The 57,671-nt window shown below is 45.0% G+C and carries 50 protein-coding genes (1 of these 50 running past the window's edge); 43 read left to right on the forward strand and 7 right to left on the reverse strand.

Annotated features, from left to right (window positions below):
- The first annotated feature begins 52 nt into the window (after positions 1–52).
- The 10 genes from DW694_RS05550 to DW694_RS05595 all read left to right on the forward strand — a co-directional run bounded on the left by DW694_RS05550 (position 53) and on the right by DW694_RS05595 (position 10,772).
- Entirely contained in the window at positions 53–400 is a 348-nt protein-coding gene (locus DW694_RS05550) for a zf-HC2 domain-containing protein (RefSeq protein ID WP_044962144.1), read from the forward strand.
- A gap of 2 nt (positions 401–402) precedes the next feature.
- Positions 403–3,042, forward strand: coding sequence for a DNA polymerase I (gene polA / locus DW694_RS05555; RefSeq protein ID WP_118752669.1), 2,640 nt, complete (start codon positions 403–405; stop codon positions 3,040–3,042).
- Positions 3,043–3,642: a dephospho-CoA kinase gene (coaE, locus tag DW694_RS05560; RefSeq protein WP_015525251.1), complete on the forward strand. Its 600-nt coding sequence runs from the start codon at positions 3,043–3,045 to the stop codon at positions 3,640–3,642.
- On the forward strand, positions 3,629–4,426 hold the full coding sequence (locus tag DW694_RS05565; protein WP_022427103.1) for an MBL fold metallo-hydrolase: 798 nt from the start codon (positions 3,629–3,631) through the stop codon (positions 4,424–4,426). The genes coaE and DW694_RS05565 overlap by 14 nt, the downstream gene beginning before the upstream one ends.
- Before the next feature lie 13 nt (positions 4,427–4,439).
- Entirely contained in the window at positions 4,440–4,712 is a 273-nt protein-coding gene (locus tag DW694_RS05570; RefSeq protein WP_015525249.1) for an ACT domain-containing protein, read from the forward strand.
- A gap of 70 nt (positions 4,713–4,782) precedes the next feature.
- A complete protein-coding gene (locus DW694_RS05575) occupies positions 4,783–6,147 on the forward strand; it encodes a PFL family protein (RefSeq protein ID WP_015525248.1) in 1,365 nt (454 codons plus the stop codon).
- Between the two features lie 441 nt (positions 6,148–6,588).
- On the forward strand, positions 6,589–7,617 hold the full coding sequence (locus DW694_RS05580) for an ABC transporter substrate-binding protein (protein ID WP_021652537.1): 1,029 nt from the start codon (positions 6,589–6,591) through the stop codon (positions 7,615–7,617).
- Between the two features lie 57 nt (positions 7,618–7,674).
- The gene (locus DW694_RS05585; protein WP_279030718.1) at positions 7,675–8,601 is read left to right on the forward strand and encodes an ABC transporter permease; all 927 of its coding nucleotides are present in this window, start codon (positions 7,675–7,677) and stop codon (positions 8,599–8,601) included.
- Between the two features lie 3 nt (positions 8,602–8,604).
- Complete coding sequence (locus DW694_RS05590) at positions 8,605–9,393, forward strand: ATP-binding cassette domain-containing protein (RefSeq protein WP_015525247.1); 789 nt, start codon at positions 8,605–8,607, stop codon at positions 9,391–9,393.
- A gap of 218 nt (positions 9,394–9,611) precedes the next feature.
- Positions 9,612–10,772, forward strand: coding sequence for an aminotransferase class I/II-fold pyridoxal phosphate-dependent enzyme (locus tag DW694_RS05595; protein ID WP_118752670.1), 1,161 nt, complete (start codon positions 9,612–9,614; stop codon positions 10,770–10,772).
- Between the two features lie 75 nt (positions 10,773–10,847).
- On the opposite strand, the gene DW694_RS05600 is transcribed toward DW694_RS05595, so the two are convergent.
- Positions 10,848–12,122, reverse strand: a complete 1,275-nt coding sequence (locus tag DW694_RS05600; protein WP_118752671.1) for a nucleotidyltransferase family protein — start codon at positions 12,120–12,122, stop codon at positions 10,848–10,850.
- Positions 12,123–12,550: 428 nt separating this feature from the next.
- Between DW694_RS05600 and pta the strand changes: the two genes are divergently transcribed.
- The 7 genes from pta (at position 12,551) to DW694_RS05635 (ending at position 19,953) form a co-directional block, all read left to right on the forward strand.
- Positions 12,551–13,558, forward strand: a complete 1,008-nt coding sequence (gene pta, locus DW694_RS05605) for a phosphate acetyltransferase (protein WP_015525244.1) — start codon at positions 12,551–12,553, stop codon at positions 13,556–13,558.
- A gap of 27 nt (positions 13,559–13,585) precedes the next feature.
- The gene (locus DW694_RS05610; protein WP_021652542.1) at positions 13,586–14,776 is read left to right on the forward strand and encodes an acetate kinase; all 1,191 of its coding nucleotides are present in this window, start codon (positions 13,586–13,588) and stop codon (positions 14,774–14,776) included.
- A 251-nt stretch (positions 14,777–15,027) separates the two neighbouring features.
- The gene (locus DW694_RS05615) at positions 15,028–15,555 is read left to right on the forward strand and encodes a DUF177 domain-containing protein (protein WP_118752672.1); all 528 of its coding nucleotides are present in this window, start codon (positions 15,028–15,030) and stop codon (positions 15,553–15,555) included.
- Positions 15,556–15,558: 3 nt separating this feature from the next.
- Positions 15,559–15,741: a 50S ribosomal protein L32 gene (gene rpmF, locus DW694_RS05620; protein WP_015525241.1), complete on the forward strand. Its 183-nt coding sequence runs from the start codon at positions 15,559–15,561 to the stop codon at positions 15,739–15,741.
- A 97-nt stretch (positions 15,742–15,838) separates the two neighbouring features.
- On the forward strand, positions 15,839–17,206 hold the full coding sequence (locus DW694_RS05625) for an MATE family efflux transporter (RefSeq protein ID WP_118752673.1): 1,368 nt from the start codon (positions 15,839–15,841) through the stop codon (positions 17,204–17,206).
- Between the two features lie 163 nt (positions 17,207–17,369).
- A complete protein-coding gene (locus tag DW694_RS05630; protein WP_118752674.1) occupies positions 17,370–18,044 on the forward strand; it encodes a hypothetical protein in 675 nt (224 codons plus the stop codon).
- On the forward strand, positions 18,019–19,953 hold the full coding sequence (locus DW694_RS05635) for a GHKL domain-containing protein (protein ID WP_147420722.1): 1,935 nt from the start codon (positions 18,019–18,021) through the stop codon (positions 19,951–19,953). The genes DW694_RS05630 and DW694_RS05635 overlap by 26 nt, the downstream gene beginning before the upstream one ends.
- Here the strand turns inward: DW694_RS05635 and DW694_RS05640 are convergent.
- Positions 19,892–20,620, reverse strand: a complete 729-nt coding sequence (locus DW694_RS05640; RefSeq protein ID WP_110103258.1) for a LytTR family DNA-binding domain-containing protein — start codon at positions 20,618–20,620, stop codon at positions 19,892–19,894. The two genes, DW694_RS05635 and DW694_RS05640, sit on opposite strands and share 62 nt — an antisense overlap.
- 497 nt (positions 20,621–21,117) lie before the next feature.
- Between DW694_RS05640 and DW694_RS05645 the strand changes: the two genes are divergently transcribed.
- The 12 genes from DW694_RS05645 (at position 21,118) to DW694_RS05700 (ending at position 39,268) form a co-directional block, all read left to right on the forward strand.
- On the forward strand, positions 21,118–22,953 hold the full coding sequence (locus tag DW694_RS05645; protein WP_022427037.1) for an ABC-F family ATP-binding cassette domain-containing protein: 1,836 nt from the start codon (positions 21,118–21,120) through the stop codon (positions 22,951–22,953).
- Positions 22,954–23,183: 230 nt separating this feature from the next.
- Positions 23,184–24,230: a phosphate acyltransferase PlsX gene (gene plsX / locus DW694_RS05650; RefSeq protein ID WP_059085900.1), complete on the forward strand. Its 1,047-nt coding sequence runs from the start codon at positions 23,184–23,186 to the stop codon at positions 24,228–24,230.
- A gap of 48 nt (positions 24,231–24,278) precedes the next feature.
- Positions 24,279–24,527, forward strand: a complete 249-nt coding sequence (locus tag DW694_RS05655) for an acyl carrier protein (RefSeq protein WP_021652554.1) — start codon at positions 24,279–24,281, stop codon at positions 24,525–24,527.
- Positions 24,517–25,197, forward strand: coding sequence for a ribonuclease III (gene rnc, locus DW694_RS05660; protein ID WP_021652555.1), 681 nt, complete (start codon positions 24,517–24,519; stop codon positions 25,195–25,197). Before DW694_RS05655 ends, rnc begins: the two co-directional genes overlap by 11 nt.
- Before the next feature lie 13 nt (positions 25,198–25,210).
- Complete coding sequence (smc, locus tag DW694_RS05665) at positions 25,211–28,771, forward strand: chromosome segregation protein SMC (protein WP_118752676.1); 3,561 nt, start codon at positions 25,211–25,213, stop codon at positions 28,769–28,771.
- An 18-nt stretch (positions 28,772–28,789) separates the two neighbouring features.
- Positions 28,790–29,728: a signal recognition particle-docking protein FtsY gene (ftsY, locus tag DW694_RS05670; RefSeq protein ID WP_015525230.1), complete on the forward strand. Its 939-nt coding sequence runs from the start codon at positions 28,790–28,792 to the stop codon at positions 29,726–29,728.
- Between the two features lie 6 nt (positions 29,729–29,734).
- Positions 29,735–30,946, forward strand: a complete 1,212-nt coding sequence (gene ilvA, locus DW694_RS05675; protein ID WP_015525229.1) for a threonine ammonia-lyase — start codon at positions 29,735–29,737, stop codon at positions 30,944–30,946.
- A gap of 107 nt (positions 30,947–31,053) precedes the next feature.
- Complete coding sequence (gene glmS, locus DW694_RS05680; protein WP_022427034.1) at positions 31,054–32,892, forward strand: glutamine--fructose-6-phosphate transaminase (isomerizing); 1,839 nt, start codon at positions 31,054–31,056, stop codon at positions 32,890–32,892.
- 383 nt (positions 32,893–33,275) lie between these two features.
- Entirely contained in the window at positions 33,276–35,129 is a 1,854-nt protein-coding gene (locus tag DW694_RS05685) for a DNA cytosine methyltransferase (RefSeq protein ID WP_110103255.1), read from the forward strand.
- 252 nt (positions 35,130–35,381) lie between these two features.
- A complete protein-coding gene (locus DW694_RS05690) occupies positions 35,382–37,190 on the forward strand; it encodes a Na/Pi cotransporter family protein (protein WP_044962146.1) in 1,809 nt (602 codons plus the stop codon).
- 315 nt (positions 37,191–37,505) lie between these two features.
- Positions 37,506–38,312, forward strand: a complete 807-nt coding sequence (locus DW694_RS05695) for an alpha/beta hydrolase (protein ID WP_015525224.1) — start codon at positions 37,506–37,508, stop codon at positions 38,310–38,312.
- A gap of 131 nt (positions 38,313–38,443) precedes the next feature.
- Complete coding sequence (locus DW694_RS05700; protein ID WP_015525223.1) at positions 38,444–39,268, forward strand: RNA methyltransferase; 825 nt, start codon at positions 38,444–38,446, stop codon at positions 39,266–39,268.
- Positions 39,269–39,290: 22 nt separating this feature from the next.
- On the opposite strand, the gene DW694_RS05705 is transcribed toward DW694_RS05700, so the two are convergent.
- Positions 39,291–40,829, reverse strand: coding sequence for a helix-turn-helix domain-containing protein (locus DW694_RS05705; RefSeq protein ID WP_118752677.1), 1,539 nt, complete (start codon positions 40,827–40,829; stop codon positions 39,291–39,293).
- A 400-nt stretch (positions 40,830–41,229) separates the two neighbouring features.
- Here DW694_RS05705 and ylxM point away from each other — a divergent pair, with 400 nt between their 5' ends.
- From ylxM to queA, 7 genes are read left to right on the forward strand one after another with little or no spacing between them, the layout of a single operon-like run.
- A complete protein-coding gene (gene ylxM, locus DW694_RS05710) occupies positions 41,230–41,553 on the forward strand; it encodes a YlxM family DNA-binding protein (RefSeq protein ID WP_015525222.1) in 324 nt (107 codons plus the stop codon).
- Positions 41,554–41,556: 3 nt separating this feature from the next.
- Positions 41,557–42,909: a signal recognition particle protein gene (gene ffh, locus DW694_RS05715; protein WP_118369243.1), complete on the forward strand. Its 1,353-nt coding sequence runs from the start codon at positions 41,557–41,559 to the stop codon at positions 42,907–42,909.
- Between the two features lie 45 nt (positions 42,910–42,954).
- Positions 42,955–43,200, forward strand: a complete 246-nt coding sequence (gene rpsP, locus DW694_RS05720) for a 30S ribosomal protein S16 (RefSeq protein ID WP_015525220.1) — start codon at positions 42,955–42,957, stop codon at positions 43,198–43,200.
- Between the two features lie 55 nt (positions 43,201–43,255).
- Positions 43,256–43,486, forward strand: coding sequence for a KH domain-containing protein (locus tag DW694_RS05725; RefSeq protein WP_015525219.1), 231 nt, complete (start codon positions 43,256–43,258; stop codon positions 43,484–43,486).
- Between the two features lie 59 nt (positions 43,487–43,545).
- Positions 43,546–44,052, forward strand: a complete 507-nt coding sequence (gene rimM, locus DW694_RS05730; RefSeq protein ID WP_059085894.1) for a ribosome maturation factor RimM — start codon at positions 43,546–43,548, stop codon at positions 44,050–44,052.
- Positions 44,053–44,805: a tRNA (guanosine(37)-N1)-methyltransferase TrmD gene (gene trmD, locus DW694_RS05735; protein WP_015525216.1), complete on the forward strand. Its 753-nt coding sequence runs from the start codon at positions 44,053–44,055 to the stop codon at positions 44,803–44,805.
- Between the two features lie 2 nt (positions 44,806–44,807).
- Positions 44,808–45,833 (forward strand): tRNA preQ1(34) S-adenosylmethionine ribosyltransferase-isomerase QueA, encoded by a 1,026-nt coding sequence (queA, locus tag DW694_RS05740; RefSeq protein ID WP_015525215.1) that lies wholly within the window; start codon positions 44,808–44,810, stop codon positions 45,831–45,833.
- A gap of 102 nt (positions 45,834–45,935) precedes the next feature.
- Here queA and DW694_RS05745 read toward each other — a convergent pair whose 3' ends face one another.
- The gene (locus DW694_RS05745; RefSeq protein WP_118608051.1) at positions 45,936–47,255 is read right to left on the reverse strand and encodes a CapA family protein; all 1,320 of its coding nucleotides are present in this window, start codon (positions 47,253–47,255) and stop codon (positions 45,936–45,938) included.
- A gap of 156 nt (positions 47,256–47,411) precedes the next feature.
- Here DW694_RS05745 and DW694_RS05750 point away from each other — a divergent pair, with 156 nt between their 5' ends.
- Both DW694_RS05750 and DW694_RS05755 read left to right on the forward strand, forming a co-directional pair.
- Positions 47,412–48,254 carry a deoxyribonuclease IV gene (locus DW694_RS05750; protein ID WP_353615802.1) on the forward strand — a complete coding sequence of 281 codons (843 nt, stop codon included), beginning with the start codon at positions 47,412–47,414 and terminating at the stop codon, positions 48,252–48,254.
- Positions 48,255–48,257: 3 nt separating this feature from the next.
- Positions 48,258–48,794 (forward strand): ribonuclease domain-containing protein, encoded by a 537-nt coding sequence (locus tag DW694_RS05755; RefSeq protein WP_118608050.1) that lies wholly within the window; start codon positions 48,258–48,260, stop codon positions 48,792–48,794.
- 85 nt (positions 48,795–48,879) lie between these two features.
- On the opposite strand, the gene DW694_RS05760 is transcribed toward DW694_RS05755, so the two are convergent.
- The 3 genes from DW694_RS05760 to DW694_RS05770 all read right to left on the reverse strand — a co-directional run bounded on the left by DW694_RS05760 (position 48,880) and on the right by DW694_RS05770 (position 52,545).
- On the reverse strand, positions 48,880–49,866 hold the full coding sequence (locus DW694_RS05760; protein WP_118752678.1) for a 2-hydroxyacid dehydrogenase: 987 nt from the start codon (positions 49,864–49,866) through the stop codon (positions 48,880–48,882).
- A 241-nt stretch (positions 49,867–50,107) separates the two neighbouring features.
- A complete protein-coding gene (aroA, locus tag DW694_RS05765) occupies positions 50,108–51,382 on the reverse strand; it encodes a 3-phosphoshikimate 1-carboxyvinyltransferase (RefSeq protein ID WP_118752679.1) in 1,275 nt (424 codons plus the stop codon).
- A 71-nt stretch (positions 51,383–51,453) separates the two neighbouring features.
- Complete coding sequence (locus DW694_RS05770; RefSeq protein ID WP_015525209.1) at positions 51,454–52,545, reverse strand: prephenate dehydrogenase; 1,092 nt, start codon at positions 52,543–52,545, stop codon at positions 51,454–51,456.
- Between the two features lie 320 nt (positions 52,546–52,865).
- Between DW694_RS05770 and DW694_RS05775 the strand changes: the two genes are divergently transcribed.
- The 5 genes from DW694_RS05775 to DW694_RS05795 form a co-directional block, all read left to right on the forward strand.
- On the forward strand, positions 52,866–53,588 hold the full coding sequence (locus tag DW694_RS05775) for a phosphatase (RefSeq protein WP_015525208.1): 723 nt from the start codon (positions 52,866–52,868) through the stop codon (positions 53,586–53,588).
- A gap of 149 nt (positions 53,589–53,737) precedes the next feature.
- A complete protein-coding gene (locus tag DW694_RS05780; protein WP_118752680.1) occupies positions 53,738–55,828 on the forward strand; it encodes an elongation factor G in 2,091 nt (696 codons plus the stop codon).
- Between the two features lie 158 nt (positions 55,829–55,986).
- The gene (locus tag DW694_RS05785; protein WP_015525206.1) at positions 55,987–56,157 is read left to right on the forward strand and encodes a hypothetical protein; all 171 of its coding nucleotides are present in this window, start codon (positions 55,987–55,989) and stop codon (positions 56,155–56,157) included.
- Positions 56,154–57,161 carry a LacI family DNA-binding transcriptional regulator gene (locus DW694_RS05790; protein ID WP_021652638.1) on the forward strand — a complete coding sequence of 336 codons (1,008 nt, stop codon included), beginning with the start codon at positions 56,154–56,156 and terminating at the stop codon, positions 57,159–57,161. Before DW694_RS05785 ends, DW694_RS05790 begins: the two co-directional genes overlap by 4 nt.
- A 219-nt stretch (positions 57,162–57,380) precedes the next feature.
- Positions 57,381–57,671: the 5' end (the start) of an alpha-glucosidase gene (locus DW694_RS05795; protein ID WP_114001585.1), read on the forward strand. It continues 1,386 nt past the right edge of the window; the window shows 291 of its 1,677 coding nt (coding positions 1–291); the start codon lies at positions 57,381–57,383; its stop codon lies off the right edge, out of view.

Below are 57,671 nucleotides of genomic sequence, written 5' to 3' on the forward strand. Positions count from 1 at the left end.
AATGAAACATAGAAGTTTATAACTTTTTATAAGTTTTCAGTAACGGGAAAATATGAACTGTCGTATTGCAGAGGGAATGGTTAATAAATATATCGATCATACGTTGCCGTTGAATGATCTGGAGGATTTTCTGGAGCATATTGAGAAGTGTTCCTCCTGCTACGATGAGCTTGCCACATATTTCATTGTACATAAGGCCATGCAGCAGCTGGATGAGAAACAGGAAGATACTGTTCTGGATTTTAAGGAGCTTCTGGAAGAGGATATCCGAAAATCCAGAAGGTATATCCGAAAAAAGAAATTTCACAGAGCGATCGCTGCAGTGGCAGTCTGCGTTCTGATCGCGGCACTGGTGGTCTTTCTTGTTTTTGTGATCCTGGAACTGAAGGAGGGAATTTGATTTTGAGTGAAAAAATATTACTGATCGATGGTCACAGCATCCTGAACCGTGCGTTTTATGGTCTGCCGGATCTTACCAATGCAGAAGGATGCCATACAGGAGCGGTATATGGATTTCTGAATATTATGTTCAGGATCATGGAGGAAGAGAAGCCGGAGTATCTTACCGTTGCATTTGATCTGAGTGCACCTACGTTCCGGCATAAGAGATATGAAGCTTATAAAGGTACCCGAAAACCCATGCCGGAGGAGCTTCGGGAACAGGTTCCGCTGATCAAGGAGATGCTTTCTGCCATGGGAATCAACATCATGTCCCTGGAAGGCTATGAAGCAGATGATCTTCTTGGTACGGTCGCCAGAAGAAGTGAAGCAAAGGGTATGGATGTTACCATTCTTTCCGGAGACCGTGATCTTCTTCAGCTTGCCACAGATAAGGTGCTGATCCGGCTTCCGAAGACTGTCCGGGGAAAGACAACCATTGAAAATTACCATACAGCGGAAGTTCTTGAGAAATATCAGGTAACGCCGCCGCAGATCATAGAACTGAAAGCGCTGATGGGCGACAGCTCCGATAATATTCCGGGAATCCCGGGCGTTGGAGAGAAAACCGCGACCAAGATGATCGTGCAGTTCGGTTCCATTGAGAATGCTCATGAGCATCTGGAAGAAGTAAAGCCTAATAAGGCGAAAGAATCTCTTCGTGAGCATTATGATCTGGCACAGCTTTCCAAAGAGCTTGCAACCATCAACACAGATAGTCCGCTGGAATTTTCCTACGAAAAAGCGAAAGTGGAAAATCCCTATACTCCGGAGGCATATGAATTGTGTAAACGCCTGGAATTTAAGAACATGCTGAACCGTTTTGATCCGGCTACGACAGCAGATTCCTCCATGGAACTGGAATTTTTTACCTGTAATGATCTTTCCGGTGTGGAGGCACTGTTTGAAAAAGCAGCGCAGAAAGATCAGGTGGGTATTTCTGTTCTTGCAGATCCGGATCAGGTGTATACCGTGGGATTGGTCCTGGATGAAAAAGAAATCTATCAGATTCCGGTGGGAGGACTTCTCACAGGGGATTACCTTTGCGGAAAACTGAAAACTCTGGCGGACAGTACGGTGCTCTGTGCTATGGATATTAAATCAGTTCTCAAACATGTTTCCCTTGATGATCCGAAGAAGGTTTTTGATGCGGGGGTTGCTGCATATCTTCTGAACCCGCTGAAATCTTCCTATTCCCATGATGATATCGCCAGAGAATATCTGGATGGTATGATGCTCCCCTCAAAGGAAGACCTTCTTGGAAAGACTTCTCTGAAAAAGGCCTGGGAAGAGGAACTGGAATGCCTTGGAAATTATGCCTGCTATCAGGCGTTTGTGCCCTGCATGGCCCGAAAGGTTCTTCTTGAAAAACTGGATGAAACAGGCATGCGTAAGGTTTATGATGAGATCGAGCTTCCTCTTGTCTTTACCCTGGACTCCATGGAAAAATGGGGGATTTCCGTTAAGGGTGAAGAGCTTAAAAGCTATGGTGAAAAACTTAAAGTCCGTATCCAGGAGCTGGAAAAAACCATCTGGCAGGAAGCAGGGGAGGAGTTTAATATCAATTCCCCGAAACAGCTGGGTGTGATCCTTTTTGAAAAGCTGGGACTTCCAGGTGGAAAGAAGACCAAGACCGGCTATTCCACAGCGGCGGATATCCTGGATAAGCTGGCGCCGGATCATGCCATCGTAAAAGATATCCTGGAGTACCGCCAGCTGACCAAGCTGAAATCCACTTATGCAGATGGTCTCGGAAATGTGATCGGAGAAGATGGAAGGATCCACTCTACTTTTAATCAGACGATCACAGCAACCGGTCGTATCAGCAGCACAGATCCGAATCTTCAGAACATACCGGTCCGCATGGAGCTGGGAAGGCTGATCCGTAAGGTTTTTGTGCCGGAAGAGGGATTTGTATTTCTGGATGCTGATTATTCCCAGATCGAGCTTCGTGTGCTGGCACATATGTCCGGTGATGAAAAACTGATCCAGGCTTATCGTGAGGCGGAGGATATCCACCGGCTCACCGCATCCCAGGTGTTTCATGTGCCGCTGGATGAAGTGACATCTCTTCAGCGAAGAAATGCCAAGGCGGTAAATTTTGGAATCGTTTATGGGATCAGTTCCTTTGGACTGAGCCAGGATCTGAGTATTACCAGAAAAGAGGCATCTGCCTATATTGAGAAATATTTCGAGACCTATCCGAAGATCAAGGGCTTTCTGGACGGTCTGGTAAAGGATGGCAAGGAACACGGTTATGTGACAACTATGTTCGGCAGACGAAGGCCCGTGCCGGAGCTGAGATCCAGTAATTTCATGCAGCGCTCCTTCGGAGAACGTGTAGCCATGAACTCTCCTATCCAGGGTACTGCAGCAGATATCATCAAAATAGCCATGAACCATGTTTATGAACGAATGAAAAAAGAGGGACTGCGTTCAAGACTGGTGCTGCAGGTTCACGATGAGCTTCTGATCGAGACAAAGAAAGAAGAGATCGAGGAAGTTTCCCGTATTCTGGAAGAAGAGATGAAGGGAGCGGCAGACCTTGCAGTGGAACTTGACGTAGATATGCACCAGGGTGACAGCTGGTATGAGGCGAAATAAATGAGAGTGATCGGAGTAACCGGCGGAGTAGGGGCCGGAAAAAGTACAGTACTTGGAATCCTGGAAGAAGATTTCCAGGCATATGTGATCCAGGCAGACCAGCTTGGCCACATTCTGATGGAACCGGGGGAAGAATGTTACGATGCGGTGATCGCATTGTTTGGAAAAGAAATCATAAAAAAAGATAAAACTATTGACCGGAGACGGATTTCTGATGTAGTATTCACAGATAAGGATATGCTTTTGAAATTAAACGGGATCATCCATCCGGCTGTAAAGCAGAGAATTCTGGATCTTCTTGGAGAACAAAAGGAAGCTGGAAGAGAGATCTGTGTTGTGGAAGCTGCTCTTTTTCTGGAAGAGAATTATCAGGAATTCTGTGATGAAGTCTGGTATGTGTATACAGAGGAGGAAATCCGGATCCGTCGTCTGATGGAAAGCCGTGGCTATTCCAGAGAGAAATCTCTTGGCATTATCCGAAACCAGGTATCTGACCAGGTTTTCAGAGAACATACGGATTATGTGATCGAGAATAATGGAGATCTGAAGGGTACCCGGAGACAGATCAGAGAAGGGATAGAGAGAAATGAGACTTTGTAGTATTGCCAGCGGAAGCAGCGGCAACTGTATTTATGTGGGATCTGAGGAGGCACATGTTCTGGTAGATGTGGGGATCAGCGGGAAGAGTATCGAAAAAGGCCTGAATTCCCTGGATCTTACAGGGAAAGATGTGGACGGAATCCTGATCACACATGAACATTCCGACCATATCAAGGGACTGGGAGTGATTTCCAGAAAATACGGAATTCCCATCTATACCACAGGTGGAACAGCAGATGCCATGCTTCGTATGAAATCCCTTGGAAAAATGCCGGAGGGACTGATCCACGAGATCCGGGAGGATGAGCCTTTTGAGATCAAGGACCTGACGGTAAATCCTTTTACCATTCCCCATGATGCTGCACAGCCGGTGGGTTACCGCCTGGAATGTGGAGAGCATTCTGTGGGCATTGCCACGGACCTTGGAAAATATAATGATTACATTGTAAAAAATCTGGAGAATCTGGATGCGGTGCTTTTGGAAGCAAATCATGACATCCGCATGCTTCAGGTTGGAAAATACCCTTATTATCTCAAACAGAGGATTCTGGGAGACCGTGGACATCTCTCCAATGAGAATGCAGGACGTCTGCTCTGTCGGATCCTCCATGATAATTTGAAGGCGGTTTTTCTTGGCCATTTAAGCAGAGAAAACAACTATGAAGAACTTGCCTACGAGACTGTGTGCTCGGAGGTGACACTTGGTGACAACCCGTACCGTTCCAGGGATTTTAAGATCCAGGTAGCGAAGAGGGATCACATATCAGAAATAATCACAGTGTAGAAAGGAAAAAACGATGAAGAAGACAATTATCACAGTAGTAGGAAATGACACAGTAGGAATTATTGCAAAGGTTTGTACATATCTTGCAGAGAATCAGGTTAATATTCTGGATATTTCTCAGACCATCGTTCAGGGTTACTTCAACATGATGATGATCGCAGACACAGCAAAATGTGAAAAGGATGGCGGTGAACTTGCAAAAGAGCTTGAAAATCTGGGTAAGGAGATCGGTGTTGTGATCCACTGCCAGCATGAAGATATTTTTAACATGATGCATCGAGTATGATCAAGCAGCGAATGCGGATTGCCAATGCATATGATATCTACTTTACATCAATCATCAGGGAGAAAATAAAATGATCAATATTTTTGAGGTAAACGAGACAAATAAAATGATCGAGCAGGAGAATCTGGATGTGCGTACCATCACCATGGGGATCAGCCTTCTGGACTGTATCGATCCTGACCTGGATGCACTGAATCAGAAAATATACGAAAAGATCACCACAAAGGCCAGAAATCTGGTAGCTACCGGTGATGAGATCGCAACCGAGTACGGTATCCCGGTTGTAAATAAACGAATTTCCGTAACACCCATTGCTCTGGTTGGCGGGGCTGCATGTAAGAAACCGGAGGATTTTGTGACCATCGCAAGAACGCTGGATAAATGTGCCAAGGAAGTTGGCGTTAACTTTATCGGCGGATATTCTGCACTGGTAAGCAAAGGAATGACTCCGGCAGAGGAGCTTCTTATCCGCTCCATTCCTCAGGCAATGGCAGAAACAGAGCGCGTCTGCAGTTCTGTAAACGTTGGTTCCACCAAGACCGGTATCAACATGGATGCCGTAAAGCTGATGGGCGAGATCATCCTCGCAACAGCAGAGGCTACTAAGGACCAGGATTCTCTTGGATGTGCCAAGCTGGTAGTATTCTGTAACGCACCGGATGATAACCCGTTTATGGCAGGCGCGTTCCACGGTGTCACAGAGGCGGATTGCATCATCAACGTAGGTGTCAGTGGCCCTGGCGTTGTAAAGAAAGCTCTGGAGCAGGTTCGTGGCGAGGACTTCGGAACTCTCTGCGAGATGATCAAACGTACCGCATTCAAAGTTACACGAGTTGGACAGCTGGTTGCACGTGAGGCATCCAAGCGTCTTGACGTGCCGTTTGGTATTGTGGATCTTTCTCTTGCACCGACACCGGCTATCGGTGATTCCGTAGCTGAGATCCTGGAAGAAATCGGCCTTGAGAGAGCCGGTGCACCTGGAACAACTGCAGCGCTTGCACTTCTCAACGACCAGGTGAAGAAAGGCGGCGTTATGGCAGCAGCTGCTGTGGGCGGATTAAGTGGTGCCTTTATTCCTGTCAGCGAGGATCAGGGAATGATCGATGCGGTAAACGAGGGAGCGCTTACTCTGGAGAAGCTGGAAGCCATGACCTGTGTATGCTCTGTTGGTCTGGACATGATCGCAGTTCCGGGAGATACCAAGGCGACTACACTGGCAGGTATCATTGCAGATGAGTCTGCCATCGGTATGGTAAATCAGAAGACAACTGCAGTACGTCTCATCCCGGTTATCGGTAAGGGTGTGGGCGAAACGGTTGAGTTCGGAGGTCTTCTTGGCTATGCTCCGATCATGCCTGTAAATTCATTCTCCTGTGATGCATTTGTACAGAGAGGTGGAAGGATCCCGGCACCGATCCACAGCTTTAAGAATTAATTTTATTTTTGGGCTTGACAGACTCACGTTGATGTGCTAAAGTAAACACAACTTAAAAAACAAACCAGTGAGAAAGAGAAGTAAATATTTCAGGAAGCTTCACAGAGAGCGGTGATGGTGGAAATCCGCAGGGGACCAGATGTTGAATGGACTTTCGAGGGCGGCCCGAACTATTTATCTGTACAGTAGGCGCCGACGGGAACCGAACCCGTTACCAATGAGGAGTGTATGTTAGTACACCGGAAAGTGGACGATTCGTCAATTTGAGTGGTACCGCGATAATAAAGAACTTTTATTACCGTCTCAAGCATGATATAAGCTTGGGACGGTTTTTGTGTTACAGGAAAAGCGATTCTGTCGCATGAAAGTTGTTCCGGAAAAGCAGACCGCAAGGTGTACAAAAGGTAATCATAAGCGGAAATAAGAAGGGAGAACAAAACCATGAAAAAAAGAATGTTAGTGATCGCAGCAGCAGTAGCAGCAACAACTATGATGATGACAAGCCCGGTTATGGCGGAGGATTTTAAAGTGGGCATCTGCAATTATGTAGATGATGCTTCCCTGAACCAGATCGTAGACAACATCCAGTCCCGTCTGGAGGAGCTTGGCAAAGAAAAGGGTGTCACATTTGATGTGTCTTATGATAACTGTAATGCAGATGCCAGTGTTATGGAACAGATCATTTCAGATTTTCAGGCGGATAAGGTTGACCTGATGGTTGGTGTGGCTACACCGGTGGCAATGCGTATGCAGTCCGCTACAGAGGGAAGCGATACACCGGTTGTTTTCTCCGCAGTATCTGATCCGGTTGGCTCCGGTCTTGTAGATTCTCTGGATGCTCCTGGTGCAAATATCACAGGAACCAGCGATTACTTGGATACTTCTTCTATCATGAAGCTGATCCAGGCACAGAATCCGGATGTAAAGAAGATTGGTCTTCTCTATGATGTTGGACAGGATTCCTCCACAACAGCGATCCAGGAAGCAAAAGATTATCTGGATAAAGAGGGAATCGAATATGTAGAGCGTACCGGAACCACTACCGATGAAGTCCAGCTCGCAGCAGATGCACTGATCGCTGACGGTGTGGATGCCGTATTTACACCTACGGACAACACCATCATGACAGCAGAGCTTTCTATTTATGAAAAATTCATCGACGCAGGAATCCCGCACTACACAGGTGCCGACTCCTTTGCATTAAATGGTGCCTTTGTAGGATATGGTGTTGATTATGCAAATCTGGGACAGAAAACAGCCGATATGATCGCTGACATCCTGATAGATAATGCGGATCCGTCTAAGACAGCTGTTGAAACCTTTGACAATGGTACTGCAACAGTTAATACAGAAACCTGCAAGGCACTTGGACTTGATTTCGATACCGTAAAGAAGGCATTTGAGCCTCTCTGCACACAGGTAAATGAGATCACAACTGCAGAAAGCTTTGATGAAGTAGAATCAAAATAAATTAACCGCTCACTTTTGTGAGCAGTTATGAAATAAATCCAATTGGAGGAAATCACTGTGACGATTGCAACTATGCTCTCCCTCGGGGAGACTGCCCTGAAGCTTGGACTGATCTGTTCTCTGACAGTTCTTGCTTTGTTCCTTAGTTATTCCATGCTGAATGTCTGCGACCTTTCTACAGATGGTTGCTTTACCTTCGGGGCCGCTGTAGGAGCCGTAGTTGCTGTAAGCGGACATCCGTTTCTGTCCATTGCGGCGGCCATGGCAGCAGGTGTTACATCAGGATTTGTAACGGCTATCCTGCAGACGAAGCTGGGGGTAGACAGCCTGCTTGCAGGTATCATTGTAAATACGGCGTTATATTCCGTAAATATCGCAGTTATGGGAGGCTCATCCCTGATCAATATGAATCGGACGACCACAGTATTTACCATGATGAAGGATGCGCTTGCAGGTACACCGTTAAAAGGCAGGGAAGATATCCTCATTGCAGCCATCGCAGTGATCCTCGTGATCGTATTTCTGGTGTTCTTTCTGAAAACAAGACTTGGCCTTGCAATCCGGGCAACCGGAAATAATTCTGATATGGTAAAATCTTCCTCCATCAATCCGGTCTTTACAACTGTGATCGGCCTTTGCGTGGCAAATGCATTTACCGCACTTTCCGGATGTCTTCTGTCTCAATCACAGAAATCCGTAGATATCAACATCGGTCAGGGTATGGTCACCATCGCACTGGCATCCTTGCTGATCGGAGGTACTCTTCTCGGACATGGAGGAATTTTTGTGAGAGCGGTGGGAATGGTGCTTGGTTCCTTTATCTTCCGCCTTGTGTATACCATCGCACTTCGGTTCAATATGCCGGCATTTATGCTGAAGCTGGTATCCTCTGTGATCGTTGTTCTTGCAATTTCCGGTCCGTATCTTAAGAAACAGTGGCCGCAGATCCGAAGAAGAATGACTCATACAAAAGGGGGAAGATGATCTATGTTAAAAATCAGCCATATTTCAAAAACATTTAATCCGGGAACCGTAAACGAAAAAAAGGCGATCACAGATCTTTCCCTGGAACTGAAAAAAGGCGACTTTGCTACGATCATCGGTTCCAATGGTGCAGGAAAATCAACACTTTTTAATGCGATCTGCGGTGATTTTCTTACAGATGCTGGTTCAATCGAGCTGGATGGCAGGGATATCACATTTATGCCGCAGCATGCACGCGCAAAAGAGATCGGACGTCTTTATCAGGATCCGATGCGTGGCACTGCACCGGGAATGACGATCGAAGAGAATCTTGCACTTGCAGCCGGCAAGGGTGGGTGGCTTTCCCGCACGACCCGGCAGGAAAAAGAGCGTTTTCGTGAGGAATTAAAGAAGCTGGACATTGGGCTGGAAGAGCGGATGAGCCATCCGGTAGGTCTTCTTTCCGGTGGACAGAGACAGGCGCTGACGCTTTTGATGGCAACCATGAATCCGCCGAAATTACTTCTTCTGGACGAGCATACTGCAGCCCTTGATCCGGGAACTGCTGAGAAAGTCCTTAATCTCACCAGACGGATCGTGGAAGAAAATCAGCTGACCTGTCTGATGATCACACACAATATGCAGTCAGCAATTGATCTTGGTAACCGTATCCTGATGATGGACTCCGGCAATATCGTGCTGGATATCGGAGGGGAAGAGAAGAAGGATATGACCGTGGATGGCCTTCTTGAGAAATTTAAAACGGGAGTGGGCAAGGCTTTGGATAATGACCGTATTCTTTTGTCTGAATAAACGGAATAAATAATGAAGAACCGTTACCGATCATGTGTAAAGTGGAAAATGAATAGCTGCTTTACACCGGTGATGGTTCTTTTTTTATGAAAATTCTTGAGTATGTCACGTTACCGTGATAAAATAAATGAAATCACTTTGTGATTTCATTTATGAGCAAGTAGCGAAGCGGATTGCGAATATCCGTTTGATTTTATTATGGAAGAGGGACGAATGATATGCAGTTTTCAAAAAGATTGGACCGATTTGGAGATGAAATTTTTGCTGCTCTGAACAACCGACGTATGGAGCTGGAAGCACAGGGCATGAAGATCTATAACATGAGTGTGGGAACTCCGGATTTCAAGACTCCGGAATATATCAAGAAAGCTGTAGCGGAAGCAGCTATGGATGACAACAACTGGAAATACAGTCTCCGCGATCTGCCGGAGCTTCTGGACGCAGTCTGTACTTATTATAAGAAACGTTTTGATGTGGAACTGACACCGGACATGGTAATGACTGTTTATGGAAGCCAGGAAGGAATGGGGCATCTTGGCATGGCGCTTTGTGATGAGGGAGATACAGTACTTCTTCCGGATCCGTGCTATCCCGTATTTGCAGCAGGAAGTCTGATGGCAGGAGCAGTTCCTTACTATTATCCGCTGGTTGCAGAGCATGATTTTCTTCCCTATGTAAAGGGAATTCCGGAAGAAATAGCGAATAAGGCTAAATATATGGTAGTATCCCTGCCGTCCAACCCGGTAGGAAGCATTGCCACTCCGGGACTTTACGAAGAAATCGTGGAATTTGCGGAAAAATATGATATTCTGATCATTCATGATAATGCGTACAGCGATATTATTTTTGACGGGGCATTTGGAGGAAGTTTTTTGGCCACTCCGGGAGCGAAAGATATTGGAGTGGAATTTTTCAGTCTTTCCAAATCCTTCAATGTTACAGGCGCAAGACTTAGTTTTCTGGTAGGCCGGCCGGATGTGATCGCAGCGCTTCGCAAATTGAGAAGCCAGATCGACTTCGGCATGTTCCTGCCGCTTCAGAAAGCAGCTATTGCAGCACTTCAGGGACCGCTGGATAGCGTAAAAGAACAGTGTCAGAAGTACCAGGAGAGAAGAGATGCTCTCTGCCAGGGACTTCGTGATATCGGATGGGAACTTCCAAATGGAAAAGGCACCATGTTTGTCTGGGCGAAGATCCCGGGTGGCCGCACCGACAGCATGGCATTCTGTATGGAACTGATGGAAAAGGCCGGCGTCATCGTGACTCCGGGAGCAAGCTTTGGTCCCCACGGAGAGGGCTACGTACGTTTCGCCCTGGTACTTCCGCCGGAGAAGATCCGGGAAGCAGTGGAAGCGATCCGAAAAAGCGGATTAAACTGAATAACTGAAAGTTGTTCAAAATCCGATCTCAAGCCATGAAAAGATTACTTATCAGCGTTCAAGCCGCTGTGGATCTTAAATGATCCGCAGCGGCTTTTTCATCTCGTGGATGAAAGGCTGACCTGTTTTGTGGCAGAGAAGCATTTCGTAAAGATTGGAAGCCGCACAGGTTTCATTAAAAAGTCGAAGCGCAGTTTCATCGAGGATCGCAGATGCATCGGCGGCTTTGGTGATCAGCGGGATCGAGGAGTTTTTCTTGATCTGGCTGAGAAGCGGAGCGCTGTTTTTTTGAAAGCCAAGTACCCGGGCATAGGGAATGTGTCCGGGTGCTGTTGTTTTTTGGTCAAGAAAGATCCGGACAAGGCTGCGGCAGATAGCAGAACGGGTAATATCCCGTGTTTTCAAAAGATCCGCAAACTGGGAAAAACCTTCATATTGATTTCGGGATTTCAGGATACGCCGGATCAGTGCATCCGAAAGCTCCGGATACATTTTTAAAGTTTCTTCGGATTCCAGAAGCAGTTTGTAATGCAGAGGAAGATCCAGTGCTGAGTCAGAAAGCCATGCTCCTTTTTTGAGAGAATCCAGGAATCCGGGAAGGGAAGCAGAAGGGATCAACCGGGAAAGATCAGCAGACTGCACAGTTCCTTCGGATTTTTTCATAAGGCTCCGGATGCCGGAAGCAGAGGGAAATTCTTCGTCAGAAAGAAGAGAAAAATCCGTATCATGATAACCACATCCCTTTCTTAAAAGTGCATGAGGAAGGATACGGCTGTTAAGACGGAGAAGCGCTTTGCAGTATTCGATTCCCAGGATGTTATTGGGAGAAGAAAGAATGAGTTCAATATGTTCGGATGAAACGCCGAATGTGTTATGCACGGAAGTGGCTTTTTCTCGCATGTAACGGATCAAAGCACTGCTTCTTGCAGCAGGAAAACTCATTCCGGTACGAAGATTCTGCTGAAGGAGTTTGCGGTATTCAAACGGTTCCTTTATAAGAATCTGTGCAATATTCATAAGAGTCTCTGTATCTCCGCATTCACTTCCGAAACATAGCTCATCTACAACACCAAGCCCGTCAAGAAGGCTTACGCCACCTGCGGCAAATCCTTCCGCACTGGCCGTTGCTGTCTGTACCGGCATTTCCAGGATCAGATCGGCGCCTCCGAGAAGAGCCATCTCAGCCCGGAGATGTTTTTCCATAAGGGCAGGAGCCCCTCTTTGGACAAAATCCCCGCTCATGGCGACCACAATATAATCAGCACCAAGGATCTCCCGGGCATAGCGGATCTGGTATTCGTGACCTTTGTGAAATGGGTTATATTCTGCAATGATTCCAACAACTTTCATATAAAAAAGTACCTGCCGTTTCTGAAAATTCAAATCTTGAAATAAGTTCTTATATTATAATAATGGTGCTATTTTAACATAAGCAATGTAAAAAGTTAAGCGGCATTCGAAATCTGTTTTGCTGCCATAAACCCGAATGCTGCTGTCCGCTCTGGGCCCGGCAACACCCTTTGTGAGATACAGAAATCACGCAAATTTATAATTATGCGCCGAAATCCTCGGGCCATCTGTGATCTTTATCCACAAAAAACACATCGCAGAACATTGTCGGTAAACAGTAACAATTGCACTTCAAAAAATACGCAGTATAGCCATTTTCTGACAATGAAACGCTTGAAAAGAAAAGGGTAAGGGGGTATAATAAACATAGTGTAGTGCCCGAACAGACACTAGCGTTTTTGTTACATCAAGAAAGGAGCCATTTAATCATGGGATTTGTTGAACTGCTTAAAAAAAGAGCAAAAGAAAGCGTAAAAACAATTGTACTGCCAGAGACAGAGGATATGAGAACTCTTGAGGCAACTGACAAGATTCTGAAAGAGGGAGTTGCAAAGATCATCCTCATCGGTAATGAGGAAGAGATCAACAAGAAAGCTGCAGAGGGCGGCTTTGATATTTCCGGTGCACAGATCGTAGATCCGGAGAAATCTGACAGAACTCAGGCATATATTGATAAATTTGTAGAGCTGAGAGCAAAGAAGGGAATGACACCTGAGAAAGCGAAAGAGATCCTTCATACTCAGTACCCATACTATGGCGTAATGATGGTTAAGATGGGGGATGCAGACGGTATGGTATCCGGTGCATGCCATTCTACAGCAGATACACTTCGTCCATGCCTTCAGATCCTGAAGACAAAACCGGGAACCAAGCTTGTATCCGCATTCTTCCTGATCGTTGTTCCGGATTGCGAGTATGGTGCAAACGGTGCATTCGTATTTGCTGATTCCGGTCTGAACCAGAACCCGACTCCGGATGAGCTTTCTGCGATCGCAGCATCTTCTGCTGAGTCCTTTAAGCTTCTTGTTCAGGAGGAGCCGATCGTAGCTATGCTTTCCCACTCCACTAAGGGAAGTGCAAAGCATCCTGACGTAGATAAAGTCGTAGAGGCTACAAGAATTGCCAAAGAGGAGCATCCGGAGCTTAAACTTGACGGAGAGTTCCAGCTTGATGCAGCTATCGTTCCAAGCGTAGGCGCATCCAAAGCACCGGGAAGCGAAGTAGCAGGTAAAGCTAACGTACTGGTATTCCCTGACCTTGATGCAGGTAACATCGGATACAAGCTTGCTCAGCGTCTTGGTAAAGCAGAAGCATACGGACCTGTTACACAGGGTATCGCAAAACCTGTAAACGACCTGTCTCGCGGATGCTCTGCAGATGATATCGTAGGTGTTGTAGCGATCACAGCAGTACAGTGCCAGGCAGAGGATAAATAATTATTAAAAGATCAGGAGAGTTAAATCATGAACGTATTAGTTATCAACTGTGGAAGTTCTTCATTAAAATATCAGTTAATCGATTCTGAGACAGAGAATGTACTTGCAAAGGGTCTCTGCGAGAGAATCGGTATTGACGGAAGACTGGTATATCAGAAAGCCGGATGTGACAAAGAGATCACAGAGGCAGCTATGCCAACACATAAAGAAGCGATCCAGATGGTACTGGATGCTCTTACAAACGATAAAACAGGTGCAATCGGAAGCCTTAAAGAGGTTAATGCGATTGGACATCGTGTCGTACACGGAGGCGAGAAATTTGCTTCTTCTGCAGTGATCACAGACGAGATGATCAAAGCAGTAGAAGAGTGCAATGACCTTGCACCGCTCCACAACCCGGCTAACCTCATTGGTATCCGTGTATGTGCAGAGCTTATGCCAGGCGTACCACAGGTAGGCGTATTTGATACCGCTTTCCATCAGACAATGCCTGCTAAAGCATATCTCTATGGACTTCCGCTTGACTTCTACAAGAAATATAAAGTAAGAAGATACGGTTTCCACGGAACATCCCACAGCTTCGTATCCAAGAGAGCTGTTGATTTCCTTGGCCTTGACAAAGACAACTCCAAAGTTATCGTCTGCCACCTTGGAAACGGATCTTCCATCAGCGCAGTTGTAAATGGCAAATGTGTAGATACAACAATGGGTCTTACACCACTTGAAGGTGTTGTTATGGGAACTCGTTCCGGTAACATCGATCCGGCTATCATGGAGTTCATTGCTAAGAAAGAGAACCTGGACATTGAGGGCGTTATGAATGTACTCAACAAGAAATCTGGTCTTCTCGGACTTTCCGGCGGACTTTCCAGCGACTTCCGTGACCTCAACGAGGCAGCTGAAGGCGGAAACGAGGATGCAGCTAATGCCATCGACGTTCTCTGCTATAGCATCGCTAAATTCGTAGGCGGATATGTTGCAGCAATGAATGGTGTTGACGCGATCGTCTTCACAGCAGGTATCGGTGAGAATGCGATCCCGGTACGTGAGAAGGTTGTCAGCTATCTCGGATACCTTGGCGTAACACTTGACAAAGATGCTAACGGACATCGTGGCGAGGAAATCGTGATCTCCACACCGGACTCCAAGGTTAAGGTTGCAGTTATCCCGACAAACGAGGAGCTTGCAATCTGCCGTGAGACTGTAGCACTGGTATAATCAGCTGTTTCAGTACCGGTACAGAACCGTTCGGGCATGATCGGTAATCAGGCAGAATTATATATTACTGTGGATCAGCAGTATACATTCGGGGGGCGGACAATTAAAGGTCCACCCCCGTAATTTACCCCGAATTTCTGATTAAGCCGACAGTAACAAAAAATTAAAAAAATGTAATATTTTCCCGAAAATAACGTTGACAAATCACAAGACCATATGTATAATGGATTGAGTGTGGATAGGAGAGACTTATGCAGATTCATTTATTAGACATTTCTTCCTGTGATGGCAAGACGATCCAGGAATCAGTTGTTCCTGAACTGGAGAAGATTGATTTTCAGATGGGAAGTTTTCCGGTACTTGCGAAGGAACCGGTAGAGCTTACGATCACCAATACCGGTGATAAGGTTCTTGAGCTTACAGGAACCGGTAAGATCACAGTGGGCATTCCCTGTGACCGCTGTCTTGAGACAGTAGCCGTCGAGATGCCGCTGGAATTTAAGAAGAAGCTCGATATGAAGCTTTCTGATGAAGAGCGTGTCAATGATCTGGATGAAAGCAGCTATCTCACAGGTATGAACCTGGATGTGGACCGGTTGGTCTATCTTGAGGTATTGATATGCTGGCCTTTAAAGGTCTTATGTAAAGAAGACTGTAAAGGTATCTGCAGCCGCTGCGGGAAGAACCTGAACGAAGGTCCCTGCGGATGCAAGGAGGAGCCTAAGGATCCCCGCATGGCAGCTATCAGTGATATATTCAGTAAATTTAAGGAGGTGTAACCTATGTCCATTTGTCCTAAGAACAAATCTTCCAAAGCTAGACGTGACAAGAGAAGAGCGAACTGGAAAATGAGCGCTATGAACCTTGTTAAATGTAGCAAATGTGGAGCACTTATGATGCCACACAGAGTTTGCAAAGCTTGCGGAAGCTACAATAAGAAGGAAATCATCAAAGTTGAGGACTAATTTTAATTAGACAGTCAATATATGATGCGAAAAGAGTCTGGTATGCTGAGATAAGTATACCGGCTTTTTTTATACTCTGGGGGGAAAATAAAAAAATATGAAACAGAACAAGAATCAGAAAAATACCGCCGTGAACCAGATCACAGAGGGTGTGATCTGGAAGCAGCTTCTGATATTCTTTTTTCCGATCTTGTTTGGAACTCTGTTCCAGCAGATCTACAATACTGCCGATACAGTTGTAGTAGGCCGCTTTGTGGGAAAAGAAGCATTGGCAGCAGTAGGAGGCTCATCCAGTATGATCGTGAATCTTATCGTAGGTTTTTTTGTAGGTTTATGTTCCGGTGCGTCTGTAGTGATTTCTCAGTTTTACGGAGCGAAAGATCACAAAAACCTTAAAAAAGCACTTCACACATCTATAATCTTCTGCCTGGCTGCCAGTATTATTGTGGGAACAGCAGGATTTATCCTGGCTGAGCCGATCCTTCACCTGATGAAAACACCGGCAGAAGTAATTCCCGATTCTGTGCTGTACCTGCATATCTATTTTGCGGGAACATTTTTCAATCTGGTCTACAACATGGTATCCAGTATCCTAAGAGCGGTAGGAGATTCCAAAAGACCGCTCTATGTGCTGATCATTACCTGTTTGTTGAATATTTTGCTGGATGTTGTATTTGTAGTGATCTTCCATATGGGAGTCCTCGGTGTTGCACTTGCAACAGTCAGCTGCCAGGCAGTCAGTGCCATCCTTGTAACCTGGTTCCTGATGCGCGCAGAGGATATTTATCGTCTGGAATTTCATGAGATTCGTTTTGATCTCCGGTCTTTGGGGGCAGTTCTCAGGATTGGACTTCCAGCAGGACTGGAATCGGTGATGTATAATATTGCCAATCTCACCATTCAGATTTTTGTCAATGAACTGGGGACTGACACAGTGGCAGCCTGGGGAACTATGGGAAAGATTGATGCGGTGTTCTGGATGGTATGCAATGCTTTTGCCATTTCAATTACCACCTTTGTGGGACAGAATTATGGTGCCGGAAAATACCACCGCATGCGAAAAAGTGTCCGTGTCTGTATGGTGATGGCATACATTTCGGCGTTTATTGTAAGCGGAGCACTTATTCTGTTCGCAAATCCGATCTACCATTTGTTTACAACAGATCAGGTGGTTGTAGACATTGGGGTGCATATGATCCGTTTCCTGATTCCGTCCTATGCTATTTATGTTGTGATCGGAATTATTTCCGGAGCGCTGCGTGGTGCCGGAAGAGTACTGGTTCCGATGATCCTGACCTGTGGAGGAGTCTGTCTTTTACGTATCATCTGGTTGTTTGCCTTTGTAAGATCTCATCCGGGAATCGAAAGTATCATGCTCAGTTATCCGGTGTCCTGGATAATTACTGCGGTACTGTTTGTCATCTATTATTTTCGGCGATTTCCAGGTATGCAGAAAAAGAAATAACGATATATGAAAAGGTGTTGATTCTGTGCAATAGCAGTGATCAGCACCTTTGTTTTGTTCGAAAGATGTCGATTTATTACGTATAGATTTGATTGCCTGAAAGCTGAAAAAGAGGTATTCTGGATGCAGATAGATGAAACATATGTAATGGGGATGACCAGATATGTATAATCTGCAAAAAACAATACGATATGGTTTTTGGTTGATACTTGAAGTTATTGCGCTGTGTGTCGGTATGATTTATAGCGCGAGAACTGTACGAGCTGAACTTGAAGTACAGCAGCCGGCCAGAAAGGTAACAGAAGTTGTTACTGAAAAATGGACTGTGATCAGTGGAAAACGTCTGGATCTTATCCTGAAATATATGGGAGATATAAATTTTGAAAAAGAAGGAATCAGTCTTCGTATCCCTGCTTCTGTGGCACAAAGTTGGAAGGTAGCAGAGAATGGTACAATACAGGCACTGGTACAAAAGGTTTCCAATCATTCATATGAAATAAAGATCTATAAAGGCATTCAGAAGATCACGGATATTCCGGGGAGCCGGATCATGATACCGGTAAAAGAGATGTTTCCCAACGGAGATCCGGAAACTATGGAAATTACGGATTCCCGAGGAAGAAAACTAAAGACATTCTTGGATAAAAAGCAGGATCTTCTGATCGTTGACACGGACGAGACAGGAATCTTCTGCGTAAGAGGTCGGAAAATAGATGATATAGAAGAGAATCCTTTTGCAGTGGCAGTCCTGACGACAGCAACAATGATAACAGTGCTGATCGTAGGAATCCGAAGCAGATCCGGAAAGCGAGGTGACAGTCATAAAGGAGAAAAGTAGGCAATGGACCCTGATCTTTGGACTTACTGTGGTGTTATCTATGACTGCTTTTTTTATGATGTATCTCATAAATAATGAATATACAGCGAAAGGCGAGCAGCCCATTCAGGGAATCCTTTGTCTGGATGATAAAGATGCGGCGGCAAAGCTACATTATCTTGCCAGGGAATGGCAATATTTTCCGGGAAAGCTGCTTACACCTGAGATGCTGAAAAAGGATCCAGGATATTACAGTTGTTATATTTCGATCGGAGAACGTAATGAAATGGAACTGGGGAATAAAGAGGCTTCTACGTATGGATGTGGGACATACCGGATGTTTCTGATCCTGCCCGAAGAGGAAAAAATCTGGGCGATATCTATGGCGGAGGTTTTTTCCGCATACCGAATCTATATCAATGGAGAACTGGCCGGGGAAGTGGGGGATCCTGACGAAAAAACCTATATGGACCGGGTCATGAACCGTGTTTTTACGTTTCAGGGATCCGGGGTTGTAGAAATTGTCATAGCAGTAGCAGACAAAAGCCATATCAGATCCGGAATCCAGGCTATTCCGGTTTTGGGATCTCCGGTCCGTGTAAGCATACAGAGAGGACTGCGGGTACTCGGAAGCGGCTGTGCCATTGCGTTCTGTATCTGTATCATGTTTGGGACTCTTATGGTACATGTCAGAACCAGGATAAAAGAATTTGCTATTTTTAATCTGGTCTGTCTCTGTGTGGCAGGATATTCGTTATGCTCCCTGGTACATAATTTTTTTCTTCTTCCCACGAGGCCCTGGTATGCCCTGGAAACTATGATCTATTATCTGATCCTTTCCTGCATGATCCGGCTTGAGGATTGTATTATAGGAAAAAAAAGGGGCATATATCTGTTTCTTTTGATCGATCTCTGGATCGTAGTAGCTTTCTTTCTGGAGATTTTTGCGGATATACTTCCTTCAGCCAGGCTTCTTTATGATGTTGTCTGGATCAGTGAGGCAGTCAAATGGGTGGCAGCGATCTATATGCTGCTCAATACTTTTGGAGAAACAGATTGCAGATATGGAAAGATCGTTTTGGTGGGAACAACGATTTATGCCTGTTCCCTTGTGGCAGATCGGATAGGGTATCTTTATGAGCCGATTTTGGGAGGAGGTTTCCCGGAGACAGGTGGGCTGATACTGACAGCTGCGTTTGGCTGTGTTCTGTGGAGAGACCTGTCAGAAGCATATAAGATCAGTCTGACTTATGAGGTATATAGTCATCAGACTGAACTTCGTCTCCTTGCCCAGAAAAATCATTACGACCGATTAAAAGAACAGATGGAAGAAACCAGCCGTGTCCGTCATGATATGCGTCAGCACCTTCGTGTTCTGTCTGCATTACTGGAACGTGAGCAGTATGGAGAAATGCAGAAATACCTTTGCCGGTATACCCGTGAATTCCAGGAACGTTTGACCTATCATTCTTACTGTAAAAATCAGGTTGCCGATGCGATCTTACATTATTATGAAGAACTATGCAGAAAAAACGGGATCGTTTTTCAGTGTCAGGTAGAGGCACCGGAAAAAACAGGGATCCAGGATACAGATTTTTGTCGTCTCTTTGGAAATCTTCTGGAAAATGCCATAGAAGCGGCACAGCTTTGTCCGAAAGGCAGTTCCAGATTTGTCCGTGTACAGATACGTACCAGAAATAATAAACTTCTTATAAAAGAAGAAAACAGCTGCACAGATCCCTTACGCAGAAATAAAACAGGATTTTTTTCAGGTAAGCATTCCGGACAGGGGATCGGAACTGCGTCGATCATGGAAATTGCGGCACGTTATGGAGGGTTTGCGGATTTTCAGTCTGAAAATGGCATTTTTAAAGCTGAGATATTTCTTCATCTGACGCAAAGAGATACTGAAGATAGGCTTTACGGATAGCAGAAGAGCCACGTTTCCGGATCTGGACGACCTCCCCGTTGTCCAGAAGAAAGCCTTCTTCAGAAGCTTCCTGTATACGGTCCATATTGACGACACAGCCACGGTAACAGGAGAGAAAATTGGGACAGTCCCGGATCTGCTCCTCAAATTTGTGAAAGGTAAGATAAGAACGGACCGGACCGGCGTCGGTATGAAGGCACACTGCATTTCGGAATGTATCTGCATATAAAATACTGCGCAGAGGGACCCGGATGGGAACCCGGTCAGAAACGACTTCAATGTAACGGGATGCCAGTAAATGCCTGGATTGAAAGGAATCCAGAATGGAACAGAGTTTTTCTGGCTGAAATGGTTTCAGAAGATAATAGGAGGCTCCTACATCATAGCTTTCCACAGCAAAATCACTGCTGGTAGTGACAAAAACAAGGATGCAGCTATCGGACTGTCTTCGGATCCTGCGCGCAGCTTCCATACCTGTCATTCCGTCCATATAAATATCCAGGAACAGGATCTGAAATTTTCCGGGCTGATAATCTTCAAAAAATTCTTCTGCGCTGAAAAAATGACAGATTTCTGCCCTGATCTGTTTTTTCTCAAAATAGGAAACAGCGATATTCTTCAGGGCTTCTGCATCCGTTGAGATGTCATCAATAATTGCAATATTCAAAATAATATAACCTCCGGTTTATAAAAGAGTAGTAAAAATAGTATATCATAATTTTGGCGTATATCCAATGTCGGTTTTTTGCCCGAAATGACGTATTATGTAGAAAATTATTAGAAATAAAAAATTGAGGATCATTTGATCAAATAGATCAAGTCACCTGTTTTTATCGAAAATATCCGTTTGACCATAAAAATGTCATATTTCATGGAAACTGTCATTTTGTCACAGGTCTGTTGTCATTTTCTGATATTTTTTTTACAATAGCGTCAAAAGATACGAAAGGCGGTGGATATACGAAAAATAAGGGCAGCAGCTGGCGACACCAGAAACTGTTGACCAAAATCCAGATAAAAAACAATCCCCCAAGAGGGCTGTACTTCCAGATTTGAGGTACAGCCCTTTCCCCTGTCATAACAGTGATTCTTGACGGAATCGTGGAAATTCGCTATCATGGAAATGATTTTTATATACTTTGGAAGAAAACGGAGAAAATGCGCATGAACATTCTTAATATAGAACATATCCACAAAATTTTTGGAGATAAGGTGATATTTGATGATATCTCCTGCGGCATCGATCAGGGAGAAAAAATAGGTATCATCGGTGTAAACGGAACCGGTAAAACTACTTTGCTCCGCGTGATCGCTGGAGAGGAAGAACCGGACGAAGGGCAGGTGATCACCCAGAACGGGATCCGGATCAGCTGGCTTCCCCAGACTCCGGAATTTCCGCAGCATATGACCATTCTGGACTATGTGGCAGAAGGCAAATGGCAGAAGGACTGGAGTACCGAAAGTGAGGCCAGACGCATGCTGAATACACTTGGTATTACCGATCAGAATATCAATATGGATAATCTTTCCGGTGGTGAAAAGAAAAGAGTGGCGCTGGCAAGGATGCTTTTAAATCCGGCTGACATTCTGATCCTGGATGAGCCTACCAACCATCTGGACGGAGAAATGGTCATATGGCTGGAAGATTTTCTCCGGAATTTTCGTGGGACGGTGATCATGGTCACTCATGACCGTTATTTCCTGGATCGTGTGGCAAACCGGATCCTGGAGATCAGCCACGGAAAATTATATTCCTATGCAGGAGATTATTCCAGATTTCTGGAGCTGAAAGCGCAGAGAGAGGAAATGGAGCTTGCCAGTGACCGGAAGCGCCGCAGTGTACTTCGGATGGAACTGGAATGGGCAGCAAGAGGCTGTCGTGCCAGAAGTACAAAACAGAGAGCAAGGCTTGACCGTTTGGAAGCACTGAAGGCGGGAAAAACCCCGCTGAAAGAGCAGAATGTGGAAATGGATTCCATTGAGACCCGTATGGGAAAGAAAACCATAGAGTTTCATCATGTAAGTAAAACCATCGAAGGTCGTCTTTTGATCAATGATTTTGATCATATTGTTCTTCGTGATCAGCGTCTCGGGATCATCGGACCAAATGGCTGCGGTAAGTCCACACTTCTTAAAATGGCAGATGGACTGATCTTGCCGGATTCCGGAGAGATTCAGATCGGAGAAACGATCCGTATCGGGTATCTTGCCCAAAACGTTCCGGATATGGATGGAAGACAGCGAGTGATTGATTATATCCGTGAGGTGGCGGAATATGTTCCGACAAAAGAAGGAAGGATCACAGCTTCCCAGATGCTTGAGAGATTTCTTTTTGATCCGGCCATGCAGTACACCCCGGTGGAGAAGCTTTCCGGAGGTGAGAAGCGAAGACTGTATCTTTTGAAGGTTCTGATGGAGGCGCCAAATGTTCTTCTTCTTGATGAGCCCGGAAATGATCTTGATATTCCCACCATGACCATTCTTGAGGACTATCTGGATTCTTTTTCCGGCATCGTGATCACAGTGTCCCATGACCGCTATTTCCTGGATAATGTGGTGAACCGTATTATGGCATTTGAGGGAGATGGCCGGCTTGTCCAGTATGAGGGCGGTTATACGGATTATCTGGAAGCAAAGGAAAGAAAGGGACAGTCTCTGGAAACGCGTTCAGATATGAATGGCGGTACAGTACAGGGAGAAACAGCTGAGCCTGAGAAAAAGAAATCCGCTGCAGATACCTGGAAACAGAACCGGAAACAGAAACTGAAATTTACCTATAAAGAACAGAAAGAATTTGACACTATTGACGATGACATCGCAGCATTGGAAGAACGTCTGGAGCAGATCGACAAAGAGATGGCTGCCAATGCCACAAATGCGGGAAAACTCAGGGAGCTTTCCGACGAGCAGCAGGAAATCCAGCAGAAGCTGGATGAAAAAATGGATCGCTGGGTATATTTAAATGATCTTGCAGAACAGATTGAAAATCAGAAAGAGTAAAAGATATTGACTTCTCAGGCAAAACTCTAGTATCATAAATAACGGTACGTTAACCGGATAAACTGCGAAGCAGTTATTCGGTTATGAGTAGGTAGCGAATGCGGATTTCGAATATCCGCTTAACTTTTGGTACTCTGCAATGAAAATCCTTATACGGATGTGTATGAGGATTTTCACTACAGTGTACCATATGCATTCCGAAAAGATTTCGGACAGAGAAAGGACAACATATGTCAGAAATGGTAAAAGTCGTTGTAGATGCAATGGGTGGTGACAATGCTCCCGAGGAACCGGTAAAAGCCGCAGTGGAAGCTGTGAAAGAAAAAGAGAACATCCAGGTCATCCTTACAGGAGTACAGGATGTGATCGAAGCAGAGCTTCGGAAATACCCGGATTATCCTAAGGACAGGATTCGTGTGGTGCATGCGTCTCAGGTGATCGAGACTGCGGAACCTCCGGTCATGGCCATCCAGAAAAAGAAAGATTCCTCTATTGTAGTGGGATTAAATCTTGTAAAAAAACAGGAGGCCGATGCCTTTGTTTCCTCCGGAAGCACCGGTGCGGTACTGGTAGGAGGCCAGGTGATCGTAGGCAGGATCCAAGGAATCCGGAGACCACCTCTTGCTCCGCTGATCCCTACGGCAAAGGGCGTTTCCCTTCTGATCGACTGTGGTGCCAATGTAGATGCGAGACCAGATCATCTGGTACAGTTTGCGCAGATGGGTTCCATCTATATGGAAAATGTAGTGGGTATTAAGAAACCAAGAGTTGCTATCGTTAATAACGGTGCTGAGGAAGAAAAGGGCAATGCGCTGGTAAAGGCTACCTTCCCTCTGTTAAAAGCATGTAAGGATATCAATTTCATCGGAAGTATTGAGGCGAGAGATATCCCGTCAGGTTATGCAGATGTAGTAGTCTGTGAAGCTTTTGTAGGAAATGTGATCCTCAAGCTTTATGAAGGTGTTGGAGCTACTTTGATATCTATGATCAAAAAAGGTATGATGACAAACATTCGCAGTAAAATGGGAGCTCTGATGGTAAAACCTGCTCTTAAGGAAACCTTAAAATCATTTGATGCCAGTGAATATGGCGGAGCACCGCTTCTTGGTCTGAAAGGTCTTGTGGTCAAAAGCCACGGAAGTGCCAAAAGCGTAGAAATCCGTCATGCGATCTTTCAGTGCGAGCAGTTTAAGGAAGAGAAGATCAATGAAAAGATCGAGGAGTTTATAGCAGCTGAGCAGAAAGCACAGGCGGAAGAAAAAAGCGAAAAAAAATAAAACCGGGATTGCCGGAAATATTACAGACAGAACAGGAGGCGAACAGTCGTGGAACTGGAAATGCTGAAGACCATCATCGAAAAAACTCTGGGAAGAAATATGGATGCCATTACAGAAAAAACTACCTTTGTGGATGATCTGGGAGTGGATTCTCTGGATTTTTTTCAGATTCTTATTGATCTGGAGGAAACTTTTGATGTTCGTATCGCCCCGGAGGAAGCCGAGGAGATCGTTACTGTCGGCGATGCAGTGGAGACTCTTCGCCGAGTAACGAAGGGAAGAAGAAATGGAAAATAATTTAAAAAAGCTGGAGCAGACTATCGGATACCAGTTTACCGCAAAATCTTTACTGGAGCAGGCAATGACACACAGCTCCTATGCCAACGAAAAACACCTTGGAAAGCTTGGATGCAATGAGCGCCTGGAGTTTCTTGGAGATGCGGTGCTGGAGCTGATCAGCAGTGATTTCCTGTACAAAAAATTCCGGAATAATCAGGAAGGTGAGTTGACCAAGAAACGTGCCAGCATGGTATGTGAAAAGAGTCTTGCCTACTGTGCAAGAGAATTCGGGCTTCCGGAGTTTATCCTCCTTGGAAGAGGTGAGGAAATGATGGGCGGTCGTAAAAGAGATTCCATCGTTTCTGATGCCCTGGAATCTCTGATCGGGGCTATGTATCTGGACGGTGGATTTGAACCGGCACAGGCTTTTGTTATGAAATTTATCCTGAACGATCTGGAGGATAAGAGGATTTTTTATGACAGCAAGACAGTGCTTCAGGAAATGGTACAGGAAGGCGGAAATCATCCGGTGGAATATCGTCTTCTGAAAGAAGAGGGACCGGACCACAGCAAGAGCTTTACTGTGGAGGCGCTGATCAATGGAAAAAGTATGGGAACCGGAACCGGCCATACAAAAAAGGCAGCAGAACAGGCTGCAGCCCTAGAGGCAATACGCAGTATAAAATAACAGCAGGTGGCCAATGTATCTGAAAAATATAGAGGTGCAGGGATTTAAATCCTTTGCACAGAAAATAAATTTTGAATTTCATAACGGGATCACCGGCATCGTAGGACCTAACGGCAGCGGAAAAAGTAATGTTGGCGATGCAGTCCGCTGGGTTCTGGGAGAACAGAGCGCCAAGCAGCTTCGAGGCGGGAATATGCAGGATGTTATCTTTTCAGGAACGGAGCTTCGCAAGCCTCTGAGCTTTGCGTCCGTGGCTATTACACTTGATAACAGTGATCACAAGCTCCCGGTGGATTTTGAAGAAGTAACCGTTACCAGAAGACTGTATCGTTCCGGTGAGAGCGAATACCGCATCAACGGCAGCTCCTGTCGTTTAAAGGACATCAATGAGATGTTCTATGATACCGGTATCGGAAAAGAAGGATATTCCATCATCGGACAGGGTCAGATCGATAAGATCTTAAGTGGAAAACCCGAAGAACGCCGAGAGCTTTTTGACGAGGCAGCCGGGATCGTCAAATTTAAAAGACGAAAAAATACCACACTGAAGAAGCTTGAGGAAGAACAACAGAATCTGGTCCGTGTCACGGACATCTTAAGTGAGCTGACCAAGCAGCTGGAACCGCTGGAACGTCAGTCTGAGACTGCAAAAATATATCTGGCAAAAAGAGAAAATCTGAAAGAGCTGGATATAAATATGTTCCTCCTGGAATATGAACACACCGGAAATCTGATCCGCGAGCTGGAAGAAAAAACCAGGATCGCAGAAAATCAGTTAAAAGAAGCCCAGGATGCTCATAGTCGTACCAAGGATGAATATGAACGTCTGGAAAAAATACTGGAAGAGCTGAATGAGCGGATGGAGGCGTTGCGGGAAGAAAGCCGGGATCGTGCTATCCGTAAACAACAGCTGTCCGGTGAGATCAATGTTCTTCATGAACAGATCCTGGCAGGAGAGCAGAATGACAGTCATTATCGCAGCCGTCTTTTAGCAGTTCAGGAAGATACGGAGAAAAAATCTGCAGACCAGGAAGCTCTGGAAGAGCAAAAAGCAGATCTTCAGGCAAATTTACGGGAGATCGACAGAAAACTTGCTGACGAGCAGAAAAAAATGGACAATATCCAGAGCAGCATCGAAGAATGCACCCAGGCAGTGGAAGATGGTAAGAATGAGATCATTGAGATCCTTAATTCCCGTGCAAACACCAAAGGTAAGGCACAGCGTTTTGATGCCATGAAGGAGCAGTTGGATATCCGGAAAGCAGGAATCAGTCAGAGGATCCTTTCCCTGAAAACCCAGGAAGAGGAGCAGCAGTCAGCAATCGATCAGGCACAGAAGGAATACGACACTATCACGAAGACCATTCAGGAAACCAGAGAAGAAGGCAGCCGTCTTACAAAAGAGATACATGCCATCCAGGAAACCCTTAAACAGCAGAATACACAGCTGGAAAAGGAACAGACGTCCTATCATAGAGAGGCATCCAGACTGGAATCCCTCCGCAATATCACAGAACGTTATGATGGATATGGAAACAGTATCCGCCGTGTCATGGAACAGAAGAATCATGTTCCTGGGATCCGTGGCGTAGTGGCGGATATCATTCACGTTGAAAAAAATTATGAGATCGCTATTGAGACAGCTCTTGGCGGAAGTATTCAGAATATCGTTACGGATAACGAGCAGACTGCCAAGCAGATGATCGAATTCCTGAAGAAAAACCGGTATGGTCGTGCGACTTTTCTCCCGTTAAACAGCATTTCTTCAAGAGGCGAGTTTAATCAGAGAGGTGCTTTGAACGAACCGGGAGCTATTGGTCTTGCCAGTGGCCTGGTAACTGCAGAGAAGGAATATGACGGTCTGATCGGATATCTTCTTGGCAGAGTGCTGGTGGTGGATCATATCGATCATGCTATTGCCATTGCAAGAAAATACCGATACAGTATCCGTATGGTAACGTTGGAGGGAGAATCCTTAAGTCCAGGCGGTTCCATGACCGGTGGAGCTTTTAAGAACAACAGCAATCTTCTTGGGCGTCGTCGTGAGATCGAGGAACTGGAAAAGAAGGTAAAAGAGCTGGCAGCCGGGTATCATGAGATCCGACAGTCCATGGAAGATAACCGCAGCAGAAGAAATGAGATGCGTGATACTGTGGCGGCGCTGCAGCAGAAATTTCAGGAACAATCCATTCAGCAGAATACAGCCAGGTTGAACATTGAACAGCTGGAGAAAAAAGCGGAGGAGATCCGCGGCGGTTATACCAGGATCGAGAGGGAGCAGGAGGAGATCCGTCTTCAGGCAAGAGACATGCAGGCAGATAACATAAAGATCACGCAGGAACTTGAAGCATCCAAAAGGGATGAGGAAGAGCTGGAAACGTTTATCGAGACCCGGCAGAAGGAGCTGGAGGACTGGAAAAAGGACGAAGCGGAGACTTCAGAGAAGCTGGAAAGGATCCGTCTTGACGCATCTGCATCCCAGCAGAAGGAAAGCTTCATAAAGGAAAATCTGCGGCGCCTGAAAGAGGAAATCGAAGTTCTTTCGAAAGAGAGGGAAGAAATTCTGGATTCTCTGGAAAAAGGCAGCCAGGAAACTGCAGAAAAGAGAAAGACGATCGACAAGGTCCGTAAGGAGATCGAAGGCTTTGCCGCAAAAGAAGAGGTGGCTGCAAAACAGCTGGAAAAATGGCAGCAGGAAAAGGAAGAGCGCACAAAAAGCCATAAGGAGTTTTTTGAAAAGCGTGATGAGCTGTCTGGCCAGATCAGTCTTCTGGACAAAGAATGCTTCCGACTGAAGACTCAGGCAGAAAAGATCGAAGAGAACCGGGAAGCAAGGATTTCCTATATGTGGGAAGAATACGAGATCACTCCGAATAATGCCTTGCAGTACAGGAAAGAAGAAATGAATGACAGGTATGTGATGAAGCAGCAGATCCATAAATTAAAGGACGAGATCCGAGCTCTTGGCTCTGTCAACGTCAATGCCATTGAGGATTACAAAGAACTTCTGGAACGGCATACGTTCTTAAGCGGTCAGTACAACGATCTTTTGGAAGCGGAAAAAACGCTGGAACAGATCATCCAGGAGTTGGATGAGGGCATGCGGAAGCAGTTCAGCGAAAAATTCGGAGAGATCCAGAAAGAATTTGATAAAGCCTTCAAAGAACTGTTCGGCGGAGGCCGGGGAACTCTGGAACTTGCGGAAGACGAGGATATCCTTGAGGCAGGGATCCGGATCATTTCCCAGCCGCCCGGAAAAAAACTTCAGAACATGATGCAGCTTTCCGGTGGGGAAAAAGCTCTGACAGCCATTGCACTTCTTTTTGCGATCCAGAATCTGAAGCCTTCACCATTCTGTCTTCTGGATGAGATCGAGGCTGCACTGGATGATTCCAATGTAGGACGTTTTGCGGGATATCTTCAGAAGTTGACGAAGAACACACAATTTATTATAATAACACATAGACGTGGTACCATGAATGCAGCAGACAGGCTTTATGGAATTACCATGCAGGAAAAAGGGGTATCCACGCTGGTATCCGTAGATTTAGTAGAGAACCAGCTTACCCAGTAGCAGAGGGGATGAATCAGTATGGCAGAAGAAAAAAAAGGATTTTTTAAACGTCTGGTAAGCGGACTTACCAAAACGCGAGACAATATCGTTGCCGGCTTTGATTCCATTTTCAGCGGTTTTTCCAGTATTGATGATGATTTTTATGAAGAACTGGAAGAGATCCTGATCATGGGAGATATCGGCATTAACGCAACCACCTCCATTCTGGAGCATTTAAAGGAGCAGGTTGCTGAGCAGCATATCAAGGAGCCGTCCCAGTGCAAACAGCTTCTGATCGACAGCATCAAAAAACAGATGCAGGTAGAAAGCACAGAATATGAGTTTGAGAACCGGAAATCCGTGATCCTTGTGATCGGTGTCAACGGAGTAGGTAAGACTACCTCCGTAGGCAAACTGGCCGGTAAATTAAAGGATCAGGGAAAAAAGGTCATCCTCGGGGCAGCAGATACCTTCCGTGCGGCAGCCGGGGAGCAGCTGACACAGTGGGCCAACCGTGCAGGCGTTGAGATCATCGGCGGCCAGGACGGAGCAGACCCGGCATCTGTTGTCTATGATGCAGTGGCAGCAGCCAAAGCCAGAAATGCAGATATTCTGATCTGCGATACCGCAGGAAGACTTCATAATAAGAAAAACCTTATGGAAGAGCTTCGCAAGATTTACCGTATTCTGGAACGTGAGTATCCGGAAGCATATTTGGAAACGCTGGTAGTTCTTGACGGAACCACGGGCCAGAATGCGCTTTCCCAGGCAAGACAGTTTGCCGAGGTCGCAAACGTTACCGGAATCATTCTTACCAAACTTGATGGTACAGCCAAGGGCGGAATCGCAGTAGCGATCCAGTCTGAGCTTGACATACCAGTAAAATACATCGGAGTAGGCGAAAGTATCGATGACCTGCAGAAATTTGATGCAGACGCATTTGTAAACGCCCTCTTTGACGTAGAAGAAAGGAGCTAAATACAAATGCTTACATTAGAGAGCTTTGAGGAAGCGGCAGCAAAAGTAAAAGAAGTGACACAGGAAACAAAGCTGATATACAGCAGTTATTTCTCAGATATGACGGGAAATAAGGTTTATCTGAAGCCAGAGAATATGCAGCGTACCGGTGCATATAAGGTGCGTGGCGCATATTACAAGATCAGCACACTTTCTGACGAAGAGAGGAACAAAGGTCTGATCACTGCATCTGCAGGAAATCATGCCCAGGGTGTTGCTTATGCTGCACATAAATATGGAGTAAAAGCAGTCATTGTCATGCCAACTACCACACCACTGATCAAGGTAGAGCGCACCAAGAGTTACGGTGCGGAGGTTATCCTTCACGGCGACGTATATGACGAAGCCTGCGCACACGCACTTGCCCTTGCAGAAGAAAAAGGATATACCTTTATCCATCCATTTGACGATCCGGCAGTAGCAACCGGTCAGGGAACTATCGCCATGGAGATCGTACAGGAACTTCCGCTTGTAGATTACATCCTGGTACCGATCGGAGGGGGCGGACTTGCTACAGGTGTCTCTACACTTGCGAAGCTTCTGAACCCACACATCAAAGTCATCGGTGTTGAGCCGGCAGGCGCAGCATGTATGAAGGCATCCCTGGAGAAAGGTGAGGTCGTAACGCTTCCTCACGTAAATACTATCGCAGATGGTACTGCAGTACAGACTCCGGGAAAAAATATCTTCCCATATATCCAGGAAAATCTGGACGATATCATTACCATCGATGATGATGAGCTGATCGTGGCTTTTCTTGATATGGTAGAAAACCACAAGATGATCGTAGAGAACTCAGGACTTCTTACTGTAGCAGCTCTCCGTCATCTGGATGTAAAGAATAAGAAGATCGTTTCCATCTTAAGCGGTGGAAATATGGATGTGATCACCATGTCATCGGTTGTACAGCACGGACTGATCCAGCGTGACCGTATCTTTACCGTATCCGTACTTATTCCGGATAAGCCAGGTGAACTGGTACGTGTTGCAAGTGTGATCGCTGAAAATCAGGGTAATGTTATCAAACTGGATCATAACCAGTTTGTAAGTACCAACCGAAATGCAGCCGTAGAACTTCGGATCACTATGGAAGCATTCGGAACAGATCATAAGAATCAGATCGTTGCAGCTCTGGAAAAAGCGGGTTGCAAACCGAGAGTGGTACGTGCTATACTGTAGGACGTGTTATATTGCAATAACTGAAACTTCTGACCGGACTGTTGCATATGATGTAACAGCCCGGTCTTTTGCGAAAATACCTGCATAGACAGAAAGGACAGATAAATATGTGTGGAATTGTAGGATTTACAGGTAGACACCAGGCAGCTCCGATCCTTTTAGATGGACTCTCCAAGCTGGAATACAGAGGATATGATTCCGCTGGAATCGCCGTACGTGACGGCGAGGACGAGACGGAAGTGATCAAAGCCAAGGGAAGACTGAAAGTTCTGTCAGAAAAGACAAACGGCGGAGAGACTGTACCGGGAACCTGTGGTATCGGTCATACCAGATGGGCAACTCATGGTGAACCTTCTGAGAACAATGCACATCCGCATATGACAGACGACGGTAATATCGTAGCAGTCCACAACGGCATCATTGAGAACTATCAGGAACTGAAAAATAAGCTCACCCGTAAAGGCTATACTTTCTATTCTGAGACCGATACCGAGGTAGCAGTCAAGCTGATCGATTATTATTACAAGAAATATGAGGGAACACCGGTGGATGCCATCACACATTCCATGGTACGTATCCGTGGTTCCTATGCCCTTGCGATCATGTTCAAGGATTATCCGGGTGAAATATATGTAGCCAGAAAAGACAGCCCCATGATCCTTGGAGTGGCAGAAGATGAATCCTTTATCGCTTCTGACGTACCGGCGATCCTGAAATACACCCGCAATGTATATTATATCGGCAATCTGGAGATGGCGCGTGTGAAAAAAGGCGAAGTCACCTTCTACAATCTTGATGGAGATGAGATCGAGAAAGAGCTGAAAACCATTGAATGGGATGCAGAAGCAGCGGAAAAAGCCGGATATGAGCATTTCATGATGAAAGAGATCCATGAACAGCCAAAGGCAGTACTGGATACGTTGAATTCCGTGCTCAAGGATGGAAAGATCGACCTCAGTGAAGTTGGCCTGGAAGAAGAAAGCATCCGGAACATCCAGCAGATCTATATCATAGCCTGCGGCTCCGCTTATCACGTAGGAATGGCAGCACAGTATGTGATCGAGGATCTTGCACAGATCCCGGTAAGAGTAGAGCTCGCTTCCGAATTCCGTTACCGAAAAATGGCCCTTAACACCAACAGCCTTGCAGTGATCATCAGCCAGTCCGGTGAAACAGCAGACAGTCTTGCAGCACTTCGTAAATGCAAGGAAAATGGTATTCGTACACTGGGAATCGTTAATGTAGTGGGATCTTCCATTGCACGTGAGGCTGATAATGTATTTTATACTCTGGCCGGACCGGAGATTTCTGTAGCTACTACCAAGGCGTACAGCACACAGCTGATCGCAGCTTATACACTGGCGATCCAGTTTGCAATGGTAAGAGGAACGATCACAGAAGAAGCCTACAGCAATTATATCAGTGAACTGCAGACACTTCCGGATAAGATCTGTAAGATCCTGGAAGATAAGGAACGTATCCAGTGGTTTGCCTCAAAACAGGCAAATGTAAAAGATGCTTTCTTTGTAGGAAGAGGAATTGATTACGCTATCAGCCTGGAGGGCAGTCTGAAGATGAAAGAGATCAGTTACATTCACTCTGAAGCCTATGCTGCCGGAGAGCTGAAACACGGAACGATCTCCCTGATCGAAGACGGGACTCTTGTGATCGGTGTGCTGACCCAGCCGGATCTCTACGAAAAAACAGTCAGCAATATGGTTGAGTGTAAGAGCCGCGGCGCCTACCTTATGGGCCTGACCACATTTGGTAATTACAATATCGAGGATACCGCAGACTTCACCGTCTACATCCCGAAAACAGACCCGCACTTTGCAACATCCCTGGCAGTGATCCCGCTTCAGCTTCTGGGCTACTACGTAAGCGTAGCCAAAGGACTGGATGTGGATAAACCACGAAATCTGGCGAAGAGCGTGACAGTGGAGTAAAAAATATATATGGACTATAGAGAAAGCCTCAGAGTATGTATATGCGAAAATACTCTGAGGCTTTTTTATAAAATCTTTACGCAAAAATAGTTTCATGGTATCATATAGACATATGATGCTGTGAAATTATTTTGCTTTTCAGGGGATATTAAGAAGGGGTGACGGGTACATGCTTATGCCGGTAGTGCCAGAGAGGAGATTGAACTGAAACCAGAGTGCCCGGACAGCCATAGAGCAGATAAAGGAGAAAAATTATCCGGAGTCTTTACAGAAATGTACAGGGAATATCCTGGCTTGTGGGGATCAATTATAACAAACCAATCAACAGTGGTAAGCTTTTGGAGCTGCTGTCACAGTACAAATAATAAGATAGGAAAAAATATATGAAGAATACAGTGGTGATCTTTAATGCCGGTATCGGTGCGCTGACTCTTGGTTTTCAAAATGCCGGTTATGAGATTTTGAAAGCATATGAGCCGGACAGAAAAGTGATAGAGATCTATCAGGAAAATATAAGTCAAAATGTAACTGCATGCAGCCTTTCTTCCATAGATCCTGCCACAGTTCCGGACAGTGATGTCTGGGCTTTTGATCTGACGCAGTCGAAAGCAGAAGAGGTGTTTTATAGTTTGACCCTGGTGCAAAGAAGACGACCGCCGGCCATTCTTTTTGTTATGAAAAAGCAATTATGGAAAGGGTTCATAAAGGAGCACATTTTTCAGCTGCAAGAATATGGATACCATATCACGCATAAAAATATCCAGAGTTCGGAGGTTACTGCATTTCCGCTGCGGGAAGAATTTGCATATATTGTTTCAAAAAGAGTGAATGCTTCGGATATGATCATGCCGGTGCAGGTCCATAAGAGTAGTATCCTGTTGGATGGCTGGGTGGAAATGAATCCACAGGATTCCTGGTATTACAGAATTGATTTTGCGAAAGAGAAGATTGATGCTTCGCATGCCGGTGACAGCGTTTTGTGTTGGGAAAAAGGCGGTTATCGGGAATCCGGGCAGGTTCGTCTGAATCTGATAAAAATGCCGCTGATCCGTATCCATGGCGTCTATCATAAGATCACACACAAAGAAATAGCCAGATTAAAGGGATTTCCGGAAGATTTTCCACGTTCTGTGCCAAACAAAAGCCGGATGTACAGAAGCCTGATATATGCGCCGAACATAAAAGTGACAGAACAGGTCGTTCGCAATCTCTGCGTAGAACCCTATATAAATTCAGAGGGTGATGTGCAGATGAAAAACTGGGAAAATATGGCCCGCTTTAAGCAGCTTTTTGAAAAATACCTTACATATAAAGGGGTTTCTTTCCAAAGCGATGAATGGGTCTTTATGACCAGAATGTACAGTGATTCCAAAGAAATCGCTACACTTAAACGGTTGCAGAGTTATAGCCGTCTGGTTGGAAAAGCAGTGTCAGATCAGAAAAAGGATCTGCCATTACAAAATATCTGTGTAGTGGCGAATCTGGTCTCTGATGAGACTAAGAGAAAGTACGAAGAGGCGAAGCTTGGATATGTCTGGGACATCCGAAATGTGCTGTGGCTCTTTGAGGACTATCCGGAACTGAAGAACGAACTGATCTCGATTCTGAATTATTCGGTGGAAAACATAGAACCGGAGAGACCGGAGCCTTTTATCTTTGAGGAAAGCAGCCAGATGGAGAATACGGATCCGGAATCGGTTGCTGACAGCTATATAGCGCAGTTAAAAGTGTTGGAGACCGGTAGTGCAGCTTTCAAGAAATATGAGGAACTTTGTGTTTCTATTCTGAAATATATCCTTGGAGAATATCTGACTTTGTGGGAGCAGCAGAAGACAACAGAGGAAGATCTGTATCGTTTTGACATGTGCTGTAAGATCAAAAACGGGGTGACACAGGATTTTTTTGACACGATCTGTAAGTATTTTTCTACGAAGTATATCGTGTTCGAGTTTAAAAACTATGAAAAGCCTATTACTCAGAGGGAAATTTACACTACAGAAAAATATCTGTACGAAAAAGCTCTCCGTAAAGTTGCGATCATTATTTCCAGAAAAGGAGCGGATAAACATGCGAAAATGGCTGCACGGGGAAGTCTACGGGAAAGCGGGAAACTGATCATCTGCCTGTCCGATGAAGATTTGAAAGCGATGCTCCAGATAAAAAAAGAAGGGGAAAAAACAACGGGAGGGTATTTGGAAGATATTTTGGATGATATGCTGATGCGCCTGGAAAAATAGAAAATTTTGTGAAAAATCACTCAAAAATCCCCATTTCGAGGGCAGAGTTTTGGAAGATAATCCGCTGCCTTCGAATTTTTTCATTTTCGAAATAAATCTGTTGTTGTAATATGGAAATTGATGTGGCATAATAAATGGGAAAATGTTAAAAATAAGAAAAATCCAGATTAAGGAAATGTAAAGTCGCATTTTCAGGATAACATGGCTCCTGACAGGTTATGACAGGAAGCGAGTATGACAAAGGAGAAAATTATGGCAATTTTTTCAATGATCTTATCTTTGTTGTGTGGAGTATCATTATTTTTGTTTGGTATGTCCCTAATGGGCGATGGTCTGAAGCTGGCAGCAGGTAATAAGCTGGAAGCATTTCTTTATAAGATGACCAATACTCCGCTGAAGGGTGTCGCACTTGGTACTGGTGTTACCAGTGTGATCCAGTCGTCTTCTGCGACGACAGTTATGGTGATCGGTTTTGTAAACTCCGGTATGATGAAACTGAAACAGGCGATCGGTATCATCATGGGAGCCAATATCGGAACCAGTATTACTGGCTGGATCTTATGTCTTTCTTATATTGAAGGATCTAATGGAATCGCTAGTGTTCTTTCCACAGCAACTATTTCTGCTGTTGTGGCTGTAGTTGGTATTATTTTCCGTATGTTCTGTAAGCGTACCTTACATAAGAACGTGGGAAATATCATGCTTGGTTTTGCGATCCTGATGACAGGTATGCAGATGATGAGTGGTGCGGTATCTCCATTGCGTGAGAGTCCGATGTTCATCAAGATGCTGACTATGTTTTCCAATCCGATCGCAGGTATTCTCGTAGGTATCGCTTTTACTGCGGTACTCCAGAGTGCGTCTGCAACAGTCGGTGTGCTCCAGGCTCTTTCCGTAACCGGTATCCTGACATTTGCAAGTGCATTTCCGATCGTTCTTGGTATCGGTGTTGGTGCTGCATGTCCAGTTCTGATCTCAGCCATCGGAGCAAATAAGAACGGTAAAAGAACGGCTCTTGTATATCTGATCAATGACCTGTTTGGTCTGATTCTCTGGTCTGTGATCTTTTATACCGTGAATGCGTTTGTACATTTTACATTTATGGATATGACCATGACACCGGTAGCGATCGCACTTTTGAACACAGTTTTCCGTCTGGCAACGGTTATCGTGCTGTTCCCGTTTATTTCAAAGATCGAGAAGCTGGTATGCTGGCTTGTTAAGGATAACAAAGAAGATCTGGAAGATGAGGCAGACTTTGATCTTCTGGAAGAGCGTCTTCTGAATTACCCGGCCCTTGCTATCGCACAGTGTCACCGTGTAATGAACGGAATGTCCAAGAAGCTCCGTAAGAATGTCAACAGAGCCATGAATCTTCTGAATGATTATCAGCAGGATAAGTATGATAAGGTTCAGCGAAAAGAGGATCTGATCGACAAGTATGAAAGTCGTCTAGGAGAGTATCTGATCCAGCTGACAAAGAGAGAGATGAATTCTGCACAGACAAGACAGACTTCACTGTATCTGCATACGATCAATGACTTTGAGCGTATCGGTGATCATGCTTCTTACATTGCTCATATGTCCAATGAAATGCATGATAACCATACGAATTTTTCACAGGAAGCCTGGGATGAGCTGAATGTTGTTATGGAGGCAGTTCGTGAGGATATCAATATAACCTGCAATGCTTTCATGAAAGACGATAAAGAAATGGCACAGAGAGTAGCACCTCTCGGAGCTGTGATCACAGGACTTTGTGATGTACTGAAGATGCGTCATGCAGAGCGACTGAGCCAGGGCAAATGCGGACTGGAAGAGGGAACGGTATTTAGTGATATCCTTAACAGTTTCTGTCGTATCGCAACTCACTGTGCAAGTGCTATGGTGGCACTTATGAAGAGCGGAGAGACAGGATCTGATCTTCATATTCACGATTCCAAGATCTATCCCACAAACAGTGCGGACTACTACCAGTATTTCAAGGAATACGGACAGAAATATGATATTGGAAATCAGGAAGGCCATATGCTCAGCATGGAGCCGGAAGAAGTAGAATAAGAAATTCAGGCAGCGGAAATGTAGATATTCCGCTGCCGTTTTTGTTAGGGATTTGCCCTAACAATGAAAAAAGAAGGGGCTGTCGCACTAATTTTTTAGTGCGACAGCCCCTTTGTACTGAGGTGATTATAGTTCAGAGAACAAAATATGTCACTCCTCTATTTTTCATTACTTTTTGTAAAAATCATATAATTGCTGATAATTAGTAATAGGGGTTATCAAAATACAGATTTCATGATATGATAAACCTATCAGATAGCGTGAGACATATAATGGGGATATGTATCTCGCAGAAAGAAAAGGGAGGGTTTTATTATGGGTGAAAGTATGATCACATCGTTTGACGGAACGAAACTGTATCTGAAAAAAGAAACAGCAGCAGACAATAAAGCGGTGATCGTGATTGTCCACGGACTCTGTGAGCACCAGGGCAGGTACGATTATTTTGCGGAAAAACTTCATGAGGCGGGAATCGGAACCTATCGTTTTGATCACAGAGGACATGGACGGTCTGAAGGTGAAGAGACTTTTTATTCAGATTTCAATGAGCTTCTGGACGACACCAACGTAGTTGTGGATATGGCAATTGAGGAAAATCCGGATATCCCGGTATTTCTTCTGGGACACAGCATGGGCGGATTTACGGTTTCTCTGTACGGAGCCAAATATCCGGACAAAAAACTCCGGGGGATCATTACCAGTGGTGCGCTGACCGCAGATAACGGCAATCTGATACGTGGTGTGCCGGGAGAAATGGATGTACATACGCGCCTTGCCAATCAGCTGGGTTCAGGTGTATGCTCTGTACAGGAAGTGGTAGACTGGTACGGAAAAGATCCATACAATAAACAGTCCTTTACAGCGGGGTTATGCTATGCGATCTGCGACGGACTTGACTGGTTCAAAGAGAAAAAAGCAGAGTTCCATTATCCGGTCCTTATGACACACGGCGAGAAAGACGGTCTGGTAAGTGTACAGGATACCTATGATTTCTTTAAAGAAGCAGGATCAAAAGACAAGCAGATGAAGATCTACGGCGGACTTTTTCATGAGATCCTGAATGAGTATTGTAAAGATGAAGTGATCGGGGATATGATCCGGTGGATGGAAGTGAGAATCTGAATATAAACAAATTGTTTTACAAGTAGCAGCAAAGCCAGGTGGAAACATATAGCACCTGGCTTTCTTTTGCAAAGAGATTCTGTTACAATAGCAGGATGAAAACAAGAAGACAGAACAGGAGAAAAATAACCATGTCAAATATCATAGAAATCACAGATTTCAACGCTCCGGAGCTGGATGTATATGCCAGGATCTCGGAGATACAGCTTTTGAACCGGGCAGAACCGGAGAAGGGGATCTTTATTGCGGAGAGCCCGAAGGTTATTGAGAGAGCTTTGGATTCCGGGTGCCAGCCGATTTCTTTTCTGGTGGAACATAAACATGTTGAGGGTGAGGCAAAAGAACTGATCCGTCGTTGTGGAGACATCCCGGTTTATACGGCAGAATTTGATGTGTTGACGCAGCTGACTGGATTCAAGCTGACAAGAGGAATGCTCTGTGCAATGCGCCGGCCGGCGCTTCCTGATATAGTCGATGTATGCAAAAATGCCCGCAGGATCGCAGTTCTGGAAAATGTGGTAAATCCTACTAATATAGGCGCGATCTTTCGTTCTGCGGCGGCTCTTGGGATGGATGCGGTGCTGCTGACACCGGGGTGCAGCAATCCATTGTACCGCCGTGCGATCCGTGTCAGCATGGGAACCGTATTCCAGATACCATGGACATTTTTTGATGAAAAAACAGAGTGGAAAACGGAAGGAATCCGGTCTCTGAAAGCGATGGGATTTAAGACGGCAGCCATGGCTCTTAGGGAGGATTCCTTTGATATTGATGATCCTCATCTGATGGCAGAAGAAAAACTGGCAGTAGTTCTTGGAACAGAGGGGGATGGCCTTGCTTCGGAGACCATTGCGGACTGTGATTATACAGTATGTATTCCAATGGCACACGGTGTGGATTCACTGAATGTGGCGGCAGCCAGTGCAGTTGCATTTTGGCAGCTGGGAAAACGCTAAATATTTAAGAGAGTTCCCGTTTTTATGATCTTGCATTCTGGTTTTCTTCTTCCATATCCATCAGATGAAAAGAAAGCAACAGATACAGGATCTCGTTTCTGTCTGTAAGATCTGAATCCAGAAAAGCTTTGATCTTATCCAGACGATAAAGAAGAGTACTTCTGTGGATAAATAAAGCGCTGGCAGTATGAGAAATGTTCTGGTTGTGCTCCAGAAAACAACGCAGTGTTTCATAGAGATGAGATTGCTTTGCCTCATCCTTATATTTCATTGACAGAAGCTTTTCGTGACAGACCATGTAAGCAGGAAGCTTTTTGGTTGCCTGTTCCAGAATATAGGGCAGAGCGATGGAGTCAAAATAGTGGATACTTTCTGCGGGATTTTTGCGTTTTCCAACCTGCAGGGTAACAGAAGCCTGCGTGTATTGTCGGTGGAAATTAAAATGTCCAAGCATCTTCCGGCTGTATCCGGCGCTTAACATGCTGCTTTTGATAAAACCCTCGATCTTATCGGAAATCTCATGGATAGTCAGAGTGCAGAGATCCAGATTGATAAAAAGCACAGCATTTCCCTTATATTCGGTAGCACAGCTGGCCGGGATCGTATTTTCAAGATAATTGCAGATGGCATTAAGGGTCAGATTTTTCTGGTCGATCAGCCCGGTTTGGATCAAAATACATTGATATATATGGGAAGAAAGCCACCCTACATTTGTCAGCTGCTGACTGACTTTTACATAATCAGCTCCAGGATCTGTCAGAATTGACATAAAAATCTGATGAAGAGGAAAAGCTTTATCCCGGCTGTGCATGATACCTGTGGAAAGTGCATGGGATACCATCTGGGAAAGGTACTCCAGAACAAAACCAAACGTATCATCCAGGGGAACCTCACCTTCGGAAAACATCAGCCTGTATACTGCTTTATCATTATTGGAGATATTTACGCAAAGAGAAGGAGCAGTAAGGCCATTTCCCGGATAATAAAAATATCCGGTTTTATAAAAAGCCTCTTCGTAATGAGGATCCTGCTTCAGGCTGTCCACAATAGCCCAGGAATTTTCAGTGGAACCCAAAACAGAATTGGAAAGATCACTCAGATTCCAGTCTCTGGAGGCAATGATAGTAAAATCCATACCGATCAGCATCATTGGATTGGGAATAATGGAAGCTGTAAGATCCAGAAGTTCCTGGATAGAAGCATTCCGGAGACGGGAATCCATCAGGGACTGATTCCACTGATCATAGAGGATAAAAATATCCTGAATCCTGTTAAAGACAATATTGACCGGAATATCTTCAGGGATGATACACATGTTTGGCTGAGTTAATTCGTAGTTCTGATAGATTTTTCCAATCATCAGGAACAGAATATTTTTGGGATGATGAAAAGTGAGCTGAAAATCCGGATCTGTGATAAGGTAAACACGCCCATCCTGAAGAGAGGTGTTCTTTTCAAAGCAGGAAGGGCAGGAAAGGGAAGGAATTGTATCCAGCCTGGATGTATGCAGGGGAAAAGATTTCTGTAAATGATAGCAGATGAGTTTTGCACTGAGTTTCAAGGAAAATCCTCCTTCCTATATTTTGTAGGAAAAAATAGGAATAATAGCCATGTTATGTGGAAGTGTGATTCTTTTGATTTACAGTATAATAGAATCATAAGGAGAAAACAAGTGCAGAAACAAGCCTTTTATATTGGGGTGTGGCAAAACAAGTGCGGAAAAAAGGGCAGGGCTGTATGTCTGTTAATGATCTTCCGAAGCTGATCAAAGAATATGGAAAAGATATCACATTTATTAATAAGAAGTAAATAGAATAACAAAGGTTGGAAAAGCCTGCAAAACCCAGCAGAAAAGTGCTTTTCCGGCCTTTTTTTGTGAAATTCAGGAAAAAATAAATTTGTAAAGCAAAAACCCTTGACAGGTGTGGCGGAATCGTGTATGATAGCCAAGGTGATTACAGATGGAGAAATTTGTAGAGCAGACATTTTTATTTGATTTTTATGGAGAGCTTCTGACAGAGAGGCAGCGGCAGGTGTACACCAGTGTGGTATTTGAGGATTATTCCTTAAGTGAGGTTGCTGAGGAACTTGGCATCAGCAGACAGGGTGTGCATGATATGATCAGACGGTGCAATCGGACGTTGGAAGAATATGAAGAGAAGCTTCATCTGGTCGAGAAATTCCTGAACATCCGCAGTCAGGTCATAAAGATCCATGAACTGGCTGACAAGTACCACGCCGAAGATATTGCGGCGATTTCCAATGTGATATTAGAGGAGTTATGATCAATGGCATTTGAGAGTTTAACAGATAAACTGCAGAATGTATTTAAGAAGCTGAAGGGCAAGGGCCGTCTCACAGAGGCTGATGTCAAGGTAGCACTGAAGGAAGTTAAGATGGCGCTTCTGGAAGCGGATGTTAACTTTAAGGTTGTTAAGCAGTTTACGAAATCCGTTCAGGAAAAGGCTATCGGACAGGATGTTATGAATGGTCTGAATCCGGGACAGATGGTGATCAAGATCGTAAATGATGAGCTGGTCAACCTGATGGGAAGTGAGACAACAGAGCTTCCGATCAAACCGGGAATGGATCTTACCGTTCTTATGATGGTCGGTCTTCAGGGTGCAGGTAAGACAACGACGGTTGCCAAGCTGGCAGGCAAACTGAAATCCAAGGGAAAGAGACCACTGCTTGTGGCCTGTGATGTTTACCGTCCGGCAGCGATCACACAGCTGCAGGTAAACGGTGAGAAACAGGGCGTCGAGGTCTTTTCTATGGGAGATAAGCAGAATCCCGTGGATATTGCAAAAGCAGCTATCGAGCATGCGAAATCCAATCAGCAGAATGTTGTGCTCATCGATACAGCAGGACGTCTTCATATTGATGAGGACATGATGCAGGAGCTTGAGAATATCAAAGCGAATGTGAATGTAGATGCTACAGTGCTTGTAGTTGATGCCATGACAGGACAGGATGCAGTAAATGTGGCGCAGAACTTTTCTGATAAAGTCGGCATTGACGGTGTGATCCTGACTAAGATGGACGGTGATACACGAGGCGGCGCTGCGCTTTCCATTAAAGCCGTGACCGGCAAACCGATCTTCTATGTTGGTATGGGAGAGAAGCTTTCAGATCTGGAACAGTTTTATCCGGAACGTATGGCTTCCAGGATCCTTGGAATGGGCGATGTAATGAGTCTGATCGAGAAGGTGGAAGCATCTGTGGATCAGGAACAGGCTCAGGAGATGCAAAAGAAGCTGAAGAAAATGGATTTCGACTTCAATGATTATCTTACCAGCATGGAGCAGATGAACAAGATGGGTGGTATTTCCAGTATCCTGAACATGCTTCCCGGAATGGGCGGTAAGATGAAGGATATCGAGGGTATGATCGATGAGAAGGCTATGGACCGTACCAAGTCCATCATTCTTTCCATGACACCTCAGGAGAGAAGTAACCCCAACATTTTGAACATCTCACGCAAGAACCGTATCGCCAGAGGCGCCGGAGTGGATATTACAGAAGTAAATCGTCTTGTGAAGCAGTTTGAGCAGAGCAAGAAGATGATGAAACAGATGCCGGGATTAACAGGCGGCAAGATGAATATGGGAAAAAGAGGCGGCTTTAAGCTTCCCTTTTAATAAATAACAATAAATTTTCAGAAAGATAATTGGAGGAAAACAAAAATGGCAGTTAAGATCAGATTAAGAAGAATGGGACAGAAGAAAGCACCTTTCTATAGAATCGTAGTAGCAGATTCTCGCTGCAAACGTGACGGAAGATGCATCGCAGAGATCGGAACATATGATCCGAACCTTGACCCAAGCGTATACAAAATCGATGAAGAGGCAGCAAAAAAATGGCTTGCAGCTGGTGCTCAGCCTACAGAGGTAGTTGCTAAGCTTCTTAAACTTGCCGGAATCGAGAAATAATACCTGACAGATTTGGATCTGTGGCCTCAATGAGGCAGGAGCAAGGAGGTATGTAATGAAACAACTTGTAGAAGTAATTGCAAAATCTCTTGTTGAAAATCCGGATGAAGTAGTCGTTACTGAGACTGAAAAAGACGACGCGATTGTTGTTGAACTGAAGGTCGGACCGGCCGATATGGGTAAGGTTATCGGAAGACAGGGCAGAATTGCCAAGGCAATCCGTACTGTTGTGAAAGCGGCTTCTTCAAAAAGCAGCAAAAAAGTGATTGTAGATATTCTGCAATGAAAAAGAGACAGGAGCTGTGGATTCCATGGCTCCTGTTTTTACTCTGAAAGGGAGCAAAAATGGAAGATTTATTAAAGGTAGGAGTTATTACAACGACCCATGGCGTCCGTGGTGAAGTAAAAGTTTTTCCGACAACGGATGACGCAGAGCGTTTTCTTGATATTGAATATGTGCTTCTGGACACAGGAAAAGAGCTTCGCAGACTGAATATTCAGAATGTAAAGTTTTTTAAAAATCTTGCGATCCTGAAGTTTGAAGGCATTGACAACATCAATGATATTGAAATGTATAAGGGCCGTGAGCTTTGGATCCCACGTGAAGAGGCACAGGAGCTTGGCGAGGACGAATATTATGTGGCGGATCTCATCGGAATGGAGGTACTTCTGGAGAATGGGGAGAAATTCGGAGTGCTCCGTGATGTGATGGAGACCGGCGCCAATGATGTTTATATTGTAGATCGTGTGGATGGCGAGGAAATCCTGCTTCCTGCGATCCATGACTGTGTTCTTGATGTGGATGTGGAAAAAAATACCATGACTGTACATTTGATGAAAGGGCTTGTTTAAATGAATTATCATGTACTTACATTATTTCCGGAAATGATCGAGAACGGAATGAACACAAGTATTACAGGCCGTGCCATTACAAAGGGACTGTTATCACTGGAAGCGATCAATATACGGGATTTTGCATTCAATAAGCACCAGAAGGTAGATGATTATCCTTATGGCGGCGGAGCCGGAATGCTGATGCAGGCGGAGCCGGTATATCTGTCTTATGAATCCATTGCAGAACGTATTGGAAGGAAACCCCGCGTGATCTTTCTGACTCCTCAGGGAAAAACCTTCAATCAGGATATGGCAAAAGAGTTTGCCCTGGAAGAAGACCTGGTTTTCCTCTGTGGTCATTATGAGGGAATTGATGAGCGTGTTCTGGAAGAAATCGTAACAGACTATGTTTCCATTGGTGATTATGTACTTACCGGAGGAGAACTTCCGGCTATGGTCATGATGGATTCTATTTCCAGAATGGTACCAGGTGTTCTGAATAATCAGGAATCCGGTGAGACGGAATCCTTTTCCGGGAATCTTCTGGAGTATCCCCAGTACAGCCGCCCGGAGGAATGGCATGGCAAAAAGGTTCCGGAGGTGCTGCTTTCCGGACACCATGCCAATGTGGATAAATGGAGAAGAGAGCAGTCTATCATCCGTACAGCCAAATGGAGGCCGGATCTTTTACCAAAAGCTGATCTGACCAACAAAGAGTGGAACGAGGTCCGCAGGCTTCGCAAACAGTGGAAAGAGGAAGTGGAAAAATAATTATGAAAACATCAGATTTTTATTATGATCTGCCACAGGAACTGATCGCTCAGGATCCGCTGGAGGACAGAAGTTCTTCCAGACTGATGCATCTGTCCCTGAAAGATGGAAGTATCGAACATCGTCATTTTACCGATATACTGGATTACCTGCATAAGGGAGACTGTCTTGTGATCAATGATACCAAGGTTATCCCGGCACGTCTTTATGGTCACAAGGAAGAAACTGGAGCGCTGATCGAGATCCTGCTTCTGAAACGCCGCGAAAATGATATCTGGGAGTGTCTTGTAAAGCCGGGAAAAAAAGCACGTCCCGGTGCAAAGATCACTTTTGGTGACGGTATCCTGAAGGGTGAGATCATTGATATTGTAGATGAGGGAAACCGTCTGATCCAGTTCCATTATGAGGGGATTTTCGAAGAGATCCTGGATCAGCTGGGAGAAATGCCGTTGCCGCCGTATATTACCCACAAGCTGAAGGATAAGAACCGTTATCAGACTGTATATGCAAAGAATGAGGGATCTGCTGCTGCACCTACCGCAGGACTTCACTTCACGCCGGAGCTTCTTGAGAAAGTAAAGGAGAAGGGTGTGAATATTGCACATGTAACTTTACATGTAGGTCTCGGAACCTTCCGCCCGGTAAAGGTAGATGATGTAGAAAAGCACCACATGCACTCGGAGTTTTATATTGTGGAAGAAGATCAGGCAAAACTGATCAATGATACAAAGAAAAACGGCGGAAGAGTGATTTCTGTGGGAACTACCAGCTGCCGTACCCTGGAGTCCGCAGCCGGAGAGGATGGAATCGTGAAGGCCGGAAGCGGATGGACAGAGATCTTTATCTATCCTGGTTATAAATTCAAAGCTATCGATGGACTGATCACCAATTTCCATCTGCCGGAGTCAACGCTTCTGATGTTAGTTTCAGCCCTTGCCGGAAAAGAACATATTATGGCTGCTTATGAAGAAGCTGTTAAGGAAAGATATCGTTTCTTCAGTTTCGGGGATGCCATGATGATCGAATAAGATTTAAAATTACTTTTTATATAAATAATATCCCAACGGATCGCAGCATGGAAACATGCATTATTACAGGATCTGTTGGGATATTATTTTTTGTTATGCTATTTATTCTTCACTGTCAGAGCCTTCCGATGTAGCGGATGAAGAATCCGCGGCAGGAATCGCAGCACTGCGTTCCTCTATCTTGGATTTGATCCTGGATGCCTCATCTCCGGATGCAGGAGTTGGCTGATAATTGTTGTAGCCATCTGCGGAAGAAATAGAACAGGGAATGATATTGGTCACGTTATCAGCCTGTACGCCTTCTGAGGTGACAGTGAAGGTCTGCTGGAAGATCATGGTGTCCATATCACTTGGAGAACTGTTTCCTCCAAAACAGAAATTGCCAAGACTGTAGACGATGTTTTTTCCTTTATAGGTTTCGATTCCCTGGAGTACATGCGGATGATGGCCACATACCAGATCTGCACCTTCATCGATAGCAAGACGGCCAAGGGTCATCTGATTGGTATCAGGAACTGTTTCGGTCTCATTGCCCCAGTGGAAGATCACAACTATAAGCTCTGCTCCATCTGCTTTGACCTTTGCGATATTATCTTTCAGCTGCTGTTCGCGCCCAAGATGATCCTTCAGCTCATAAATTCCGACAAGACCAACTTTGATCCCCTTGATGTCCATAACCGCAGTATCATCATAACCGAAGTGCGTAATGCCCGCATTGTCCAGAGCAGTCAGAGTATCCGTATAGCTCTGTTCTCCGTAATCGTGGCTGTGATTGTTTGCAGTGTTTACGGCTTCAACGGAACCGCTGGTGAGTATCTGAGCATATTCGGCAGGTGCTTTAAATGCAAAGGTTTTATCTTCTCTGGCATCGGAATCGGTGAGGGTTCCTTCAAAATTGGCAATTGTCAGGTCGTCTGCCTCAAAGATGCTTTTTACATTTTTAAAGAAATAATCTTTGCCGTTGTTATCGTAGCATGCGTTCAGACTTGTGTCATAATCAAAGGTCTCATCGGTACCCAACGTGCAGTCCCCGACTACGCTGAGCGTCAGTGAAACGGGATCTTTCACAGCAGCAGCTTCTTCTTTTGCCTTTTTTGCGGCCTCCTCTTCCTGGGCCTTCTGCAAAGCGGCGGCTTCTGCAGCTTTCCGGGAAGAAATGCATGCACGTGCGGAAAAAATGATCACAAGAACAAGTATGATCAGGATCCCGCCAGCTGCAAGAAACATTTTCTGACGGCGTACCTGGTAATATCTGGATTTTTTGCTGATGTCATTCCTGCGAGTCCCGGTGGAATGTGAACGGGAATTACGGGATGCAGAACCAGAATGCTTCCGCCGTGCTTCCCGTGCTCTGGCGGCTTCTCTGCGTGCCTGCTCTGGATCATGGCCATGAGGCGGCCGCCTTTGATTGTCGTTTGCCATTCTTTTTCTCCTTCGTATGTAAAGATATCTTTATTATAGAAAGAATGGTAAGTATTGTAAAGAAAGAATCGCGGACTTTTCAGAAAAAGAAGTTTTTGATATAATAATTAGGCCAAAAGGCAGAAATATAAACTACAGGGAGATGGTGCTGATATGATATTATATATCGGAAATCATACAAGTTCGTCCAAAGGCTATGCTGCCATGGGGCGTCAGATGCTGAAAAACGGTGGAAACACGTTTGCTTTTTTTACCCGCAATCCCAGAGGAGGCAAGGCAAAAGAGATCGATCCTGCAGATGTGGAAAGATTTCTGGAGCTTTCCAGGGAAAATCATTTTGGAAAGCTGGTGGCACATGCACCGTATACCATGAATGCCTGTGCCGCAAAAGAAAATCTGAGAGATTTTGCAAGAGAGATCATGGCAGATGATCTGAAACGTATGGAATATACACCGGGAAATTATTATAATTTTCACCCGGGCAGTCATGTAGGGCAGGGAACTGAGACGGGAATTACCAAAATTGCGGAAATCCTCAATGATGTCCTTACAGAAGAACAGAGTACGACCGTCCTTCTGGAAACTATGTCCGGCAAGGGTTCGGAAGTAGGAGCAACGTTTCAGGAGCTTCGTGATATCATTGACAGGGTGGAAAAAAATAATAAACTGGGTGTCTGCCTGGATACCTGTCATGTATGGGATGGCGGTTATGATATTGTCCATGATCTGGATGGTGTTCTTGATGAGTTTGACCGGGTGATCGGCCTTTCCAGATTGAAGGCTGTTCATCTTAACGACAGTATAAACGGACTGGGCAGTCATAAGGATCGTCATGCAAAGATCGGCGAAGGTCAGATCGGCCTGGATGCACTTGTGAATGTGGTGTGCCATCCGGCTCTTGAGGGAATTCCCTTTATTCTGGAGACACCAAATGATGATGAAGGATGGAAAAGAGAAATTGCACTTTTACGAGAACGATATTCCATGAAAGGAGATTGATCCATGAAAAAGTTCAGATATTTTATCCTGGTGCTTGCTGGGGTGGCAGCGATGATGCTGGGAGGATGCAAAGATAAGGAAAAATATGATGAATCCGCTTTTCAGGATGACCTGGAACCTTTGAGTGAGGATGAAGTGGAGGCCATGGACCAGAATGGTGACGATGAGATGGCAGTAGCTGATGAAAGCGACCTGGAGCAGCTGCAGGATTCTGAAAATGCTGCAGGAGCAGGAGATACAGATGGGTCCGATTCATCGGATGCAGCAGACTCGCAGAGCGAAAAGAAACTGGATGAAAATGGCACCTATACAGATAAAGATGAAGTGGCCCAGTACATTTATGAGTATGGCCATGTACCCTCCAATCTTACTGCTGCAGACTATGATAATGCAGACAGTATGCTTCCGGTAGAGGAGGGCGTCACCTATCAGCAGTGCAGCCTCGATGATGCAGGGAAACAGAAGCTGATCTTCACTCAGGATGCAAAGCGCATTTATTACACAGACGATGACGGACAGTCTTTTGACGAGATCTATTAAAATCAAAAGAACAAAATAAGCCCCCGGATACAGATAAACGATCAGTATCCGAGGGGCTTATTTTGTGTGTCAGGGCTGAGACCGATCAGTGGACCAGATTTTTCATTTCAGCTCCAACCATAAAAGCTTTTGCGTTTTCCAGGGTTGTCTCCGCAATATTGGTCAGTGCTTCTACCGTAAAGAATCCCTGATGTGAGGTCATGGTCACATTTGGGAAGGACAGAAGACGCTGGATCGTGGAAGTAGGAAGAATGCTGCTTGACATGTCTTCATATACATATGCGGATTCTTCTTCGTAAACATCCAGACCAACGGCGAAGAATTTGTGATCACGGATACCTGCGATCAGATCATCTGTTTTGATCAGTCCACCTCTGGAGGTATTTACAAGGATCACACCATCTTTCATTTTTGCAATCGTTTCGGAGTTGATCAGATGCTCTGTTTCCGGAGTCATCGGACAGTGCAGACTGATCAGATCACTGGTGGAAAGAAGTTCATCCAGTGAAACATACTCCAGAAAGTCAAGATTTTTATTAGGGAAAAGATCATAAGCAATTACCTTCATGCCAAAGCCGCGACAGATTTTTGCCATTGCCTGACCGATTTTTCCGGTGCCGATGATGCCGGCAGTTTTCTGATAAAAGTTAACGCCCATGAGACCGTTCAGTGCAAAGTTATTTTCACGGCATTTGATATATGCCTTGTGGGTGTGCCGGTTGGCGGTAAGAGCCAGTGCCATGGCGTGTTCGGCAACTGCTTCCGGAGAATAACCGGGAACACGTGCCACCTGGATCCCGCATTTTGCTGTAGTTTCCAGATCAACATTATTGTATCCGGCACAGCGCATCAGGATCAGTTTTACACCCTGGCGGTGAAGTCCTTCAATGACCGGTGCGCCGAGATCTGCATTTACAAATGCACAGATGGCATCGTAGCCGTGGGCAAGAGCTGCGGTTTCTTCATGGATATTTGCTTCAATGAATTTAATTTCAATGCCTGGATAAGATGGAAGCAGCTTCTCAAAAAATTCCCTATCGTAGCTCTTGGTGTCATAAAACAAAATTTTCATAATCGTTGCTCCTCTCTGGAAATAATTATTTTCCGAAAAAATAATACCATAATAGTAGGAATTTGGAAAGTGGGAAAAATGATAAAATTTATCAAAAAAATGGTTTCATTTTGGAATTATGATATCCATAATAAATAAAAATTATACGAAATACAAAAAAAAGAGAGCATTTTATGCACTGTCATCTGATGGAACAGACGCTGTGATACATGAAAATGCTCTCTGTCTGGATATAAGATAATTATTCAGCCAGACTATAAAGATCAGAATAGAATTCCGGATAGGAGATGTTGACACATTCTCCGTTTTTGATGGAAAGTGTTCCCTCACAAAGCAGTCCTGCTACTGCAAAAGACATGGCTACACGGTGATCCAGATGAGAATCGATCTCTGCGCCATGAAGGGCTTTTCCACCATGAATGATCATGCCATCTTCGGTTTCCTGGATATCTGCGCCCATTTTCCGAAGATTTTCCGTCATAACCTGGATGCGGTCGGACTCTTTGACACGAAGCTCCTGTGCATCCCGGATAACAGTGGTTCCTTCTGCAAAAGCTGCCATAACGGCGATCATCGGAAGTTCATCGATCAGAGTAGGAATGATCGCGCCTTCTATTGTGGTCCCGTGAAGCGCGGAGGAGCGGATCAGAAGATCGGCAGTAGGTTCGCCCTCTGTGGTTTCATTAAGAAGAGTGATATCTGCTCCCATGGCCCTGCACACACGGAGGATGCCGTCACGGGTCGGATTGATCCCCACATTTTTCAGAAGGATCTCACTGTTGGGAACAAGAAGACCTGCTGCGATAAAATAAGCTGCAGAAGAGATATCTCCCGGAACCAGGATCTCACGTCCGTAAAGAGATGGGTCCGGTTTGATGGATGCTGTTGTTCCCTCTGCGGTTACATTGGCGCCAAAGTAATTCAGCATGATCTCCGTGTGATTTCTGGAAAGGACCGGCTCTGTTACACGGGTAATGCCGTCAGAGTACATTCCGGCAAGAAGTACGCAGGATTTTACCTGGGCAGATGCTACCGGAGAATTGTAGTGGATGGCATGGAGCTTTTTTCCGGAGATCTTAAGCGGTGCACATCCGTTTCCGTTGAGACTTACGATATCGGCACCCATTTGGGAAAGCGGAGTCATGATCCGTTTCATAGGGCGTTTCTGGATGGAAGCATCGCCGGTAAGCTCTGATACAAAGTCCTGTCCTGCAAGGATCCCGGAGATGAGGCGGGTGGTAGTGCCGCTGTTACCGACGTCAAGAGTCTCTGACGGAGCACGGAGACCATGGAGACCTTTTCCGTGGACCAGGATCTCTCCTTCTGTATTTTCAATGTTAATACCCATTTTCCGGAAACAGGAAATAGTGGAGAGACAGTCTGCACCCTCCAGAAAATTTGTGATTTTGGTAGTGCCTTCTGCAAGAGAGCCGAACATGACAGCTCTGTGAGAAATGGATTTATCTCCGGGAATGGCAAGAGAGCCGGATAATTTTTTTGCTTTTTTGATTTCCATATTATTACCTGCCTGTATTGTTATTTTTGAAATACATGGCAGCAGATCGGATATCTGCTGCCGTTTATATATCAGCGTTCGCAGATCTTGTAATTACGTTTTGTAAGAAGCACTTTAGCCTGCTCCAGAGCTGCGTCTGTATAAAATTCGATCTTCAGAACGCCATCTTCAAATTCTCGGTTGTGGATAATACCGATATTTTTGATGCTGACCTTTTCTGTTGCAAGGATGGTTGCGATGGTTGCAATGGCACCGGCCTCATCTGCCACATCGATATAAAGGACATAGGAGCGGGGGATCAGGCTGTTGTCTACAATGTCAATGGAGTCACGGTAATCCTTGGAGCTTGCAAACATGTCAAAGATGTTGTCAGCTTCTTTGTTGTCAATGGAACAGCGGATCTGGATCAGCATACGGATAAATTCATCCAGAACCGTGGAAATGTTTTTCTGATTTTCCAGACAGATCTGTTCCCACATAACCGGTGAAGAAGAGGCAATACGTGTGATATCACGGAAACCGCCGGCTGCGATCATTTTCATATACTGGGCGTCGTTATCCAGAAGATTTACAAGATTTACAAGAGCGGAGGCTACGATATGAGGAAGGTGGCTGACTCCTGCCGTGATGAAATCATGTTCTTCTGCAGTGATAACAAGGGGGATCGCACCAAGAGAGGAGATCAGTTCTGTGAAATCAGAAATCTTTTCCAAAGCAACTTCTCCTCCCGGAGTGATGATATAATAAGCATTTTCCAGAAGATGATCACTGGAATTGGAAAAACCGCTGCGTTCGGAGCCTGCCATAGGATGACCGCCGATGAAGCGTCCTTCAAGTCCGAGCTCGGTTACTTTTTCGTGGATAACGCTTTTTACACTGCCTACATCTGTAAGGATACAGTTCTTTCCAAGAGAATCTTTGATCTTTTCCATGTATTCCACATTAAATTCTACAGGTGCACAGAGAAAAAGATAATCACAGTTATATAACTGCTCATCGTCAATATCACAGATCCCGTTGATCACGTTTAAACTGACTGCCTCTGCCAGAGCACTTCTGTCTTTGTCAAAGGCAAGCAGGCGATAATCCGGGTGAAATTTTCGTATGGTTCTGGCAATGGAGCCGCCGATCAGTCCAAGGCCGATAAAACCTATGGTTTTCATAGTACTTCAGAGTCCTTTCAAGTTACTTTTTACTTTTATTCTTTAATAGTGTAAATCACGACTATATTGTAAAAGAAAGTGTGAAAAATGTCAACAAATGTTAGCGGAAACAGGAAGGCCATTTTTGTAGCTGTTTACCGGTAATGTTTTGCGAACAGGGAAGAGTAATAGAAAGTTACTGTTCATTGGTAATATTCCGCGAAGCGTGTTGCTGAGAACGGAGTGAACAGTAACAATAGAAAAAGGCTTGAGAAATCGGAGATTTCGGACGTATAATATAATAAGAAAAAAACAATATAAGATACAGAGGAGAATTTATCATGAAATATCAGTCAGTAATGGATCTTCACACACATACCGTAGCCAGCGGACATGCATACTGCACACTTCGCGAGATGGCCAGGGCTGCTTCCGATAAAGGCCTTGAACTCCTGGGAATCACAGAGCATGCACCGAAAATGCCCGGAACCTGTCATAAGTTTTATTTCCAGAATATAAAGGTAGTACCCCGTGAAATGTACGGGATCCAGCTGCTTCTGGGTTCGGAGGTAAATATCCTGGATGCGGCGGGAACGGTAGATCTTGAGCAGAAAACCCTGGAGAAGCTGGACGTGGTCATTGCAAGTCTTCATGTTCCATGCATCAGACCAGGCAGCAGACAGGAGAATACGGAGGCCTATCTTAATGCTATGAAGAATCCGTGTGTCAATATCATCGGACATCCGGATGACGGAAGATACGAGGTTGACTATGAGGCGCTTGTACAGGGCGCAAGAGAATACGGTAAAGTCCTGGAGCTGAACAATCACTCCATGGACCCTGACTGTAACCGTGAGAATGCAGTGGAGAATGATACCATCATGCTGGAATACTGCAAAAAATATCGGGTACCTGTGGTTATGGACAGTGATGCCCATTTTGACCTTCTGATCGGGGAATTTGATCTTGCCAGAGACCTTCTGACTAAACTGGATTTTCCGGAAGAGCTGGTACTGAACCGTTCTGTGGATGCCGTGAAAAAGTATGTAAACCGGAAATTCTGAAAGATAGACGACTGTTCTGTATTAATTGACGGTAATACGAAAAATTTTCTGAAAAAAAGTTGTCAAAATTGAATAAAATACTTGAAATTTGCATGGAAATTTAGTAAAATGTGAACATATTAAGTAAGACAAACAGGGAGGTATTACATATGGACGTTTTCAGAACAGACCGAATCAGAAATGTAGTCCTATTAGGTCATGGTGGCGCAGGCAAAACAACACTGGCTGAGGCAATGGCTTATCTGGCAGGTATGACAAGCAGACTCGGACGTGTTGAGGATGGCAATACTGTCAGCGATTATGACAAGGAAGAAATAAAGAGACATTTTTCCATCACAACTTCTTTGATTCCGGTACCATGGGATAAGATGAAAGTAAATGTGCTGGATACTCCCGGATATTTCGATTTTGTGGGAGAAGTTGAAGAGGCAGTCAGCGCCGCAGATGCAGCGATTATCGTTGTTTCCGGTAAGGCCGGTGTTCAGGTTGGAACACAGAAGGCATGGAATCTCTGCGAGAAATATAAACTTCCGCGAATGATCTTTGTTACAGATATGGACGTGGATGATGTCAGCTATCGTGAGGTCGTGGAAGAGCTGACAGAGCTGTACGGCAAGAGGATCGCTCCCCTTCATTTCCCGATCCGTGAGGATGGTAAGTTTGTAGGTTATGTCAATGTTGTGAAGCAGGCAGGAAGAAGATATATTGATAAGGCCGGCAAGGAAGAATGCCCGGTTCCTGATTACCTGACCGAATACCTGGAGAAATACCATGAAACTCTGATGGAGTCTGTTGCAGAGACCAGCGAAGAATTTATGGATCGTTATTTCGAGGGAGATACCTTCTCCGTAGCAGAGGTTTCCGCCGCTATTGCAACCAATGTACAGGATGGAAGTATTGTTCCGGTATGCATGGGATCACCGGTGAACCTTCGCGGTGTATCTAACCTTCTGGATGATATCTGCGGTTACTTCCCAAGCCCAAGCGGACGTTCCTGCAATGGTATCGCACAGAAGACTAACGAGATCTTTGAGGCCAATTATGACTTTGCCAAGGCAAAATCCGCCTATGTATTTAAGACCATCGCGGATCCGTTCCTTGGTAAATATTCTCTGATCAAGGTATGCTCCGGTGTGCTGAAATCCGATGATACACTTCTTAATGTAGAGAAAGGAACAGAGGAGCGTGTAAACAAGCTTTATGTCCTGGAAGGTTCCAAACCGATCGAAGTTCCGGAGCTTTTTGCAGGGGATATCGGTGCCATTGCCAAGCTTGGCAGTGTACAGACCGGTGACAGCCTTGCAACCAAGGCGAATCCGATCCTTTATCCAAAGGCTATACTTTCCACGCCATATACATATAAGAGATTTAAGGCAGTGAAGAAGGGCGACGAGGATAAGATCGCACAGTCCCTTGCCAAGATGATGACAGAGGACAGAACCCTGAAGGTTGTCAATGACAGTGCAAACCGTCAGAGTCTGATCTACGGTATGGGTGATCAGCATCTTGATATCGTTGTCAGCAAGCTGAAGGAGCGCTATAAAGTGGATGTGGAGCTTTCCAAACCGAAGGTTCCGTTCCGTGAAACACTCCGTAAGAATTCAGATGTAGAAGGCAAACATAAGAAACAGTCCGGCGGACACGGACAGTATGGCCACGTTAAGATGCGCTTTGAGCCATCTGGCGATCTGGAGACACCTTATGTATTTGAGCAGGTAGTTGTAGGTGGTGCAGTTCCGAAGAACTACTTCCCGGCTGTTGAGAAGGGACTTCAGGAATGTGTTCTCAAGGGACCTCTGGCTGCATATCCGGTTGTTGGTGTGAAGGCAACCCTTTACGATGGATCTTATCATCCGGTAGATTCTTCTGAGATGGCATTTAAGATGGCAACTATCCTTGCCTTCAAGAAGGGCTTTATGGAAGCGTCTCCTGTACTTCTTGAGCCGATCATCTCCATGAAGATTACAGTTCCGGATAAATATACCGGTGATGTTATGGGAGATCTGAACAAGAGACGTGGTCGTGTTCTCGGAATGAATCCGGACCACGAAGGAAATACCATCATTGAGGCAGATGTTCCGCTTCTTGAAATCTATGGTTATTCCACTGTCCTTCGTTCCATGACCGGTGGAAGCGGAGATTTCTCCTATGAATTTGCACGCTATGAGCAGGCTCCTAATGATATCCAGGAGAAAGAGATCGCGGCACGCGCAAGCAAGGTTGACAGTGCTGACGAATAAACAGAGATATTTTTTGAGGGCAGAATAAAGAGTTGACAGGCTGCAGCATTTGCTGTAGCCTGTTTTTAGATGCATTTGAAAATAACCAGTCAGAGAAACGAATTGCGCTCATACAGGTTATTGAAGTATGAGCAAAAAAGAAAAGAGAGAGGACAAAAATGTTAGTATGTGATTATATCGTGGAACAGATTGACGGAGATTATGCACATTTGAAGCGTGTGGATCAGCCGGAGGAGGAACTGAAAGTGGTTGCCAGAGCATTACTTCCGGCAGAAATCTATGAGGGCTGTGAGCTTCATTATGAGTTGATGCAGTATTCAATGAAATGATAAGGCTGCAGGATATCGCGGATATGGCAGGTGTCAGTCGTACAACCGTATCCAATGTGATCAATGGAAATACAAAACGGGTTTCACAGAGCACCATTGACCGGATCACGGCGATCCTGAAGGAGCAGAATTATGTTCCCCACATGGGATCTGTGATGCTATCCGGACATGGATCAAGGATCATTGGAGTGGTTCTTGGTTTTTCCTTCATTCATGGTATGCAGTCTCTGCAGGATTCTTTTGTGGGAGAGATCACCGGAACGCTGCAGGTCGAAGCAGAAAACAGAGGCTATTATATTATGCTCATTGGCGGTGAACGGATCGATAATGTGGTAGATATGGCATCCCGTTGGAATGTAGAGGGTCTTATCATTATAGGGTATAATGAAGAACAGTATCATCAGCTTTCCAGAAAGCTGAATAAAAAAATGGTATTGATCGATGCCTATCCGAAGGGTGGATATAGCTTTCAGAATGTAGGAGTGGATGATTATTCCGGCGGATATCAGATCGGGGAATATCTGCATTCCTGTGGATACCACCGGGCACTTTTTGTTGCGGAAACAGAGCAGGACAGTGATTATGCCAGATGGCTTGGATTCAAACAGGCTATGGAAAAAAATGGCGGCTTCTGCAGCCGCTCCCGCTATGTGGTGGTTCCCCAGGAACCCCGGCGCAGACTGAAAAAATATGAAGAGCTGCTGCCTCATTTTCTGGAGACAAAGGCACTGGCATTTTCTTCGGATTACACAGCTGTGGAGGCCATCAATTTTTTTACAGACAGGGGAATCCGGATTCCGGATCAGATTTCCATTACCGGCTTTGATGATAATTTTTATGCGCAGATTGTCAGGCCAAAGCTGACCACCATTCATCAGGATGTTCATCAGAAAGCAGTTCTGGCCTTGCGGAAGCTGCTTCTTATGGCAGAGGGAAAGGAACCTGCCGAAAAAAATGTAAAAAGCCCTGTCTGGCTTGTAAAGAGAGATTCTGTAAAAGAGTAGCAGGATCTCTTTTTTTATGTTGTGCTGACTTTTCCTGGCACATCATCGAAATACGGTTGGAAATTATTTTTAGAGGCCAGTAGTGCTTTATTGTTAAAACTGCATAAAAAAAACAGAAAAGTTTGGCAGTAATTTAAGTTTCACGAGAAACTTATTGATTTTAAAGGTGGGATAGGATATGCTGATTTTAGAATCAACAGAAAAAGGAGGCAATTTACCATGAAAAAAAACTGGTGGAAAGAAAGCGTGGTATATCAGATCTACCCGAGAAGTTTTAAGGACAGCAACGGAGACGGAATTGGTGATATTCCCGGGATCATAGAAAAACTGGACTATCTGAAAGAACTGGGAGTAAATGTTCTCTGGATCTCACCCATGCTGGAATCTCCGCAGGATGACAATGGCTATGATATTTCCGATTACCGCAGGATCTATAAAGAATATGGAACCATGGAGGATTATGAAAAGCTTCTTGAAGAAGCGCATAAACGGGGCATTAAGATCCTCATG

Origin of the sequence: Ruminococcus sp. AM26-12LB, assembly GCF_003480785.1 — a bacterium.
Taxonomy (GTDB): domain Bacteria; phylum Bacillota; class Clostridia; order Lachnospirales; family Lachnospiraceae; genus Blautia_A; species Blautia_A fusiformis.

What these genes read in the sequence shown, in the direction of transcription:
- aroA (WP_118752679.1), bottom strand. Translation starts at nt 51,382, where the DNA reads ATGGAAATCAAAAAAGCAAAAAAATTATCCGGCTCTCTTGCCATTCCC.
- DW694_RS05780 (WP_118752680.1), top strand. Translation starts at nt 53,738, where the DNA reads ATGGACGTTTTCAGAACAGACCGAATCAGAAATGTAGTCCTATTAGGT.
- DW694_RS05610 (WP_021652542.1), top strand. Translation starts at nt 13,586, where the DNA reads ATGAACGTATTAGTTATCAACTGTGGAAGTTCTTCATTAAAATATCAG.
- DW694_RS05615 (WP_118752672.1), top strand. Translation starts at nt 15,028, where the DNA reads ATGCAGATTCATTTATTAGACATTTCTTCCTGTGATGGCAAGACGATC.
- smc (WP_118752676.1), top strand. Translation starts at nt 25,211, where the DNA reads ATGTATCTGAAAAATATAGAGGTGCAGGGATTTAAATCCTTTGCACAG.
- DW694_RS05700 (WP_015525223.1), top strand. Translation starts at nt 38,444, where the DNA reads ATGTCAAATATCATAGAAATCACAGATTTCAACGCTCCGGAGCTGGAT.
- ilvA (WP_015525229.1), top strand. Translation starts at nt 29,735, where the DNA reads ATGCTTACATTAGAGAGCTTTGAGGAAGCGGCAGCAAAAGTAAAAGAA.
- trmD (WP_015525216.1), top strand. Translation starts at nt 44,053, where the DNA reads ATGAATTATCATGTACTTACATTATTTCCGGAAATGATCGAGAACGGA.
- DW694_RS05575 (WP_015525248.1), top strand. Translation starts at nt 4,783, where the DNA reads ATGATCAATATTTTTGAGGTAAACGAGACAAATAAAATGATCGAGCAG.
- ylxM (WP_015525222.1), top strand. Translation starts at nt 41,230, where the DNA reads ATGGAGAAATTTGTAGAGCAGACATTTTTATTTGATTTTTATGGAGAG.
- DW694_RS05770 (WP_015525209.1), bottom strand. Translation starts at nt 52,545, where the DNA reads ATGAAAACCATAGGTTTTATCGGCCTTGGACTGATCGGCGGCTCCATT.
- DW694_RS05570 (WP_015525249.1), top strand. Translation starts at nt 4,440, where the DNA reads ATGAAGAAGACAATTATCACAGTAGTAGGAAATGACACAGTAGGAATT.
- DW694_RS05565 (WP_022427103.1), top strand. Translation starts at nt 3,629, where the DNA reads ATGAGACTTTGTAGTATTGCCAGCGGAAGCAGCGGCAACTGTATTTAT.
- coaE (WP_015525251.1), top strand. Translation starts at nt 3,043, where the DNA reads ATGAGAGTGATCGGAGTAACCGGCGGAGTAGGGGCCGGAAAAAGTACA.
- DW694_RS05595 (WP_118752670.1), top strand. Translation starts at nt 9,612, where the DNA reads ATGCAGTTTTCAAAAAGATTGGACCGATTTGGAGATGAAATTTTTGCT.
- ftsY (WP_015525230.1), top strand. Translation starts at nt 28,790, where the DNA reads ATGGCAGAAGAAAAAAAAGGATTTTTTAAACGTCTGGTAAGCGGACTT.
- ffh (WP_118369243.1), top strand. Translation starts at nt 41,557, where the DNA reads ATGGCATTTGAGAGTTTAACAGATAAACTGCAGAATGTATTTAAGAAG.
- DW694_RS05775 (WP_015525208.1), top strand. Translation starts at nt 52,866, where the DNA reads ATGAAATATCAGTCAGTAATGGATCTTCACACACATACCGTAGCCAGC.
- DW694_RS05645 (WP_022427037.1), top strand. Translation starts at nt 21,118, where the DNA reads ATGAACATTCTTAATATAGAACATATCCACAAAATTTTTGGAGATAAG.
- DW694_RS05690 (WP_044962146.1), top strand. Translation starts at nt 35,382, where the DNA reads ATGGCAATTTTTTCAATGATCTTATCTTTGTTGTGTGGAGTATCATTA.
- DW694_RS05785 (WP_015525206.1), top strand. Translation starts at nt 55,987, where the DNA reads ATGTTAGTATGTGATTATATCGTGGAACAGATTGACGGAGATTATGCA.
- DW694_RS05600 (WP_118752671.1), bottom strand. Translation starts at nt 12,122, where the DNA reads ATGAAAGTTGTTGGAATCATTGCAGAATATAACCCATTTCACAAAGGT.
- queA (WP_015525215.1), top strand. Translation starts at nt 44,808, where the DNA reads ATGAAAACATCAGATTTTTATTATGATCTGCCACAGGAACTGATCGCT.
- rpmF (WP_015525241.1), top strand. Translation starts at nt 15,559, where the DNA reads ATGTCCATTTGTCCTAAGAACAAATCTTCCAAAGCTAGACGTGACAAG.
- DW694_RS05745 (WP_118608051.1), bottom strand. Translation starts at nt 47,255, where the DNA reads ATGGCAAACGACAATCAAAGGCGGCCGCCTCATGGCCATGATCCAGAG.
- DW694_RS05725 (WP_015525219.1), top strand. Translation starts at nt 43,256, where the DNA reads ATGAAACAACTTGTAGAAGTAATTGCAAAATCTCTTGTTGAAAATCCG.
- DW694_RS05630 (WP_118752674.1), top strand. Translation starts at nt 17,370, where the DNA reads ATGTATAATCTGCAAAAAACAATACGATATGGTTTTTGGTTGATACTT.
- DW694_RS05625 (WP_118752673.1), top strand. Translation starts at nt 15,839, where the DNA reads ATGAAACAGAACAAGAATCAGAAAAATACCGCCGTGAACCAGATCACA.
- DW694_RS05760 (WP_118752678.1), bottom strand. Translation starts at nt 49,866, where the DNA reads ATGAAAATTTTGTTTTATGACACCAAGAGCTACGATAGGGAATTTTTT.
- DW694_RS05580 (WP_021652537.1), top strand. Translation starts at nt 6,589, where the DNA reads ATGAAAAAAAGAATGTTAGTGATCGCAGCAGCAGTAGCAGCAACAACT.
- glmS (WP_022427034.1), top strand. Translation starts at nt 31,054, where the DNA reads ATGTGTGGAATTGTAGGATTTACAGGTAGACACCAGGCAGCTCCGATC.
- DW694_RS05550 (WP_044962144.1), top strand. Translation starts at nt 53, where the DNA reads ATGAACTGTCGTATTGCAGAGGGAATGGTTAATAAATATATCGATCAT.
- rnc (WP_021652555.1), top strand. Translation starts at nt 24,517, where the DNA reads ATGGAAAATAATTTAAAAAAGCTGGAGCAGACTATCGGATACCAGTTT.
- DW694_RS05685 (WP_110103255.1), top strand. Translation starts at nt 33,276, where the DNA reads ATGAAGAATACAGTGGTGATCTTTAATGCCGGTATCGGTGCGCTGACT.
- rimM (WP_059085894.1), top strand. Translation starts at nt 43,546, where the DNA reads ATGGAAGATTTATTAAAGGTAGGAGTTATTACAACGACCCATGGCGTC.
- DW694_RS05790 (WP_021652638.1), top strand. Translation starts at nt 56,154, where the DNA reads ATGATAAGGCTGCAGGATATCGCGGATATGGCAGGTGTCAGTCGTACA.
- DW694_RS05755 (WP_118608050.1), top strand. Translation starts at nt 48,258, where the DNA reads ATGAAAAAGTTCAGATATTTTATCCTGGTGCTTGCTGGGGTGGCAGCG.
- DW694_RS05695 (WP_015525224.1), top strand. Translation starts at nt 37,506, where the DNA reads ATGGGTGAAAGTATGATCACATCGTTTGACGGAACGAAACTGTATCTG.
- DW694_RS05590 (WP_015525247.1), top strand. Translation starts at nt 8,605, where the DNA reads ATGTTAAAAATCAGCCATATTTCAAAAACATTTAATCCGGGAACCGTA.
- rpsP (WP_015525220.1), top strand. Translation starts at nt 42,955, where the DNA reads ATGGCAGTTAAGATCAGATTAAGAAGAATGGGACAGAAGAAAGCACCT.
- plsX (WP_059085900.1), top strand. Translation starts at nt 23,184, where the DNA reads ATGTCAGAAATGGTAAAAGTCGTTGTAGATGCAATGGGTGGTGACAAT.
- pta (WP_015525244.1), top strand. Translation starts at nt 12,551, where the DNA reads ATGGGATTTGTTGAACTGCTTAAAAAAAGAGCAAAAGAAAGCGTAAAA.